Origin of the sequence: Flavobacterium qiangtangense, from assembly GCF_042658345.1 — a bacterium.
In the GTDB taxonomy this organism is placed as follows: domain Bacteria; phylum Bacteroidota; class Bacteroidia; order Flavobacteriales; family Flavobacteriaceae; genus Flavobacterium; species Flavobacterium qiangtangense.
Window position 1 is genome coordinate 173,014 of record NZ_JBHSQB010000009.1, and the last position, 57,671, is coordinate 230,684.

54 protein-coding genes (2 of these 54 only partly in view) are annotated in these 57,671 nt (G+C 36.2%); 25 read left to right on the plus strand and 29 right to left on the minus strand.

Annotated elements, in window-relative coordinates; translation table 11 throughout:
• The 3 genes from ACFPVY_RS12600 to ACFPVY_RS12610 all read left to right on the plus strand — a co-directional run.
• Positions 1 to 142, plus strand: partial view of a DUF4421 family protein gene (locus ACFPVY_RS12600; protein WP_379792445.1) — the final stretch only. Its footprint begins 800 nt before the window's first position; only the last 142 of its 942 coding nucleotides appear in the window; its start codon lies beyond the left edge, outside the window; its stop codon occupies positions 140 to 142.
• Positions 143 to 147: 5 nt separating this feature from the next.
• Positions 148 to 1,140 carry a porphobilinogen synthase gene (hemB, locus tag ACFPVY_RS12605; RefSeq protein ID WP_379792446.1) on the plus strand — a complete coding sequence of 331 codons (993 nt, stop codon included), beginning with the start codon at positions 148 to 150 and terminating at the stop codon, positions 1,138 to 1,140.
• A gap of 193 nt (positions 1,141 to 1,333) precedes the next feature.
• Positions 1,334 to 1,717 carry a c-type cytochrome gene (locus ACFPVY_RS12610; RefSeq protein ID WP_379792447.1) on the plus strand — a complete coding sequence of 128 codons (384 nt, stop codon included), beginning with the start codon at positions 1,334 to 1,336 and terminating at the stop codon, positions 1,715 to 1,717.
• A gap of 57 nt (positions 1,718 to 1,774) precedes the next feature.
• Here ACFPVY_RS12610 and ACFPVY_RS12615 read toward each other — a convergent pair whose 3' ends face one another.
• Positions 1,775 to 2,227 (minus strand): DUF1573 domain-containing protein, encoded by a 453-nt coding sequence (locus ACFPVY_RS12615; protein WP_379792448.1) that lies wholly within the window; start codon positions 2,225 to 2,227, stop codon positions 1,775 to 1,777.
• Between the two features lie 176 nt (positions 2,228 to 2,403).
• Between ACFPVY_RS12615 and ACFPVY_RS12620 the strand changes: the two genes are divergently transcribed.
• From ACFPVY_RS12620 to ACFPVY_RS12650, 7 genes are all read left to right on the plus strand, one after another.
• The gene (locus tag ACFPVY_RS12620) at positions 2,404 to 3,666 is read left to right on the plus strand and encodes a sensor histidine kinase (RefSeq protein WP_379792449.1); all 1,263 of its coding nucleotides are present in this window, start codon (positions 2,404 to 2,406) and stop codon (positions 3,664 to 3,666) included.
• Between the two features lie 6 nt (positions 3,667 to 3,672).
• On the plus strand, positions 3,673 to 4,356 hold the full coding sequence (locus ACFPVY_RS12625; RefSeq protein WP_379792450.1) for a response regulator transcription factor: 684 nt from the start codon (positions 3,673 to 3,675) through the stop codon (positions 4,354 to 4,356).
• 105 nt (positions 4,357 to 4,461) lie between these two features.
• On the plus strand, positions 4,462 to 4,935 hold the full coding sequence (locus ACFPVY_RS12630; protein ID WP_379792451.1) for a methylated-DNA--[protein]-cysteine S-methyltransferase: 474 nt from the start codon (positions 4,462 to 4,464) through the stop codon (positions 4,933 to 4,935).
• Positions 4,936 to 4,947: 12 nt separating this feature from the next.
• Complete coding sequence (locus ACFPVY_RS12635; RefSeq protein WP_379792452.1) at positions 4,948 to 6,108, plus strand: serine hydrolase domain-containing protein; 1,161 nt, start codon at positions 4,948 to 4,950, stop codon at positions 6,106 to 6,108.
• Complete coding sequence (locus tag ACFPVY_RS12640) at positions 6,092 to 6,805, plus strand: 3'-5' exonuclease (protein WP_379792453.1); 714 nt, start codon at positions 6,092 to 6,094, stop codon at positions 6,803 to 6,805. The genes ACFPVY_RS12635 and ACFPVY_RS12640 overlap by 17 nt, the downstream gene beginning before the upstream one ends.
• An 11-nt stretch (positions 6,806 to 6,816) precedes the next feature.
• Positions 6,817 to 7,410: a Crp/Fnr family transcriptional regulator gene (locus ACFPVY_RS12645; RefSeq protein ID WP_379792454.1), complete on the plus strand. Its 594-nt coding sequence runs from the start codon at positions 6,817 to 6,819 to the stop codon at positions 7,408 to 7,410.
• A gap of 70 nt (positions 7,411 to 7,480) precedes the next feature.
• Positions 7,481 to 7,849, plus strand: coding sequence for a hypothetical protein (locus tag ACFPVY_RS12650; RefSeq protein ID WP_379792455.1), 369 nt, complete (start codon positions 7,481 to 7,483; stop codon positions 7,847 to 7,849).
• A gap of 67 nt (positions 7,850 to 7,916) precedes the next feature.
• On the opposite strand, the gene ACFPVY_RS12655 is transcribed toward ACFPVY_RS12650, so the two are convergent.
• Both ACFPVY_RS12655 and ACFPVY_RS12660 read right to left on the minus strand, forming a co-directional pair.
• Positions 7,917 to 8,522 (minus strand): hypothetical protein, encoded by a 606-nt coding sequence (locus tag ACFPVY_RS12655; protein WP_379792456.1) that lies wholly within the window; start codon positions 8,520 to 8,522, stop codon positions 7,917 to 7,919.
• Positions 8,523 to 8,720: 198 nt separating this feature from the next.
• A complete protein-coding gene (locus ACFPVY_RS12660; protein ID WP_379792457.1) occupies positions 8,721 to 11,663 on the minus strand; it encodes a S8 family serine peptidase in 2,943 nt (980 codons plus the stop codon).
• Between the two features lie 224 nt (positions 11,664 to 11,887).
• Here ACFPVY_RS12660 and ACFPVY_RS12665 point away from each other — a divergent pair, with 224 nt between their 5' ends.
• On the plus strand, positions 11,888 to 13,573 hold the full coding sequence (locus tag ACFPVY_RS12665) for an ABC transporter ATP-binding protein (RefSeq protein ID WP_379792458.1): 1,686 nt from the start codon (positions 11,888 to 11,890) through the stop codon (positions 13,571 to 13,573).
• A gap of 11 nt (positions 13,574 to 13,584) precedes the next feature.
• On the plus strand, positions 13,585 to 13,977 hold the full coding sequence (locus ACFPVY_RS12670; RefSeq protein WP_379792459.1) for a hypothetical protein: 393 nt from the start codon (positions 13,585 to 13,587) through the stop codon (positions 13,975 to 13,977).
• Positions 13,978 to 14,035: 58 nt separating this feature from the next.
• Here ACFPVY_RS12670 and ACFPVY_RS12675 read toward each other — a convergent pair whose 3' ends face one another.
• From ACFPVY_RS12675 to ACFPVY_RS12720, 10 genes are all read right to left on the minus strand, one after another.
• A complete protein-coding gene (locus tag ACFPVY_RS12675; protein ID WP_379792460.1) occupies positions 14,036 to 14,695 on the minus strand; it encodes a 3-oxoacid CoA-transferase subunit B in 660 nt (219 codons plus the stop codon).
• A gap of 2 nt (positions 14,696 to 14,697) precedes the next feature.
• Positions 14,698 to 15,399: a CoA transferase subunit A gene (locus ACFPVY_RS12680; RefSeq protein ID WP_379792461.1), complete on the minus strand. Its 702-nt coding sequence runs from the start codon at positions 15,397 to 15,399 to the stop codon at positions 14,698 to 14,700.
• Between the two features lie 69 nt (positions 15,400 to 15,468).
• Complete coding sequence (locus ACFPVY_RS12685; protein ID WP_379792462.1) at positions 15,469 to 17,784, minus strand: penicillin-binding protein 1A; 2,316 nt, start codon at positions 17,782 to 17,784, stop codon at positions 15,469 to 15,471.
• Positions 17,785 to 17,789: 5 nt separating this feature from the next.
• Positions 17,790 to 18,275: a gliding motility lipoprotein GldH gene (locus ACFPVY_RS12690; protein WP_379792463.1), complete on the minus strand. Its 486-nt coding sequence runs from the start codon at positions 18,273 to 18,275 to the stop codon at positions 17,790 to 17,792.
• Entirely contained in the window at positions 18,259 to 19,791 is a 1,533-nt protein-coding gene (gene ricT, locus ACFPVY_RS12695; protein ID WP_379792464.1) for a regulatory iron-sulfur-containing complex subunit RicT, read from the minus strand. The genes ACFPVY_RS12690 and ricT overlap by 17 nt, the downstream gene beginning before the upstream one ends.
• A gap of 177 nt (positions 19,792 to 19,968) precedes the next feature.
• Positions 19,969 to 21,348, minus strand: a complete 1,380-nt coding sequence (gene trhO / locus ACFPVY_RS12700) for an oxygen-dependent tRNA uridine(34) hydroxylase TrhO (RefSeq protein ID WP_379792465.1) — start codon at positions 21,346 to 21,348, stop codon at positions 19,969 to 19,971.
• Positions 21,349 to 21,744: 396 nt separating this feature from the next.
• Positions 21,745 to 22,155 (minus strand): BrxA/BrxB family bacilliredoxin, encoded by a 411-nt coding sequence (locus ACFPVY_RS12705; RefSeq protein ID WP_379792466.1) that lies wholly within the window; start codon positions 22,153 to 22,155, stop codon positions 21,745 to 21,747.
• Positions 22,156 to 22,262: 107 nt separating this feature from the next.
• Positions 22,263 to 23,405: a lycopene cyclase family protein gene (locus ACFPVY_RS12710; protein WP_379792467.1), complete on the minus strand. Its 1,143-nt coding sequence runs from the start codon at positions 23,403 to 23,405 to the stop codon at positions 22,263 to 22,265.
• A gap of 44 nt (positions 23,406 to 23,449) precedes the next feature.
• Positions 23,450 to 23,899, minus strand: a complete 450-nt coding sequence (locus ACFPVY_RS12715) for a thioredoxin family protein (RefSeq protein ID WP_379792468.1) — start codon at positions 23,897 to 23,899, stop codon at positions 23,450 to 23,452.
• A gap of 156 nt (positions 23,900 to 24,055) precedes the next feature.
• Complete coding sequence (locus tag ACFPVY_RS12720; RefSeq protein WP_379792469.1) at positions 24,056 to 26,314, minus strand: TonB-dependent receptor; 2,259 nt, start codon at positions 26,312 to 26,314, stop codon at positions 24,056 to 24,058.
• 89 nt (positions 26,315 to 26,403) lie between these two features.
• Between ACFPVY_RS12720 and ACFPVY_RS12725 the strand changes: the two genes are divergently transcribed.
• The 3 genes from ACFPVY_RS12725 to ACFPVY_RS12735 are packed head-to-tail and all read left to right on the plus strand — an operon-like array spanning position 26,404 to position 29,783.
• A complete protein-coding gene (locus tag ACFPVY_RS12725) occupies positions 26,404 to 28,275 on the plus strand; it encodes an Nramp family divalent metal transporter (protein ID WP_379792470.1) in 1,872 nt (623 codons plus the stop codon).
• Positions 28,276 to 28,306: 31 nt separating this feature from the next.
• Positions 28,307 to 28,963: a metal-dependent transcriptional regulator gene (locus ACFPVY_RS12730; protein ID WP_379792471.1), complete on the plus strand. Its 657-nt coding sequence runs from the start codon at positions 28,307 to 28,309 to the stop codon at positions 28,961 to 28,963.
• Between the two features lies 1 nt (position 28,964).
• Positions 28,965 to 29,783: a ZIP family metal transporter gene (locus ACFPVY_RS12735; protein ID WP_379792472.1), complete on the plus strand. Its 819-nt coding sequence runs from the start codon at positions 28,965 to 28,967 to the stop codon at positions 29,781 to 29,783.
• Here the strand turns inward: ACFPVY_RS12735 and ACFPVY_RS12740 are convergent.
• The 4 genes from ACFPVY_RS12740 to ACFPVY_RS12755 form a co-directional block, all read right to left on the minus strand.
• Positions 29,780 to 29,908 (minus strand): FeoB-associated Cys-rich membrane protein, encoded by a 129-nt coding sequence (locus tag ACFPVY_RS12740; protein WP_379792473.1) that lies wholly within the window; start codon positions 29,906 to 29,908, stop codon positions 29,780 to 29,782. The genes ACFPVY_RS12735 and ACFPVY_RS12740 overlap by 4 nt on opposite strands.
• A gap of 50 nt (positions 29,909 to 29,958) precedes the next feature.
• On the minus strand, positions 29,959 to 32,064 hold the full coding sequence (gene feoB, locus ACFPVY_RS12745; RefSeq protein WP_379792474.1) for a ferrous iron transport protein B: 2,106 nt from the start codon (positions 32,062 to 32,064) through the stop codon (positions 29,959 to 29,961).
• 2 nt (positions 32,065 to 32,066) lie between these two features.
• Positions 32,067 to 32,297: a FeoA family protein gene (locus ACFPVY_RS12750; protein ID WP_379792475.1), complete on the minus strand. Its 231-nt coding sequence runs from the start codon at positions 32,295 to 32,297 to the stop codon at positions 32,067 to 32,069.
• Positions 32,298 to 32,375: 78 nt separating this feature from the next.
• The gene (locus tag ACFPVY_RS12755) at positions 32,376 to 33,110 is read right to left on the minus strand and encodes a carboxypeptidase-like regulatory domain-containing protein (protein WP_379792476.1); all 735 of its coding nucleotides are present in this window, start codon (positions 33,108 to 33,110) and stop codon (positions 32,376 to 32,378) included.
• Positions 33,111 to 33,311: 201 nt separating this feature from the next.
• On the opposite strand from ACFPVY_RS12755, the gene ACFPVY_RS12760 reads away from it, so the two are divergent.
• Positions 33,312 to 33,851 carry a Riean_0653 family protein gene (locus ACFPVY_RS12760; protein ID WP_379792477.1) on the plus strand — a complete coding sequence of 180 codons (540 nt, stop codon included), beginning with the start codon at positions 33,312 to 33,314 and terminating at the stop codon, positions 33,849 to 33,851.
• 22 nt (positions 33,852 to 33,873) lie between these two features.
• Here the strand turns inward: ACFPVY_RS12760 and ACFPVY_RS12765 are convergent, their stop codons facing one another.
• On the minus strand, positions 33,874 to 34,287 hold the full coding sequence (locus tag ACFPVY_RS12765) for an SPW repeat domain-containing protein (protein WP_379792478.1): 414 nt from the start codon (positions 34,285 to 34,287) through the stop codon (positions 33,874 to 33,876).
• Positions 34,288 to 34,513: 226 nt separating this feature from the next.
• Here ACFPVY_RS12765 and ACFPVY_RS12770 point away from each other — a divergent pair, with 226 nt between their 5' ends.
• The 6 genes from ACFPVY_RS12770 (at position 34,514) to ACFPVY_RS12795 (ending at position 39,394) form a co-directional block, all read left to right on the plus strand.
• Entirely contained in the window at positions 34,514 to 34,948 is a 435-nt protein-coding gene (locus tag ACFPVY_RS12770) for a YMGG-like glycine zipper-containing protein (RefSeq protein WP_379792479.1), read from the plus strand.
• A 123-nt stretch (positions 34,949 to 35,071) separates the two neighbouring features.
• A complete protein-coding gene (locus ACFPVY_RS12775; protein ID WP_379792480.1) occupies positions 35,072 to 35,761 on the plus strand; it encodes a DUF2461 domain-containing protein in 690 nt (229 codons plus the stop codon).
• 23 nt (positions 35,762 to 35,784) lie between these two features.
• Positions 35,785 to 36,381 (plus strand): sugar O-acetyltransferase, encoded by a 597-nt coding sequence (locus ACFPVY_RS12780; RefSeq protein WP_379792481.1) that lies wholly within the window; start codon positions 35,785 to 35,787, stop codon positions 36,379 to 36,381.
• 104 nt (positions 36,382 to 36,485) lie between these two features.
• Positions 36,486 to 37,403 carry a phosphatase PAP2 family protein gene (locus ACFPVY_RS12785; protein ID WP_379792482.1) on the plus strand — a complete coding sequence of 306 codons (918 nt, stop codon included), beginning with the start codon at positions 36,486 to 36,488 and terminating at the stop codon, positions 37,401 to 37,403.
• A gap of 50 nt (positions 37,404 to 37,453) precedes the next feature.
• Entirely contained in the window at positions 37,454 to 38,002 is a 549-nt protein-coding gene (locus tag ACFPVY_RS12790) for a hypothetical protein (protein WP_379792483.1), read from the plus strand.
• An 81-nt stretch (positions 38,003 to 38,083) separates the two neighbouring features.
• Complete coding sequence (locus ACFPVY_RS12795) at positions 38,084 to 39,394, plus strand: GAF domain-containing sensor histidine kinase (protein ID WP_379792484.1); 1,311 nt, start codon at positions 38,084 to 38,086, stop codon at positions 39,392 to 39,394.
• Here ACFPVY_RS12795 and ACFPVY_RS12800 read toward each other — a convergent pair whose 3' ends face one another.
• Positions 39,395 to 40,063: an SCO family protein gene (locus tag ACFPVY_RS12800; RefSeq protein WP_379792485.1), complete on the minus strand. Its 669-nt coding sequence runs from the start codon at positions 40,061 to 40,063 to the stop codon at positions 39,395 to 39,397.
• 119 nt (positions 40,064 to 40,182) lie between these two features.
• On the opposite strand from ACFPVY_RS12800, the gene ACFPVY_RS12805 reads away from it, so the two are divergent.
• Positions 40,183 to 42,237 carry a M13 family metallopeptidase gene (locus ACFPVY_RS12805; protein WP_379792486.1) on the plus strand — a complete coding sequence of 685 codons (2,055 nt, stop codon included), beginning with the start codon at positions 40,183 to 40,185 and terminating at the stop codon, positions 42,235 to 42,237.
• Positions 42,238 to 42,288: 51 nt separating this feature from the next.
• Here the strand turns inward: ACFPVY_RS12805 and ACFPVY_RS12810 are convergent, their stop codons facing one another.
• The 5 genes from ACFPVY_RS12810 to ACFPVY_RS12830 form a co-directional block, all read right to left on the minus strand.
• On the minus strand, positions 42,289 to 42,882 hold the full coding sequence (locus ACFPVY_RS12810; RefSeq protein WP_379792487.1) for a hypothetical protein: 594 nt from the start codon (positions 42,880 to 42,882) through the stop codon (positions 42,289 to 42,291).
• Positions 42,883 to 42,926: 44 nt separating this feature from the next.
• Positions 42,927 to 43,727: an NAD(P)H-binding protein gene (locus ACFPVY_RS12815; RefSeq protein WP_379792488.1), complete on the minus strand. Its 801-nt coding sequence runs from the start codon at positions 43,725 to 43,727 to the stop codon at positions 42,927 to 42,929.
• On the minus strand, positions 43,714 to 46,092 hold the full coding sequence (locus ACFPVY_RS12820) for a M28 family peptidase (protein ID WP_379792489.1): 2,379 nt from the start codon (positions 46,090 to 46,092) through the stop codon (positions 43,714 to 43,716). Before ACFPVY_RS12820 ends, ACFPVY_RS12815 begins: the two co-directional genes overlap by 14 nt.
• A 25-nt stretch (positions 46,093 to 46,117) precedes the next feature.
• Entirely contained in the window at positions 46,118 to 46,468 is a 351-nt protein-coding gene (locus ACFPVY_RS12825; protein WP_379792490.1) for a hypothetical protein, read from the minus strand.
• Between the two features lie 239 nt (positions 46,469 to 46,707).
• A complete protein-coding gene (locus ACFPVY_RS12830) occupies positions 46,708 to 48,234 on the minus strand; it encodes a GNAT family N-acetyltransferase (RefSeq protein ID WP_379792491.1) in 1,527 nt (508 codons plus the stop codon).
• Between the two features lie 195 nt (positions 48,235 to 48,429).
• Between ACFPVY_RS12830 and ACFPVY_RS12835 the strand changes: the two genes are divergently transcribed.
• Complete coding sequence (locus tag ACFPVY_RS12835; protein ID WP_379792492.1) at positions 48,430 to 48,765, plus strand: single-stranded DNA-binding protein; 336 nt, start codon at positions 48,430 to 48,432, stop codon at positions 48,763 to 48,765.
• A gap of 70 nt (positions 48,766 to 48,835) precedes the next feature.
• Here the strand turns inward: ACFPVY_RS12835 and ACFPVY_RS12840 are convergent, their stop codons facing one another.
• From ACFPVY_RS12840 to metG, 5 genes are all read right to left on the minus strand, one after another.
• Entirely contained in the window at positions 48,836 to 49,738 is a 903-nt protein-coding gene (locus ACFPVY_RS12840; protein WP_379792493.1) for a histone deacetylase family protein, read from the minus strand.
• A gap of 11 nt (positions 49,739 to 49,749) precedes the next feature.
• Positions 49,750 to 51,150 carry a hypothetical protein gene (locus tag ACFPVY_RS12845; protein WP_379792494.1) on the minus strand — a complete coding sequence of 467 codons (1,401 nt, stop codon included), beginning with the start codon at positions 51,148 to 51,150 and terminating at the stop codon, positions 49,750 to 49,752.
• A 42-nt stretch (positions 51,151 to 51,192) separates the two neighbouring features.
• Positions 51,193 to 51,822 carry a CatA-like O-acetyltransferase gene (locus tag ACFPVY_RS12850; RefSeq protein ID WP_379792495.1) on the minus strand — a complete coding sequence of 210 codons (630 nt, stop codon included), beginning with the start codon at positions 51,820 to 51,822 and terminating at the stop codon, positions 51,193 to 51,195.
• Between the two features lie 79 nt (positions 51,823 to 51,901).
• Entirely contained in the window at positions 51,902 to 52,588 is a 687-nt protein-coding gene (locus ACFPVY_RS12855; protein ID WP_379792496.1) for an HAD family hydrolase, read from the minus strand.
• Between the two features lie 62 nt (positions 52,589 to 52,650).
• Positions 52,651 to 54,774, minus strand: coding sequence for a methionine--tRNA ligase (gene metG / locus ACFPVY_RS12860; RefSeq protein WP_379792497.1), 2,124 nt, complete (start codon positions 54,772 to 54,774; stop codon positions 52,651 to 52,653).
• 192 nt (positions 54,775 to 54,966) lie between these two features.
• Between metG and ACFPVY_RS12865 the strand changes: the two genes are divergently transcribed.
• Positions 54,967 to 57,671: the 5' portion of an MG2 domain-containing protein gene (locus tag ACFPVY_RS12865; RefSeq protein ID WP_379792498.1), read on the plus strand. 1,828 nt of this gene lie beyond the right edge of the window; 2,705 of the gene's 4,533 nt are visible here — the first part of the coding sequence; its start codon is at positions 54,967 to 54,969; its stop codon lies beyond the right edge, outside the window.

The window sequence follows — 57,671 nt, forward strand, 5'->3', positions numbered from 1 at the left end:
TACGAGCAATACCGGTTCAGATGTGCAATGGGGCGATGCCGTTGCGAGAGGTGAAATTTACGTAGGATATCGCTTCAAGCCGCCAAAAAAACTAACAGAAATTTCTGAAAAAATAAACGAAAAATTACCTTTCAAAAAATAAAAAATATGTTTCCATTACAAAGAGACCGCCGTTTGAGAACCAATGAATCGATCAGAAGCTTGGTTCGTGAAACGCATTTGACACCAAACGATTTTATGTTTCCGATGTTTATTGCAGAGGGAAAAAACTTTCAGGTTGAAATTCCATCAATGCCGGGAATTTTCCGTCGTTCGTTAGATTTGACCGTGAAAGAAGTCAAAGAATTGTGGGATTTGGGAATCAAGGCCGTCAATATTTATGTAAAAGTTGACGACAAATTAAAAGATAACACGGGAAAAGAAGCTTGGAACAAAAACGGACTGATGCAAGATGCAATTCGCGCCATCAAAGACGCTGTTCCCGGAATGATTGTGATGCCAGACGTAGCTTTGGATCCATATTCCATTTATGGACACGACGGAATTATCGAAAAAGGGCAAATCATCAATGATGCCACAAACGATGCACTTGTGAAAATGGCAGTTTCCCACGCAGAAGCCGGTGCCGATTTCGTTGCGCCAAGCGATATGATGGACGGAAGAGTTCTGGCAATCAGAAAAGCCTTGGAACAAAACGGACATCACAATGTGGGAATTATGAGTTACAGCGCCAAATATGCGTCGTCATTTTATGGTCCGTTTCGTGAAGCTTTGGATAGTGCGCCGGTTGATTTAAACGACGTTCCGAAGGATAAAAAAACCTATCAAATGGATTATGCCAACAGAATCGAAGCCATTCGTGAAGCACTTCACGATGTAGAAGAAGGCGCAGATATTGTGATGGTGAAACCAGGAATTGCCTATTTAGATATCGTTCGCGAGATAAAAAATGCGGTAAATGTTCCTGTTTCTGTGTATCAAGTTTCGGGCGAATATGCGATGGTAAAAGCTGCTGCAGAACGTGGCTGGTTAGATCATGACAAAATTATGATTGAGCAATTGCACTGTATAAAAAGAGCCGGAGCTGATATTATTTCTACTTATTTTGCAAAAGAAGCGGCGGTAATTTTAAATAGATAATTTTTTTTGGAGCCATACACCTGGCATTTTTTTAAATGTAATTCCCGCTTTCTGCAGTAGTTTTTTTGGAAGAAAAATCCAAAAAAAGCTACTGCCGCCAATCGGGGCTAGAGGAAAACATTAGGCGTTTTTTAAAGTTCTGTTTTCCAAACTTTGACGACAACGCTTAAATTTGCAAAACAATACAAACCCAATGAAAAAACTACTATTTACATTTTCCATTTTAGCTTTAATTTCTTGTAAAAAGGAAGAGAAAAAAGAATCACTTTATCCGGAAAAACAACTTTCTGCCGAAGAAAAACAACTGCAATTAGGTGAAGAAATTTTTAACGGAAAAGGAATGTGCTATTCTTGCCACAAACCTGACCAGAAAGTAATTGGTCCGAGCATAAAACAGATTGCAGAAATTTACAAAGCAAAAAACGCCGACATCAAATTATTCTTAAAAGAGAAAAGCGAACCAATTGTCGATCCAAGTCAATATTCTGTAATGAAAACCAATTTTTCTATTACCAAGACTTTTTCTGATGAAGAATTAAAAGCTGTGGAAGCTTATTTTTTTAGTCATTTGAAATAAACGAAAATAAAAAAAGCCATCATAACGATGGCTTTTTAAATATATTGGAAAATCTAATTAAGATTGTGGCTCAATAACTTTTCCTTTGATAGTCAATACTTTTGGAGTTTCAGTATCATTAGTAGTTACTGTAATCGCTTTTGAAAACGGACCAACATTTGCAGCGTTGTAAGTTGCAGTTACACTAGCAGTTTCTCCTGGCTTGATTGGAGTTTTTGTGTAGTTTGTTGCAGTACAACCACAAGATGCTTTCACATTTGTAATCAAAATCGTTTCTTTAGTCGTGTTTTTGAATGTAAAATCATAAGAAGCAGGAACCGCTTTTTTCAAATCTCCAAAATCGTGAACGTCTTTTGTCCAAGTTACTAAAGATGGTTTCGCAGGTTTTGCAGGTGCCGTTTGAGCAACAGCAGCAGGCGCAGCGGTTTTAGCAGTTTGTGCAGATGCAGGTGCAGCAGCTAAAAGCAACGCTCCAGCAAGTGCAAAAAATGATAATTTTAAAGTTTTCATAATAGTAGTTTTAATTAATTGATTTTAATGTTGGGTTCGCAATTGAACAACACAAAGATATTTAGAAAATTTAATAAAGTTGTTAATCATTTCGCATCTCTTGTTAATGACCTGTTAACGGGTTGGTTTGTGCTTTAAATTGTAGTAATATCGTGGTCTAATTTGATACATATACCTTGAAATTCAATAAATTAAATATAATTATTTTCATCGGATTAATTGCCATCGTCGGGGTTTTGGTAATGCAATTGCTGACTTTAACGCAGGCGTATGCCTTTGAAAAAAAGGAATTTGCCGAAAAAATCCATTTTGCTTTGCAAGATGTGGTGGCCAAAATCCATAAGGATAACAACACCGAATTGCCGATTGACACACAAATCAAAAAAGTCACCGATGATTATTATGTGGTGAATGTTGATGACGTTTTTGACGCTTCGGTTTTAGAATATTATCTAAAGACTGAATTTCAAAAAGTGAAATTAAACACCGATTTTGAGTACGCAATTTACAACTGCGGTTCAGACGAAATGATGTATGGCGACTACATTTCTTCATCAGATAAAAAAGTTTCAAAATGTGAAAAATGCTTTACCAAAAAGCCCGATTTGGTTTATTATTTCGCCATTCGTTTTCCGCAATTGAAATACAATTATATCACTTCGTTGAACCAATATTGGATTTACACCGGAGTTTTGGTGCTGGTTTTGGTGATTTATGTCTATTCGGTTTTACTTCTTTTAAAACAAAAAAAATATACCGAATTGCAGACCGATTTCATCAATAATATGACGCACGAATTTAAAACGCCGATTTCCTCAATTTTAATTGCTTCAAATTATGCGAATAACCAACAAGAAATTCTGAATAACCCAAAGCTTTCGAAGTATGTAAAAATTATAATTGAGCAAAGTAATAAGTTGAATCAGCACATTGAAAAAATATTGAATATTGCCAAAAGCGATTCGAATTCAATGACTTTGGAGAAATCTAATTTTAATTTGGTTGAAACAATTTCGTTGGCAAAAGAAACGATTTTGCTTAAATACAATGAAGATATTTCCATCGAAATTGAAAGTAATAGCGACAATTTTCCAATTTATGCCGATGAATTTCACTTTTCAAATGTAGTTTACAACATCATCGATAATGCAGTAAAATACAATGACAGCGACCCAAAAATCAATATAAAAATCAATGATTCTGACAAAGAAATTAAGTTGGAATTTATTGATAACGGAATTGGCATTGAACCTTCAGAATTAAATACTATTTTTGATAAATTCTATCGTATTTCCACCGCAAAACGCAATGAAGTTGGTGGTTTTGGTCTAGGACTTTTTTATGTCAAACGAATTTGCTCGTTGCATAATTGGAAAATTACGATTAAAAACAACGAAAATTCAGGAATTACGGCAACGATTTTGATTCCGAAAACGTAAATCAGTATGGAAAAAAGCAAGATATTTTATGTGGAAGATGATGCGACTTTGGCATTTCTGACCATAGATTATTTAGAGCAATTTTATGACATCACCCATTTTTCGGATGGCGCTGAAGCCGTAAAAAATTTCCATAAAACCGATTATGATTTGTGCATTTTAGACGTAATGCTTCCCAAAAAAGATGGTTTTGAAATTGCCGAAGAAATCAGAAATTCTAACTCAGAAATTCCAATTTTCTTTCTATCAGCAAAATCGTTAAAAGAAGACAGAATCAGAGGTTTGAAGCTCGGCGCGGATGATTTTTTGGTAAAACCATTCAGCTTGGAAGAACTCAGTTTGAAGATTGAAGTTTTCTTGAAACGCAGTCAAAAAGCAACAATTCCTGTCCAAAAATCGTATGAAATCGGAAGCTTTCAATTTCATCCAAATGATTATTGCGTTACAAAAGACAAAGAAAAAATTAGCTTAACCGAAAGAGAATCAGCGTTGCTGAAATTATTTTTAGACAATAAAAATGAAGTGTTGAAGCGCGAAAAAATCTTGACCGCACTTTGGGGTGACGATGATTATTTTATGGGCAGAAGCCTCGATGTTTTTATTTCTAGACTCCGAAAAATCTTCAAAGACGAAGAAAATGTGCGCATAGAAAACATTCCAAGGATTGGATTTAAATTGGTAATTGAATAAAAAAAACGAGTACAGATTTGCAGATTTTCTCTTTTTTTTGCGAAATATTCTTATTTTTCTTCCAATAAAAAAGTTTTTCATAACTTTAAGTCCTAAACTCTTTCGATGTTACACGCCAATCTCAAAACGCCTCTTGGAACCGCTGTAATTTCTGGCGATGAAAACGGTATTTCAAGCATTTCTATTTTTGATGACGAAAGAGAAATTTCTTCGATAATTCCTGATGAATTGCAGGAAGTGTGTCAACAACTCCAAGATTATTTTAACGGAAAAAGAATTGATTTTACGTTCAAATTAAATCCGTCTGGAACAGAATTCCAAAAGAGAGTTTGGCAAGGTTTGCTCGAAATTCCCTTTGGAAAAACAATGTCATATCAAGAACTTTCGGTAAAATTAGGCGATGTAAAAGCGATTCGTGCTGTAGCTTCGGCCAACGGAAAAAATCCGCTTTGGGTTGTCGTTCCGTGCCATCGCGTCATTGGAACTGACGGTTCGCTCACCGGTTATGCCGGAGGTTTGTGGCGAAAAAAATGGTTGCTCGACCACGAAAATCCGGTGAAGCAACAAAGTCTATTTTAAAAATTTTCAAGTATGAGATTTCTGAAGAATTTTTTCCTTTGGGTTGTGGTCATTTTCACAGTTTTGCTTTGCGTGCTGTATATTTTGAATTATGGCTACTTGGTTCGTGCCGTTCGAACTATTTATTTCAACGGAGAAATGACAGCTTTTTTGAGCGATTACCACGAATTTCCGAATCGAGATATTAAAAAAGGAGAAGGGCAACCTTGGGCAATTAGCAAAAAATACAATAAAATTCCAGAAACTGAAGCACTTGCCGAAGCCAACAAAGAATTTGAAACCGTAGCTTTTTTGATTATAAAAAACGACAGCATCTGGCACGAAAGTTATTTTGACGGCTACGATAAAGACACCAAATCCAATTCATTTTCCATGGCAAAAAGTATTGTGACGGCTTGTCTTGGAAAGGCGATTAAGCAAGGAAAAATTAAAAGTTTAGACCAAAAAGTAACCGATTTTTTTCCTGAATATGCAGGAGAATTTGGCAACAAGATGACCGTTGGCGATTTGTCTTCAATGTCTTCCGGATTAGATTGGGACGAGTCGTATTACAGTCCGTTTTCAGTAACGACACAAGCTTATTTTGACGAACATTTGAGTGATGTTTTATTGGGATTAAAAGTCACGAGCGAACCCGGAAAAGAATTCAAATATTTGAGCGGAAACACACAGCTTTTGGCGATGGTCATTGAAAAAGCGACTGGAGAAAAACTTTCTGATTATGTTTCAAAGAATTTTTGGCAACCAATGGGAGCTGAAAATGATGCGCTTTGGCAAGTGGACAGAGAAGAAGGAATTGAAAAAGCATATTGCTGTATCGCCAGCAACGCCCGAGATTTTGCGCGTTTTGGGAAATTATACAAGCAAAACGGAAAGTGGAAAGGCGAACAGATTTTAGATTCCACGTTTGTTGAAAAATGCGTGACGCCAAAATTTAAGGACAGCCCGCAATATGGATATGGCTGGTGGTTGAGCGACCATTTGGGCAAACAATTGTATTATATGCAAGGCCATTTGGGTCAATATGTGATCGTAATTCCCGAAGATGATTTGATAATTGTCCGACTTGGACATAAGCGTGGCGACCGCGAAGAAGGGAAATTCCACCGAAATGATTTTTACTTATATATTGAAGAAGCCTATAAAATGTTAGAAAATGATAGAAAAAATTAGCCTTGAAAATATCCTTTTTTTAGATATTGAAACAGTTCCCGAAGAAGAGAATTTCGAACTTTTAGACGAAGAAAAGAAAGAACTTTTTGGACTGAAAACGCAATATCAAAGAAAAGAAGATTATACGCCAGAAGAATTTTATGACAGAGCTGGAATTTGGGCAGAATTTGGAAAAATTGTCTGTATTTCTGTCGGATATTTTACTTTTAAAGGAGATATTCGGCATTTTCGTGTGACTTCTTTTTATGGAGAAGAAAAGAAAATTCTGCAAGATTTTAGCAATCTTTTGAACACGCATTTTAATCAGCCACAGCATATTATGTGCGGGCATAATGCGAAGGAATTCGACTTTCCGTTTATTGCCAGAAGGATGATTATCAACCAAGTTCAGATTCCAAACAAGTTGAATTTATTTGGAAAAAAACCTTGGGAAGTGCCACATCTAGACACTTTAGAGATGTGGAAATTTGGCGATTTTAAACATTATACTTCATTAAAATTATTGACAAAAGTCTTGAATATTCCTTCACCAAAAGACGATATTTCCGGAAGTGAAGTCGGGCACGTGTATTATGTAGAAAAAGACATCGACCGAATTATCGTGTATTGCGAAAAGGATGTGATTGCTGTGGCGCAAATTATGCTTCGATTGAGAAGAGAAGATTTATTGATTGAGGAAGAAATTATACATATTTAACGGTGCTAATTATGGAGGAACAAATCGTAAAATATCGAGATCACATTAAAGAGATTTGTCCAGAAATAACAGAAAGCGAACTACAAAGCTTTACTGATGGATTGACAGTCACCCACATTAATAAAAATGGTTTCTATATAAACGCTGGCGAAATCCAAAAGCGAGGGGGCTTTTTGACAAAAGGGCTTATCAGGGCTTTTTACACCGACAAATTTGGAAACGAAAAGAACATTTATTTTGTACCTGAAAATGAGTATGCATTTCACTATGCGTCATTTATAGACGGAAAGGCGAGTCCTTTATCCTTTCAATGCTTGGAGAAATCGACTATTATTAACTTTTCTGGAGATCATTTGCGCAAAGCATTTGAACAGATTCCGAGATTCGAAAGATATGGAAGGCTACTTGTAGAGTCAAAATTAAAAATTCAACAAGAGCGACTCGAGAGTTTGCTATATAAAGATGCTGAACAACTTTATGTTGATTTCATCACCAATTATTCACAGCTTTTTAATCGTATAAGCTTATCGCAACTTTGTAGCTATTTGGGGGTCGAAAGACAAACTCTCACAAGAATTCGTAAAAAAATTTCCCAAACAAAATAAATTTGGCACAAATGTGTCAGCAATTAACATCATGAATTTTGAAAATTTGCGGTAACAAAATTACAAAACAATGGAAAATTTAAAAGGGTTCGTAAAAGAATATATTGAAGCTTGGAGTACGACAGACTTAAACACAAGAAGAAATCTTGTTAAAAAAATTTACGAAGAAAAGGCGATTTTTTATGCCAGTGAGCCTGGTGATAATGCGGTCATACGGACAGGGTGGGATTCAATTTTTGAAAATATTACTGAAGTTAATAGTCGATTGGTTGTCGATAATGGATTTAGCACAAGGGATATTGGCTATTTGTCGAACCACAACGTTTTAAGGGTAATGTGGGAAATGCGAACTCAGAACGGGGAAGTGGCGATGACGGGGATGAATTTTCTGATACTTCATAATTATAAAATAAAATACGATTATATTTTTATCAGTTAAAATTATTGCCGACCTATTATAAAAAAAAGCCTTGAATATCAAGGCTTTTTGCATTTAGGCCGATACATTACTTTTTGGTTTTTACTTCTTTTTCATTTGCGTTTCTATAATAAATATTGTCGTTTTGGTTATTGCTGTAACCTTGGCTGTTTCCGTAATAAGTAGAATTGCTTCCATTTTGTGCGATGTTGCTTCTTCCGTTTACGTTTCCAATCATGTCGATAATTTGACCTCTTCGGTTATAAATAATTTGAAGATTCCCAATTCTTGTCAAGGCATAATTGTTATACGTCATATAAACTGAACCAATTCTTTTGATACGGTCTTGCGCGTCATAATTGATAAAAACATTCCCAATTCTTCTCACGCGACCTTGATTATCGTGTTCAATTTTCACGCCACCGTTTACTGTTGCTGGAGCGCCATAAGTTGCATTTGGATTTCTTCGTCCGCCTTTGTAATAAATTCCTCCAGTTGAAGAAGCTTCGGTGTTGAAATCAAATTGTCCGTCAGGAAAAACATAAAATTCGATGCCTCTTTCGGTGAATGAAATTGGCTCAGCATCGCTGAAAGTTCTAAAAGTCGCTACATCAGAAAATTTGATTATCTCTGAAGCATTTGCAACGCCTCCAAAAAATAAGAAACCTGCCACTAAAAAAGTAAAATTTTTCATAATCAAAAAGTTTTGTGTTTTGCTTACTCTTGCGATTTTCAGCGTCTTCGAATCTTGAGTTTTTCAAGGTTACTTTGGAATATCCAATTTGCGTGCCAAAACTTTTTTAAAGCAATCCTTATAAATAAAAAATCCTGACTGCAAACCGCAATCAGGATTCAATATCAATGAATTAGCTTCTGAAAATAATTTTAAAAATTATCTATTTAAGACTAATTTTTTAGAAATTTTTGAAGAACCACTTTGAATATTTAAGATATAAACGCCATCAGAAAAGTTTTCGATGTTTAAAGTTTCTGACGTATTTGAAGTTTCTTTTTTCAAGATTTGTCTTCCTTGAATATCCACCAAAGTTAAGGTCGTCAACTCTAAATTCTGTGGCAAAGAAACAGTTACAATTCCTTTTGTTGGATTTGGATATACTTTTACCGTTGAAAAAATATTTTCGCTTACGCCTAAAGCGGAAGGCGCAACATTACAGAAATTTAAGCTGAAAGCATTGACAATACCGCCATCGCCATTGTATGGATCAAAAACATTCAATGTCCAAACTCCGTCTGCAGGAAGATTATTTAAAGAGTAAAAAGGATCGTAAGGTTTGATAGTTCCTGAAATTGCTGGTGCAGTTGTTGAGCAAGTTAATGTTGTTCCGGCATCGCTTAATGTGGCAGAGATGTCGTCATATTCTGTACAAGCGTGATTGAACAATCTAATTTCTGGCGAACCAATTGACGCTGGACCAACTAAAGTTACCACGATATCTTCTGTATAAGTGTGCGAAATATTTACGGTTGCAGTGATAGTTCCAATAGTAATTCCGCCAGAAACAGTCACCGGAATATTGGCTTCAGAATCTTCTGTATTTTCAATAACCGCATCTGAAAAATCAGTCGCTGTAAAGCTTAAATCGCAAGAAAGTATTCCGGTAGTGAATTTGTTTACGGTTCCAGAAGTTGCTTGACCACATCTATTTTCTGATAAAACTCTCCAAAAATAAGAAGTTTCTTGGTTTAAATTACTTACAGAATAGTTAGTTCCCGTAACAACTTCATTCGAAATTATGTTGTTAAATGTATTGTCTGTTGCAACTTGAACTCTATAAGATTCAGCATTTACAGAGGGTTGCCATGAAAGATTGACTGTAGTACTAAGTCCAGATTGATCATTCGCAGGATTTGTTAGAGTTAAATTTTCAAATGTTGTTGAATACACTTTAAAAGTTACATACTTGATTTTAGTCTCACTTCCCCTAATTCCTTTTACGCCAATTGTGTAATCACCAGCGGCTAAACCATTTAAGTTAGAAAGAGTCAATGTCAAAGGAGCGGGAGTTATCAAGCTCGAATTACTTAAAGTTGCAGTTATACCTGCAGGAACATCAACTAAAGAAAGAGCCGTTGAAGTAAATCCGGTAGCGTTATAGTTGAAGTTAAATGTAGCCGTTCCGGTATTGCAAACAATTTGGTCTAAAGAAACATCTGTCAGTGCAAATGAAGAAGTTACTCCTGTAACAACCAAACCAAAATTTTGCGGACCATTTTGCAAAGTTCCTTTGTGAGTTACTGTAATTGTATAAGATCCGGTAGCATTGGCGACATCAACTTTTTCAATATTATCTACGTCGTTTGTGCCTGTCGCCACTGCATTTGCACCCGCATTGTTTGTCAAGCGATAGGGATAAAAAGTAGTGTTATTTTTTGTGATTTTTATATCTAAGTCGTTTACCAAAGCTGGCGTAGTGCTATTTAGCGTTCCGTTATTTACTATCCCTGGAAGGTCAGTCCAAGCTATTGAAGCTTGTAAAGGTAAATTTCCGCTGGCGTTCACAGTCATTGTAAAAGTTTGTCCTTGTGCTAGCTTTTCTTCAGAAATAACTGTGCTTAAACCATTATTAGTTATAGTTTCGGCCGCTTTTTTTGCATTTAATAATCCCCAACCAAAAACAACGTCTGGCCCTGGACGACCTGCGTCATCTGCTGTGTGGCAAGCAAGTGCTTTTAATGTCGCAGCTTTCATAAAACGATTGTTTACGTTTTTATAATGCTGTTGCAAAAGTAACAACGTTCCAGCAACGTTTGGTGACGCCATTGAAGTTCCAGAAATAGTTCCGTATGCGGTATTTGAAGTTTCATAAGTGGAATAGACGTTAGTTCCATTTCCTGTAATATCTGGTTTTATTCTAGAATCATCTGCAGGACCTTGACTACTAGACGAATTGATCGCTACACTTGTTAAAACGCCATTCGCTCCAATAACTGCATCTTGCGCATTTGCTACAACTAAATTATTTTTTGAAACTTTATTTCCGGTTAATTTATCATAACCAATTGTAGAAGGATTGCCGTTCACAACTTGACCATCATTACCAGCAGAAGCCACTTGCAAATAATAAGGTGAATTATAGGCAACTTCGTCCCATTCATATGATTCATCTGAATATGCGCCAATATACCAAGTCGCCAACGGCTGTCCGTTTGAAACCAATGGAACTCCATAAGAATGATTTGAAATCAACATTCCTTGTTGCACTTCTGACAACGCTTCGGTGCTGTCATTCGTCCAGTTAAAAGTCCTTGCTTGAGCAACTGGCGCCATGCCTTTTGCATTCAAATCAACGCCGGCCGCAATAATAGTTCCCGTCACGTGCGTAGCATGAAAATTATTTCCATTTGGTCCGGCAACATCGTCAACAACGGTAACGCGACCACCAAATTCTTGATGTGAAGCTCTTACTTTTCCTCCGTCCCAAACACGTGCAATCATATTTTGACCATTCAAATTTAGACCTAAACCGCCTCCAGTGTTTAAGAAATTAGTTCGAGTTGATTTTGCAGCATTCACATTGCTCGTAGAATAATAAAGCGGAGAACCATCAGCGGCCAACTTCACTAATTCGTCAACACTTCCGTCCTCATTTTTAATGAATTCAGGCCAATTATTCTTCTTTGCCGCAAGGATGGCTTTGTTTTTTTCTGCTTGAAATTTCTTAAAATACTTGTTTTCAAGTTCTTTAAGTTTATTAAAATCATACTCTTTCGTAATCTGTGAAACATCTTCTTTAGTTTGAGAAATTGCAGAAAACGAAATAGTAAAAGCGAAGAATAAGATAATTTTAAAAGCGAAATTTGGTAGATTTTTCACTGTAAGGGATTTAGGGATTTTGAAAATTTTGTCAAATATAAGTAATTGTATGAAATTCAGATAACTTTTCAATTTTTGAATTGAATTATTAAAAAATAACTAGCAATAAGAATTTAAAATTGAGAATCTCTGAATTAAAAAGGCTAAAATTAAGCATTATTTACGTCTGAAAACTTATTTTGGATTTCTTTTTGATTCGAAATGGTTTTGTTACTTTTAGACCTATGAAAAATGAGTTGCTCAAAATAACGAATCTTGAAATTTCTTTTAAGCGAGAGAAAGAATTTTTTCCAGTAATAAAGACGATAAGTTATGCGTTAAATTCAAACGAAATTCTCGGAATTGTTGGTGAATCAGGTTCTGGTAAATCGGTTTCGTCGTTGGCAATTATGGGTTTGCTTCCGCCAAATATTTCAAAAATATCAAATGGAGAAATTTTATTCGAAGGAAAAAATGTAGCAGATTTTTCTAAAAAAGAACTTCAGAATTTACGAGGAAAAGAAATTTCAATGATTTTTCAAGAACCGATGAGTTCGCTGAATCCTTCCTTAAAATGTGGTTTTCAAGTTGCAGAAATTTTGCAACAGCATTCAAATCTTTCAAAGAAAGAAATTAAGGAAGAAGTTTTGCAGTTATTTTCAAGAGTAAAACTGCCAAATCCAGAGAAGATTTATGAAAGTTATCCGCACCAAATTTCGGGCGGGCAGAAGCAGAGAGTGATGATTGCGATGGCGATTGCCTGCAAACCAAAAATCTTGATTGCCGATGAACCCACGACCGCTTTAGACGTAACTGTTCAAAACGAAATCATTCAATTGTTGAAAGATATTCAGAAAGAAACGGGAATGAGCATCATTTTTATTTCGCACGATTTGGCTTTGGTCTCAGAAATAGCGAACCGAGTTTTGGTAATGTACAAAGGTGAAATCGTGGAACAAGGCGATGCGATCGATGTTTTTCATAATCCGAAACATATTTATACGAAAGCTTTAATTAGTTCAAGGCCTTCGTTAGATGTTCGGTTGAAAAGGCTTCCGACGATCAAGGATTACTTGGAAAATTCGGTAAAATCTGAAATTATTTCTTCGGAAGAAAGGCAAAAATCACACGAAAAATTATACAAACAAGATCCGATTTTAGAAGTTAAAAATGTTGAAAAGGAATATTTTTCAACGGCAGGTTTATTCGGAAGAAAAACTGGATTTAAAGCGGTAAACGATGTCAGCTTTAAAATCTATGAAGGAGAAACTTTAGGTTTGGTCGGAGAATCGGGTTGTGGAAAATCGACTTTGGGAAACACAATTTTGCAATTGGACAAAGCAACAGCCGGACAAATTTTTTACAGAGGCGTTGATATTACAAAGCTTCCGTTGAAAGACATCAGAAGTTTGCGTAAAGAAATTCAGATTATTTTTCAAGATCCTTATTCGTCTTTGAACCCAAGAATTCCTGTGGGAAGAGCAATTATGGAACCTATGAAAGTGCATAAATTGTATAAAAATGATGCCGAGCGAAAAGCAAAAACCATTGAAATTTTAGAAAGAGTAGGTTTAGGCGAGGAATATTTTAACCGATATCCGCATGAGTTTTCTGGTGGACAACGGCAAAGAATTGGGATCGCAAGAACGATTGCTTTGCAACCAAAATTGATTGTTTGCGATGAATCGGTTTCAGCTTTGGACATTTCCGTTCAAGCCCAAGTCTTAAATTTGTTGAACGAACTGAAGGAGAATTTTGGGTTCACTTACATTTTTATCTCACACGATTTGGCTGTCGTAAAATATATGTCTGACCAAGTTTTGGTAATGAATAAAGGAAAAATTGAAGAATTGGCCGACGCCGATGTCTTGTATGAAAATCCGCAAAAAGAATATACGAAGAAATTAATTGCTGCAATTCCGAAAGGATAAAAAAAATAAATATGTTGTTTACCGAAACTTTTTCTGAATTTTATGAAAAATTCAAAACCAGTCTTTCTGACGGAACTTTTGCCAAACTTACTTTTGCCAAAACAATCGGGCAAGCCGAATTAAAAAATATTTTTATTCGTCCCGTTTTAGATGAAAATGAATTGAAACTAGAATTGAAATTTAGATTTCAGCAAGAAGAATTATTTGAAATCCATTCTGTCGATAGTGCTTTTGACCGTTTGCTTCCGTTTATAAATAATCCGTTTTTGTCGGTTATTTTATTTACGACCGAATTTGATTTGACTTATAAATTGAATAAAAAAAGAGCGGTCAGTGTTACAGAACAAGCACCAACTTTTGGAAATGCAAGCGAAGTTTTGTTGGAATATTTGAACAAGAAATAAATTGTTCCAAAATAAAAATAGAGGAAAGACAAATTGCTTTCCTCTATTTTTTTATAATTTAATCAATAATCATTTCCGGAATTTCTCCTTCAATAATCAGATTTCCTTCTGTTGCTTTCTGAATTTCTTCGACCGAAACGCCTGGAGCTCTTTCTAAAAGTTTAAACCCTTCGGGAACAATCTCCAAAACGGCCAATTCAGTAACCACTTTTTTCACGCATCCAACGCCAGTTAAAGGCAAAGAACATCTTTTCAAAAGCTTTGATTCACCGGCTTTGTTGACGTGCATCATCGCCACGATAATATTTTCTGCGGAAGCGACCAAGTCCATCGCGCCACCCATTCCTTTAACCATTTTTCCTGGAATTTTCCAGTTGGCGATGTCACCGTTTTCGGCAACTTCCATCGCGCCAAGAATTGTTAGATCCACTTTTTGGCTACGAATCATTCCGAAACTAAAAGCAGAATCAAAAAAACTTGCACCCGGAAGTGTTGTGATAGTTTGCTTTCCGGCGTTGATCACATCAGCATCTTCTTCTCCTTCAAAAGGAAACGGACCCATTCCAAGAACGCCGTTTTCACTCTGAAATTCTACCGAAATATCTTCACGAACATAATTCGCGACCAATGTAGGAATACCAATTCCAAGATTAACGAAATATTTGTCTTTAACTTCTTTTGCTATTCTTTTTGCAATCTGATTTTTATCTAAAGCCATCGTTAATCTCTTTTTCTGGTTGTTCTTTGTTCAATTCTTTTCTCAAATTTCTCGCCTTGAAAAATTCTTTGCACCATAATTCCTGGAATGTGAATTTGGTTTGGATCTAAGCTTCCTGCCGGAACCAATTCTTCGACTTCAGCGACGGTAATATTTGCAGCGCCAGCCATACAAGAATTAAAATTTCTGGCGGTTCCTTTGAAAATTAAGTTTCCAGCTTCGTCACCTTTCCACGCTTTTACAATGGCAAAATCTGCTTTATACGCTTCTTCCATGATGTGCATTTTTCCGTTGAATTCTCTGGCTTCTTTACCTTCGGCTACTTCGGTTCCGTAACCGGCAGGGGTGAAAAATGCAGGAATTCCGGCTTGCGCGGCGCGGCATTTCTCGGCTAAAGTTCCTTGTGGCGTTAATTCTACATCTAATTCTCCAGAAAGCATTTGACGTTCAAATTCAGCATTTTCGCCTACATACGAAGAAATCATTTTTTTGATCTGACGCTTTTGAAGCAATAATCCCAGTCCGAAATCATCAACTCCGGCATTGTTTGAAATACAAGTCAAATCAGTCACTTCTAATTTTACCAATTCAGCAATACTATTTTCAGGAATACCACAAAGTCCGAAACCTCCCAGCATGATGGTTTGCCCGTCTTTAATATCTTTTAGTGCATCACTCACCGACGCGACTTTTTTATTAATCATATAATGAATGTTTGTTTTGGAGGATAAATATATAAAAAAACGCCTTAAAAAAGGCGTTTTTGATATAATTTAGAAATCAAATTCATCGGTGCTTTGTTCTTCAACATCCACTGCGGTTGAATCTTTTTTAACCGGTGGCGACCAACAATCTACTTTAATAGAAAGATTTTTTGGACGTTCAAACGCTTCTTTTGAAACTGTCAATTCTTTATCAGCGTAGCATTTTTTCATATACAATCCCCAAACCGGCAGGGCCATCACGGCTCCTTGACCATAAGTAATGCTTTTGAAATGCGCAGAACGATCTTCGTTTCCAACCCAAACTCCGGTTGCCAAATTCGGAACCATTCCCACGAACCAACCATCAGACTGATTTTGCGTCGTTCCGGTTTTACCAGCAATTGGGTTTCTTAAAACATAAGGATATCCGGTCATCATTTCATAACCAAAACCGCCACCGTCAGTTCTCAAACGACCTCCAGAACCAAATTCAGTAACTCCTTCAAGAAGTTTAATCACCGCGTAAGCAATGTCTTGGTTCAAAACATCGTGAGAAACTGGAGTAGATTCATATAAAACGGCTCCATTTTTATCCTCAATTCTCGTGATAACTTGCGGTTTTACATAAACGCCTTTGTTTGCAAAAGTGCTGTAAGCCGCAACCATATCTTGTACCGTAATTTCAACAGCTCCCAACGCGATTGACGGTTGCGAGGGAATTTTCGAATTTACACCTAATTTTTTCACCAATTCAATTACCGCATCCGGACCAACTTTATCGATCAATTTTGCAGAAACCGTGTTGATGGAATTTGCAAGCGCAGATTTTAAAGTAACCATTCCTTTATAGGTTCCGTTTGAATTTCTTGGCGTCCAAGTTTCAGTCACGTTGTGTCTTCCTTTTGGAATCGTGTATGGCGCGTCAATGATCGAGTCGCAAGGCGAATATCCTTGTTGTTCAATTGCTGCAGCATAAACAAACGGCTTGAAAGTGGAACCAACTTGGCGCGCACCTTGGCCCACGTGATCGTATTGAAAATGCTTGTAATCGATACCTCCAACCCAAGCTTTCACGTGACCTGTTTGCGGTTCCATTGACATTACACCTGTTTGAAGAAAATGTTTGTAATATCTAATTGAGTCGTTTGGAGTCATCGTTGTATCGCGTTCACCTTTCCAAGTGAAAACGGTCATATCAGTTTTTACGCTGAAAGATTTTCTAATTTCGTCATCGCTTTTGCCTTGAGCGCTCATTTGTCTCCATCTTTCCGAAGCTTTTCTGGCGCGATCCATCAGCGAATTCGTTTCGGCATCAGACAATTTAATAAACGGAGCATTTTTGTTGGTTTTTGCTTGCTTAAAAAATTCTTTTTGAAGATTTGTCATGTGCGCAGTAACCGCTTCCTCAGCATATTTCTGCATTCTAGAATCGATTGTCGTGTAAATTTTTAAGCCGTCGCGGTATATATCATATTCGCTTCCGTCTTTTTTAGGGTTTTCTTTTACCCAAGTTTTCATAAAATCACGAAGATATTCTCTAAAATAAGTAGCAATTCCTTCGTTATGACTTTCTGGATGGTAATCTAAAACCAATGGTTTTTTTGACAACGATTCTTTTGCAGCAGGCTCTAAATGGCCATTTTTAACCATTTGTCCCAAAACCGTATTTCTTCGGTCAAAAACTAATTGCTTTCTTTTTTCACGCATCGGGTTGAAATACGAAGGATTCTTCAACATCCCAACCAAAACTGCTGCTTCTTCGATTTTCAAATCGCGCGGTTCTTTGCCAAAATATACTTTTGAAGCCGTTCGAATTCCCACAGCATTATTGACAAAATCGGCTTTATTGAAATACATTGCAATGATTTCTTGCTTTGTATATTGTCTTTCCAAACGAGTTGCAATAATCCATTCTTTTGCTTTCTGAGTTACCGCAACCAGTGGATTTCTAGACCTTTCTTTGTGGAATAATAATTTTGCTAATTGTTGCGTGATCGTACTCGCTCCACCACTGCTTCCCAAGCCGGCGATTGCTCTTAAAGTTCCTCTGGTATCAATTCCTGAATGGTCGTAAAAACGCTCGTCTTCCGTTGAAACCAATGCATCAACTAAGTGTTTTGGTAAGTCAGCATATTTTATTGCAGTTCTATTTTCGTTGTAAAATTTTCCAAGCGTTTCTCCATCCGAAGAAATAATTTCTGTAGCAAGATTTGATTCTGGATTTTCTAATTCTTCAAACGAAGGCATCGAACCAAAAAGTCCCCAAGAAGCAAAAAGGAAAAACAAGAAGCCACAACCCAAACCAATCAAGAAAATTTTCCAGAATTGTCTGTTGTAATACCCTAAATCTTTGACTTTTGTATTGTTATTTTTTTTAGTCGCCATAAACTTTAATCTAATTTTTCTATTCTAAATCCAACTTCAGTAATTCCTGCCAAATCTTGAACACCGTCTATTTTTCCGGTTTGGCGAACGGCTTGCTGAATCCCGATTTTATAATCTCCAATTTTTTCAAACTTGAATTTCTCCTTAAAATATAATTTGCTTTCTTTTACGTCAGAAAAGCCGTCGCCAAGCAAACTTCCGTCTGGATTCGCCATTTGATATTCCACGGTATCGACTTTTGTCAATCCGCCAGGAGCTTCTGTCATCACGATTAAAAAGATATTGTTAAACGGATAATCGTTGTTAGAACGCAGGTTTAGATACAAATCGTATGCCTTTGTGGTATCTTGATTATTGTAAACAAATGAAGCAACGCTGTCTTTTGGCCAAGTGGTTCCAAAGGATTTATATTGGTCAAAAACCCTTTTCTTGTCGCAGGAAACCAAAAGAAGTACTGCAAAAATAAATAGGAGGCTATTTTTCAGGCTCATTTTTTTTGACTGGAATTATTTTATTATCAGGTTTATTTTCGTTTGCGGGTTTGTTCTCGTTTGTCGGTTTATTTTCATTTCCCGGTTTTGGAGCTCTGTTTTTATTTCGATTTGGATTCGGCTTCTGATTCGGATTTGCCTTTTGATTTGGATTCGGAACCGCATTTGGGTTAGCATTTGCAGGTTTTTGATTCGGATTCGCCGGTTTTTGGTTTGGATTTTGAGCCGGTTTTTGATTCGGATTCAAATTTTGCTTTTGATTCGGATTCGGTTTTTGATTAGGATTCGCATTTGGCACAATTTTTTGAACCGGTTTTGGACCTAGATTTCTATTTTCAGGCGTATTTTTTTGAATCGCCGGACCTTTTGAAATTACCGCTTCACCTTCTGGTTTGCGTTTTTTGGTTGGTCTTTTTTTCTTTTTTGGTTGGTCAAAACGTGTCAAACTTTCTTGACCCATCGCATTATTGAAATCTTTTTCAGGTTCTGAAACAATCTCAAGAGCATAATCTTCCAACGAAGAAACTTTTATTTTCTGCTTATTTTCAGCAATGATTTCGTTTACTTGGTCAATTTTCAAAACGTGCCAATTTGCAAAATTATTGGTGTAAGCAAACCACATCAATCCTTTAAAAATGTCTTGTTTTTGACAAATTGCGTCCCCTTTTTCAGTAACTAATTTGGTGTCAAAATCAGGAAAACTTTTCAAAGCATCCATATAAGTATCCAATTCATAATTCAAGCAGCATTTCAACTTACCGCATTGTCCCGCCAATTTCTGCGGATTCAATGAAAGTTGCTGATATCTTGCTGCAGAAGTGTTTACGCTTCTAAAATCAGTAAGCCAAGTCGAGCAACAAAGCTCTCTTCCGCAAGATCCGATACCGCCTAAACGTGCCGCTTCTTGACGGAAACCCACTTGTTTCATCTCAATTCTGGTACTGAATTCTTTGGCAAAATCCTTGATTAACATACGAAAATCGACACGATCGTTTGCTGTGTAATAAAAAGTAGCTTTTGATCCGTCGCCTTGAAATTCAATATCCGAAATTTTCATTTCTAGTTTTTGAGCAATCGCCAATTCACGAGCGCGAACTTTCATCGGCTCTTCTTTTGCACGGGCGTCTGACCAAATATCGATGTCTTTTTGAGATGCTTTTCTATAAATTTTAGCGATTTCACTGCTTTTGTGATTCACGCCTTTTTTCTTCATCTGGATTTTCACCAATTCGCCCGTAAGCGTGATAATACCCACGTCATGCCCAGGAGAAGCTTCTGTTGCCACAATATCTCCAATGCTTAACGTTAATTTCTCAGTATTTCGGTAAAATTCTTTTCTTCCGTTCTTAAATCGTATTTCGACACAATCAAAAGGAGCTTCGCCATTTGGCATACTCATATTTGAAAGCCAGTCGAAAACAGTGAGTTTATTGCAACTATCTGTGCCACAATTTCCCTTATTTCCACAACCTTTTGGTGCGCCACCATCAGATGTTGAACAACTTGTACAGGCCATAATTTTATATAGATGTTGCGCGAACACAACTTAAAATTCTTAAAATGTTTTGAGCGTAAAGATAGCAATTTTTCAGCGGAACTCACAAAGGTTATAACTTGCTGTATTTTAGTACAAAACAAAAAACCTATCTCACAACTGAGAAATAGGTTTAACGTAAATTATGCGAAAATATTTTTAATCTAAAATCTTGTATAATTTATCTGAAAGACGGATTCTGAACGGAAGACTCAGCGTCATTTTGTCGCCAGGTTTTGCAACGGATTCTTCCTGACCATTGATGAACATCTCGGAAATTTGTAATTCTTGGTTTCCGGTTGTTGGTCCAGAAATTAAGATTTTATCGCCAATATTCAATTCATTGTTTTCAATCAAAAACTGCCCGACTTGTGATTTTGGAAAATAATGTTCTGCATTTCCGACTAACGTTTTCTTGATTTTAATTTTCTGACGGATGTCTTTTGGTTTTGCAATTTCAGTTTCTGCCGAAGTGGCTTTCGCCAAAGCGACGTCTGAAAGTTCACCTGAATGTTTGAATAACAATTTATCAGACTTTCCTTTTCTGAAAATCATATTGCCATTTTTCACGCCACGGCGCAATTTTACTTGGTCTGCCAATGACATGTGGATGATTTCTTGGCATTCTTTTGAACAGCAGTTTTCCATTTCGGCTTTACATTCATCGCATTGAATGAACAATAAATGACAGCCTTCATTTTCACAGTTTGTGTGATTGTCGCACGGTTTTCCGCATTGGTGGCATTGCGAAACGATATCATCTGTAATTCTTTCGCCTAATCTGTGGTCAAAAACAAAGTTCTTTCCGATGAATTTGCTTTCGATATTTTCTTCCTTGATTTGCTTGGCATAATTGATAATTCCACCTTCTAATTGGAACACATTTTTGAAACCTTGATGCTTGAAATACGCCGAAGCTTTTTCACAACGAATCCCGCCCGTGCAATACATTACCAAGTTTTTATCTTCTTTAAAATCTTTTAATTGCTCATTAATTATCGGCAAAGATTCACGGAAAGTTTCTACGTCCGGCGTAATTGCTCCTTTAAAATGACCAATTTCACTTTCATAATGGTTTCTGAAATCCACTACAATTGTATTTGGGTCGTCCAAAATTTGGTTGAATTCTTTCGCCTTCAAGTGAACTCCGATGTTTGTTACGTCAAAAGTTTCGTCGTTCAAACCATCGGCGACAATTTTGTCGCGAACTTTTACTGTCAATTTCAAGAAAGAATGGTCGTCATGTTCCACGGCAACATTCAATCGGATGTTTTTCATGAAATCATAAGCTTCTAAAGTTTCACGAAAAGCTTCAAAATTTTCTGCAGGAACAGACATCTGTGCGTTGATTCCTTCTTTGGCAACATAGGTTCGGCCAAGGGCGTCGAGTTTGTTCCATTCGATAAATAAATCGTCGCGAAATTTTTTTGGGTCTTCAATTTTGGCATACGCATAGAAAGACAAAGTAAGTCTTTGTTTTCCGGCTTGGTCAATAAGCTCGGCTCTTTCTTCTGCGCTTAAGGTGTTGTACAGTTGCATGCTATAAACGTTTTAAGTGAGAATGAGATTGTTTCCAATGTCGCAATGACAGAAGAATTCGGGTGCAAATATACGGTTAATTTGGAGATTTGAAAAATGACAATTGTCATGGGTTTGAGAAAAACCGCAGATTCGCAGATTTTTTTTTGGTTGCAGTTTTTTGGACAAAGATTGGGAAACTGGCTTTTAAAAAACAACTAAAAGTTTGAAAAATAGCCCAGATGCTGCCATTGTTTGAGCTCTTTCACGGCTGATCAAGCCGGGAAAAGCGAGTGGTTGCAGCGGGAATTTCATTTAAAAAATGCTTTTTGTTTGGCTCTTGATAAAACTATTTAATTTAAAAACCCTGCCAGAGTTTTAAACTCTGGCAGGGTTGGTATTAATTTTTGTTACTTTTTAGCAGAATTCTGCGTAAGCGTCTTTTAAATTTTCAGCGATTAATTCAGCTGGGCGACCTTCAATGTGATGACGCTCAAGCATGTGGACCAATTCTCCGTCTTTGAAAAGTGCAACGCTTGGCGATGATGGAGGAAAAGGGAACATAAATCCACGAGCTGAATCTACTGCTTCTTTGTCCACACCAGCGAAAACCGTTACCAAATGGTCTGGTTTTTTTTGTCCGTCAAGGCTCATTTTTGCTCCTGGACGTGCGTTTCTTGCTGCACATCCGCAAACTGAATTTACGACAACCAAGGTTGTTCCTGATTTTGCGATAGCATTTTCAACCGCGCCTGCGCTATATAATTCTTCAAAACCTGCATCTGATAATTCAGCACGCATTGGTTTTACCATTTCTTCTGGATACATAATTTTTTGTTTAAAGTTTAAGGCTCTATTTTGTGCAAAGTTACAAAGTTTTCAGTTTGGGAAAACATCTGTTGTGATAAAGATTTGTTATAGTTGGATAGCTATTTTTAACGGATGATCCTGTCAAATAGTGCTTTCAAAAATAAACCTGTCGGACACTTTAAAATCACCTGAGTATCTTCATAAAAGGTAGTTTCTTCATCTAAGAATTTAAAAATCAGACTTGGATTTCCTTTTTTGAACATTGCAGAAAATATGGAACTTCCGACGTGATTTTTTTTGTCTAAAATATCCAAAAGCAATAAATCATAAAACCAAAATTTGTCTCTTTTATAGAATTTTCTAAAATCATTTTCTTGCAATAAAAAAGAAACTAAAGCTTTTGATTTTTTGGAAGCATTTTTAAAAGTGTAACCGGTGCTGGCTTTTGTCCAACCTCCGGCCGAGCCTATGTTTATTATGTTTTTAGAGTTTTTATTCCAAAAAGGATAACTTGTCATTGGAATATTTCCTTTTTCTTTTTCAATAATTTCGTAATTTTTTATGCCTAATTTTTCGATGTAATTTTTGATTTCGTCTTCGTATTCTTTTTCTGAAAGCAAATCTTTTGAGAACAAAGTATATTCTAACAAAGCTTCGGTTTCTGAAAAAGGCAAGACGTACATGAATCGCGTATTTCCTTTTTGGGCAACCGAAAAATCCATAAAAGTCGCTTTTTCTGCAGTGAAAACTGATTCTGCACTTTTGATTTTCCAACCAATAAAATGCTGTTGCAAAAGCGGATATTTGTCTTGTGATAAAACTTCTTTTGGATTAAAAATGCTGTTGAAAAGCTTCTGGCACGTGAAATGTTCTGTTTCTGTTTTGACCGAAACTTGGTTGTTTTCTTCTTGGAATGAAATTACTTTTTGATTTGAAAATTCGATGTTTTCTTGTTTAGAAATAACTTCGAAAATAAAATTATAAAAATCCAATCCTTGAATCATCTTGTATTGATATGGATTCAAATCTAAATCTCTCGAATAAATTTCATTGGAAAAAATGGCAGTATTCCACTTTTTGCTGACTAAATTCTCGTAAGTTCCATTTGGCTTTTCCCAGAAACACCACGTTCGATCGTTAGTTTTTTTGGCATCTGAATCGAGAAGCAAGATTTTTTTGGAAGTAAATTTCTTCGAAAGTATCATTTCGTAAACCGTCATCAACGCTGCCAATCCGGTTCCGGCAAAAATGTAATCGTACTTTCTCATAGCTCAAAAATAAGGATATTTATTTTGCCACGAATTCACGAATTTTAATTCTTTGCTTTTTCAAGAATTTGAAGCAATGTTTTTGAGTTGGCGAATGATTCTATTTGGGTTACAATTGAATAATCTGGTTGTAAAATTGTGATTGTGGGATACGTTTGATTTGAGAGTAATTCTGCCAATTCATGGATTCCGGAATTGGTTCCTTTTGGCTTGAATTTAAAAATGGTTTTATTGAATTTTATTTCTTTTTTGTCTTCGGCGTTGAAAGAAATAAAATAGAAATTATCATTCAAATTCTGAATAACTTCTTTGTTTTTGAAAGTTGTGTTTTCTATCATTTTGCAGATTTTGCACCAATTTGTGTGGATGAAAATCACGAAAGGTTTTGGGTTTTCTATGGAAAGTTTTTCTGCGTTTTCAAAAGTGTGCGTGTTTAATTGGGCAAAATTTTTATTTGCAATTAAGAAGAAAGATAGAAGCATAATTTTTTTCATTTGCCACAGATTAAAAAGATTTTCAAGGATTATTTTATAACTTATATGAACTTATATTCCTTATATGGTCGGGATTGGAATTACCATATAAGGCATATAAGGTCATATAAGGAAATGTGAAAATTGTTTTCCGTTTAAATTCTTGTTCTAAATTATTTATTTCAAAGTATATCTTACTCCAAAAAAACTTCGAATTCCCTGATTTGGGCCATAAACATAACTCGGGTCAAAAGTCAAACCATATGGGTTTTCTGGTGTTACCAACACATTTCCACTTGGGCCATATTGCACATTTTCATCAAATGGGTCGTTCGCACGCGCGATGATAAACGGATTTCCTTTGTTAGGCGTCCAATTTAAAAGATTTTTTATTCCCATATAAATCTCAATATTTTTCAATTTGTTGTATGTAAATTGAATGTTTTGAATGCTCCAAGTTGGCGAATATTCTCGTCTTGGATCATTTTCTCCAAGCAATGGCAAACGCATCGGGCCATAAATATTTCCGGTGTAATCAATGTCTATGAAAAACTTTGGAATTTGATAGGAAATTGCCCAAGTTCCTGAGAATTTTTCTGTCAAGATTTGTTTTGTTTTGATATCGTTTTCCGTTTTTGAAACATCCATATAAGTTGCTCCTAAAATCAGTTTCAATCCGTTTTGGAAAACAACATCAACGTTTGTGCTGATTCCTGTTGTTACTGCAAAACCATCTAAATTTTTATAAATAATCTGATTCGGATTTGTATCATAATCGGGAATAATCGAGTTTGTAAAATAGGTGTACCAAGCCGAAGTTTCAATTCCGATAAATATTCCGTTTTCAGTATAAATTTTCGTCAAATAATTCAAATTCACGTTATATGATTGTTCTGGTTTCAATTTTTCTTGTACAATAACTTCGCGAGAGCCCGTCAATGCAGCGTGTTCTTCGGTAAAAAGATTTACAACTCTAAAGCCAGTTCCGGCATTCAAACGAATGATGTCATTATCGGTCGCTTTAAATTTATAAGCAAAACGTGGTGTGAAAATCGAACCGTGATCTGAATTGTAATCATATCTCGCGCCAAGCAAAACGCTATGTTTTTCATTGAATTTAATTTCATCTTGCGCAAAAACACTCGGAATCCAGGTTTTATCTGAAGTTTCTGTTGCTGGCGTGTTGTCGTTATAATATTGGTAGCGAATTGCGGTTCCAAAAAGCAAATCATGATTACCTAATTTTTTGTCCCAAGTCAATTGCCCAAAACCAATTTTCTGCTGCGCCAAATAAGGAACATCGCCATAAACCGAGTTTTGATCGTGATCAGTAATCGAAAAAGAAAATAGCATTTTTTCTTCAATCGGAAGTTCATAAGCTCCTAATAATTCATAGCGTTTTGTGTAAATGCTTTCTCCATAAACCTCGCTTCCGCCACGGTATTTTTTCTCCCATTGCATTTCTCCACCCCAACGATCTTCATAAAAATAACGCCCGGCGAGCGAAAATAATTTGCCACTTTTTCTTCCGAAATTCCACTTTTGGAAAACCGAAATTCGATGTTGCAAAGTCACATCCGTGAAATTATCGTTGTTGTTATCCGTAGGATCATTGTAATTGAAGTAATTTACGCCTAATAAAACCGAAGATTTTTCGCCCAAATTCGCTTTGAAACCCAAATCCAAATTGGCTTCTCCCCAAGAATTGCTGAATCCATCAACCGAAAACCGTGGCGCACTCGAAGGATTTTTAGTGATAATATTGATCAAACCGCCAACCGCCTCACTTCCATACAAAGACGAAGCCGGCCCTTTCACGATTTCGATTCTTTCTAACAATGAATTTGGGATTCCAGACAAGCCATAAACCGTTGACAATCCACTGACAATAGGCATTCCGTCGATTAAAACCAAAGTGTACGGACCTTCCAAACCATTGATGTGAATGTCGCCTGTGTTGCAAATATTACAGTTCAATTGCGGCCGAACGCCGTTCACATTTTGCAAAGCTTCAAAGATATTTGCCGTTGGATTTTTCTTGAAAAAAGTGGGTTTGTAAACTTCCACCGGAACCGGACTTTCCAATCGGCTGACAGGTTTTAAAGTTCCAGAAACCACAACTTCGTCTAAAGAATTAGTGTCATTTTCAAGTTCAAAATCTACGACAAGATCTTCTGATTTAATCGAAATGTTTTTGCGAAGCGTTTTATTTCCGACAAAAGAAATCTGGATTTTATAATTTCCAGCCGGAATATTTTCAATTTTATAAAATCCAGATTCATCAGAAGAAGCAGAAAAATTTGTTCCAATAATTTTAATATCGGCATCCGCCAAAACCATTCCGCCGGAAGTTATGATTCCGGAAATTGATTTTTTTTCTTGCGCTTCGGCTATTTGGAAAATAATTATCGATAAAAATAAAATTATATTTTTCATTTGGGTAATTATAAATTTAGACAAATCTAAAAATTATATTTTAGTAATCAAATAATTTTATTAAATTTGTATAATAACTTATGTTTCATATGGGTAAATCTTTAGAGGAAGTTCACGAATCGGTTTCCACTCAAAATAAAAAATCGGGTTTTCGAAAGATTTTGGCCTTTTTAGGTCCGGCTTATCTCATCAGCGTCGGTTATATGGATCCCGGAAATTGGGCGACTGACCTTGCCGGCGGAAGCCAATTTGGTTACACTTTGCTTTGGGTTTTGCTGATGAGCAACATTATGGCTTTGCTTCTTCAAAGTTTATCGGCTCGTCTGGGAATCGTCACACAGCGCGATTTAGCACAAGCTTCCAGAGAAACTTATTCGCCTTTTGTCAATTATATTTTATATTTCTTGGCGGAAATTGCCATCGCCGCTTGTGATTTAGCCGAAGTTTTGGGAATGGCAATTGGTTTAAATCTATTATTCGGATTGCCCTTGATCGAAGGTGTTTTGATTACCGTTTTAGATACTTTTCTACTGCTATTTTTGATCAATAAAGGAATGCGAAAAATGGAAGCTTTTATCATCGCATTAGTTGCCATCATCGGGTTTTCGTTTGTTTTTGAGATGATTTTTGCACAGCCAGAAGTCGATAAAGTTTTTGCAGGATTGATTCCGTCGTTGCCAAATGAAGCTGCACTTTATATCGCAATTTCCATAATCGGAGCAACGGTCATGCCTCATAATTTGTATCTGCATTCGTCATTAGTACAAACTCGAAAATTTGACCGAAGCAAAGCTGGAATCAAGCAGGCGCTTAAATATAATTTGATCGATTCTACGATTGCACTTAATTTGGCTTTCTTCGTAAACGCCGCGATTTTAATTTTAGCTGCCGCAACTTTTCACAAAAACGGCTATTTTGAAGTCGCTGAAATTCAAGATGCACATCAGTTTTTAGAACCGCTTTTGGGAAATAAATGGGCGCCTATTTTATTTGCCGTAGCTTTGATTGCTGCAGGACAAAGCTCAACAGTCACGGGAACTTTGGCCGGACAAATTATTATGGAAGGTTATTTAAATCTAAGAATTCAACCTTGGGTCAGAAGAATTATCACGCGGTTGATTGCAATTGTTCCGGCGGTTTTAGTCATTTGGATTTATGGCGAAAGTGTTACCGGAAAACTGCTGATTTTTAGCCAGGTTATTTTGAGTCTGCAACTCGGTTTTGCTATAATTCCTTTGATTCATTTTGTGAGCGACAAGACAAAAATGAACGGTTTTCATATCGGAAAATGGACTAAAATTGCTTCCTGGATTATCGCCGCAACAATTGTTTCGCTAAATGCAAAATTGGTTTACGACGAAATAACTGGCTGGATGGAAGCTTCTGAAAACCCAACTTGGATTTGGCTGACAGTCGTTCCGACGGCTTTTGGTTTCTTGTTTTTGCTTCTTTTTATCGTTTTTAAACCGTTTTTTACCAAATCAAAAACTGAATTCCAGAATCATTCGCCACATAATTTAGCCCTGAAATTTTCTAAAACCGGAACGTATTCCAAGAAAAATATTGCAATTTCAGTAGATTTTTCAAGTTCCGATGAAGCTGCGATTAACAATGCGTTTGAACTTGGTGGCAACGAAGCAAAATATACTTTGATTCATATTGTGGAAACCGTCGGAGCGATGGTTTATGGAGAAAATATCAAAGATCACGAAACGACAATCGACGAAAAATTATTGGAAGAATATAAAATTATGCTGACGCAAGAAGGCTATAAAGTGGAAACCCAACTCGGATTCGGTGCTCCAGATAAAGTGATTCCAGCGATTGTTAATGCAGGAAATTTTGACATTTTAGTAATGGGAACGCACGGCCACACTGGTTTTAAAGATTTGATTTTTGGAACCACAGTTGATAAATTGCGCCATAAAATATCGATTCCGTTATTTATCGTAAACAAATAAAAAACGCCATAAACCTTATACCAAATAAAAAATGACTTTTTCAGAAGAAAATTACTTAAAAACAATATATCACTTGACAAATGCTGTTGATTCAGATGTTTGCACGACCAACGCAATTGCCGAAAAAACGGAAACGAAAGCGTCTTCTGTAACCGACATGTTGAAAAAATTAGCCGAAAAAGATTTGATTCACTATATAAAATACCAAGGCGTTTCATTAACCGAAAAAGGAAAATTAGGCGCTAAAATGATTGTGAGAAAACACCGTTTGTGGGAAGTTTTTTTAGTGGACAAATTAGACTTTTCTTGGGACGAAGTGCACGATGTCGCCGAACAATTGGAACATATTAAATCAGAAAAATTAATAAATAAGTTAGATGATTTTCTTGGAAATCCTACGGAAGATCCGCACGGTGACCCGATTCCGGATAGTGAAGGAAGAATTATTAAAGTCGAAAAACAGTTGCTTTCTGAATTATCAGGAAAAAATATTGGCGTTTGTGTCGGCGTAAAAGATACTTCTTCGGAATTTTTGCAATACCTTGACAAACAGGAAATTTCGCTTGGATCAAAAATCGAATTTATTTCAAAAGAAAGCTTTGATCAATCCTTAAAAATAAAGGTAAACGGACGAGAATTAAATATTTCGAACAAAATTGCGAGCAACCTTTATGTAAAAACAATTTAATATGTTTCAATCTTTAGTTGACTATTTTGAAAGCATCGACCCGATTTTAGCTGCGCTTTACGCCACGCTTTTTACTTGGTTCATTACTGCTTTTGGTGCTTCTTTCGTGTTTTTCTTCAAAACAATGAACCGTGCAGTTCTTGACGGAATGCTTGGTTTTACTGGCGGCGTGATGGTTGCGGCAAGTTACTGGAGTCTTTTGGCGCCAGCAATTGAAATGAGTGAAGGCGAGGGTTTTCAAAAAGTAATTCCGGCTGCGATTGGATTTATGCTTGGCGCGCTTTTTCTTTTTGGTTTGGATAAAATTTTACCACATTTACATATTAATTTCCAAGAAACGGAAGGCGTGAAATCGCCGTGGCAACGAACAACTTTACTGGTTTTAGCAATTACTTTGCACAATATTCCTGAAGGTTTGGCTGTCGGAGTTCTATTTGGAGGTGTTGCAGCCGGAATTCCCGAAGCTTCGATTGCTGGAGCTTTGACATTAGCCATTGGAATCGGAATTCAGAATTTTCCGGAAGGAATTGCGGTTTCAATGCCGTTGCGACGAATGGGAATGAGCCGAAGAAAAAGTTTTATGTATGGCCAATCTTCTGCTTTGGTCGAACCAATTGCCGGAGTTATTGGCGCTGTTGCCGTGACTTTTTTCACGCCGATTTTGCCTTACGCTTTGGCTTTTGCCGCAGGCGCAATGATTTTTGTGGTTGTTGAAGAAGTGATTCCAGAAACGCAACAAGATAAAAATACAGATATTGCAACGCTTGGTTTTATCGGAGGATTTGTCGTGATGATGACGCTCGACGTGGCTTTGGGTTAATGACAACCGCAATCATCACCGCCACAATCGCCCGCTTTTTTTCTTTTTTTCCAGAAGAATTTCTTGATTAAAAAAGCTACGGCGGCAACGACCAAAAGATAAGCTATGACTGATTGTAGATCCATTTTGCAAAGTTAAAAAATACGACGATTTTTAGTCCCAAAGAAAGCCTAAACTATTTCAGGACTTGATACGCAATCAACGAAACCACATAAGCAAAAACGCTCATAAAGCCCAATTGCAACATTGGCCATTTCCATGAATTTGTCTCTTTTTTGGTAATCGCGAGCGTGCTGATACACTGCATTGCGAACGAATAAAATAGCAAAAGTGAAATTCCCGTGGCAAAGTTGAAAATCTTTTTGCCCGTTACCGGATCGACTTCGGCCTCCATTCTATTTTTTATCGTGACTTCTTCTTCACTGTGGCTTCCGACGTTATAAATTGTGGCTAAAGTTCCTACGAAAACTTCTCTTGCTGCAAACGAAGTTACAACTGCAATTCCTATTTTCCAATCATAACCAAGCGGACGAATTACTGGCTCAATACCTTTTCCGATGATTCCGATGTATGAATTTTCTAATTGATATGAAGCGATTTCGTCTTGCAAAACTTCGTCAGGAATTCCCATATTTTGAGGCATTTCTGTCACGATTTGTTCAGCGTTTTTAAAATCATTTCCGGGTCCGTGTGAACCTAGAAACCACAGAATAATTGACAAAGCGAGGATGATTTTTCCGGCTCCAAAAACGAAAGCTTTAGTTTTTTCAATTACATTAATTGCCACATTTTTAAACAATGGCATTCTGTAATTTGGCATTTCCACGACAAAATAAGACTTGTTTTTGACTTTCAATATTTTGTTCAAAATGTAAGCTGAAAAAACTGCCATCCCAAAACCTAAAAGGTATAAAATCATCAAAGTCAGTCCTTGTAAATTGATGAATCCTAAAACTTTTTCTTCCGGAATTACCAAAGCAATTAAAATGGCAAAAACCGGAAGCCTGGCCGAACAAGTTGTAAATGGCGTGACTAAAATGGTGATCAATCTTTCCTTCCAATTTTCAATATTTCTGGCTGCCATAATTGCCGGAATCGCGCACGCAGTTCCCGAAATTAAAGGCACGACGCTTTTTCCGCTGAGGCCAAATCTTCGCATGATTTTGTCCATCAAAAAGACAACGCGACTCATATAACCGCTTTCTTCCAAGACGGAAATAAACAAGAAAAGGAAGGCAATCTGCGGAATAAAAATTACGACGCCACCAATTCCTGGGATGATTCCTTCGGAAATTAAATCGGTTAAAGTTCCTTCGGGCATTGCTGTTTTTGCCCAAGAACTTAGCTTTGCAAATGATTCGTCAATGAAATCCATCGGAATACTTGACCACGAAAAAACCGATTGGAAAATCAGCATTAAAATTCCGAAGAAAATCAAATATCCAAAGACTTTGTGCATCAATATTTTGTCTAATTTGGCACGAATTCCTTTGGCTTTTGAAACATCAACAGTGTAGCCAATTTTCAGCACATCATTGATAAACTGGTATCTTTTTATGGTTTCCTTCTGCTGCATTTTTTTCAGCTCAGGACTTGACTTTGCAAACGATTTTTCTTCAATTTCATTACGCTGCAAGTTTCCAAAGTTGACGTCTTGCGTGATTACGAGCCATAATTTATAAAGCAATTCTTTTGGAAAAGCTTTGCGAAGTCGGTCAAAATATTCTGGGTCGATGCTTGACGCGTTTAAGCAAGGTTCTGTGGACAATTCTTGGTGGTTGGCAATTAATTCTTTTAAATTGTCAATTCCAAGGTTTTTGCGAGAACTGATCAGCGCAATTTTTGTTTTCAGTTCTTTTTCCAAGTAAGCAATATCAAGGGAAATTCCTTTGTAAGCCATTCGATCTGACATATTTATGGCCAAAATCGTTGGAATTTCAAGATCTTTTATCTGCGTAAAAAGAAGCAGGTTTCGTTTTAAATTTTCAACTTCGGTAACCACAACGGCCACATCCGGAAAATTTGGATCGTTTCTATTTAAAAGCAATTCGATTACCACATTTTCGTCGATCGAACTGGCATTTAAGCTGTAAGTTCCGGGTAAATCAAGGATGGTTGCTTTTGTATTTCCGTTCAGCTTGCAAAAGCCGATTTTCTTTTCAACGGTAATTCCGGGATAATTTCCCACTTGCTGTTTTAAGCCCGTCAATTGGTTAAAAACCGAAGTTTTTCCTACGTTTGGATTACCAATTAAGGCTACTTTTAAATTATTGTGGCTCATAATTAAGGATTCAAGACTTCGACACTAATTTCTTGCGCAACTTCTTTTCTGATGGCCACAAAACTGTCATTAACATTGATATAAATGGGGTCGCCAAGAGGTGCGACTTGCAATAACTCCACGAAATTTCCTGGGAGACATCCCATTTCCAGAAGTTTTAGCGGTATGTTGTCAATATTAAAATCGAGGATGAGTGCTTTTTGGCCTATTTTGAGTGTTGCTAACGTTTTCAAGTCTTATTTAGATTGAATTTAGATTGCAAAAGTAAGGATTTTTTTTTGGCTACACGATTTTGGTCAGCGCTTTTAAAATCAAGGCTTTTTTGCATCTCTAATTTTCTTAAATTCTTCGTTTTTTGCAAACAAAAAATCTAAGGTAGCTAAATTGTTGTTTTGAGTTGGAATGGCAGCCGACTTCGGATCAGCCTCGCAGAATTCTAAAAACAGAAACATTTCATCTTCAGGAATTTTTAGCGTTTCGGCAAAAAACTTTTGGTTGAAATTATTAGTCGAAAATTCAGTAAAAGTCGAATTTTTTTCAACGGTTTTCTTATCTTTTTTCTTGAATAATTTGCTGACTAATTGGCCTACTTTTACAAAATCGACGCCCATCGTTTGTCCGTCATAAACCAAAGTGTTCTTTGGCGAAGTTTGTAAATCATCGACATATTGTTTGTCCATAATTTTGCTCATATAATCGCTTGACCAGGGATTTTCTTGTTTTTCAACGATGACTTCATCAATTTCTATTGGCTTTTTTGAAAGTAAAACGACAAATTTTTCAGCAAACGATTGAGAGTTAACAGAAATCGTTTTTTGGTAATAGTCAATTCCGTAGAAAAGAATTTTGTCTTTTTCTGTAGCCAAAATAGAAAATCTTCCATAATCATCGCTTACAGCAACGTTCTGCGTAGTTTGGTTGATAATTTCAATTCCTTTTAATGGGAAATCATCGGTCTTTACAACGCCGCTTAAAAGTTTTTGAGTTTGTGAAATGCAAAGTTGAGTACTAAATAAAAAAAGAGCAAATAGTATTTTTTCCTTCATATTTAATGGTTTTAAATTTACAGATTTGACCGAAAAATCTAACAGTAAGCAAATATGCAAATTAAAATACAGCACGATTATTTTTTAAGTTTTATTTAGGCTAAAGTCAGATACTAAGTTAAAATTCTTACTTTTAAGAATCATTTCGCGCAACTTTTTAAATGAAATTACATCTATCTAAATAATTGAAAATGACCAATTATGAATAAAATAATAGCTTCCTTTTTATTTCTTTTATGTCTGTCTTGCAATAATGACGACGCAAATGACGGCAAACTGACAAACTTAAATTATGACGGAACCGGAGGAATTTCCTGCAAGGTAAATGGCGCGGTGTTGAAACCAAGAGGTGGCGGAATGTATGGCAACGTTCATTTTGATTTAGAGCAGGATTTCGAAAATAGCAACTCCTATATTAGAATTGGTTTTTCTCACAAGGGAGATGCCTACGATGATTTTAAAAGTGTGGATGTAATCGGTGGTGGTATCGATATTCACAATGTAGTGCCACAGACTTTTGACCTTGCCGCAGTGGAAAGTGCTTCGGGTTATGGAAGATATTTCAATAATAATTTAGAAAGTAACGAATTTTATACAACGGATATCGAACGTGGAGAATTGAAATTACTGCATTACGACAGCCAAAAGCACATCGTTACCGGGACGTTTTGGTTTGACGCGATCAACTCAAATGGCGAAATCGTAAGTGTAACTGACGGAAGATTTGATATTCGGTTTTAATATCTTGTATCCTAAGATATCGCTATCTATTGGCGTAAACCGGGTTTTCTTCTTTACTTAAAATCACACTATATTTATTCTTTTTTGGAGAAAGCGGCAGTAAAAAACCATTCAAAATTAAAACGCTTCCGAGTAAAAAATGAGGCAAAACAATACTTCCGAAAAATCCAAACAAAAAGGGTGAAACCGCCAATAACCATCCTAAAAATATATCAATCTTCAAGTGCGTGCGTTTCGTTATGATTTTGGCAAGGCCAAGACGATGCTTCGTGATTGTGTTTAATAAAACTACTGCCAACCCGGTAGTGAAAATGATTTTGGCTTCTGTCGATTCTGATTTCAACGAAAATAAAATTGGAGAAAATAATAACAATGCCCCGATAGTGTAGTCCACATAATTGTGTAATTCGATTTTTTTTGTGCGTTTCAATTTCATATTCATTCCAATAATTTTAATTTTTCTTAGCTTAACAAAATTGCAGATTATCAGATGGTTATGTCTTATATCATTCTCCAAAAAGTTTACAACATGCTATTATTTTAAAAACTTGGCATCGTTTGTGAGTGTCTCATTGCTATAATATTAAAACGAAATCGTGTAAGGATATCCTTGGCGAACCAAACTATCTTTATCCACACATTAATCCTAAAAAAGAAACGTCATGAAAAAGGTACTTTATATAGCAGTTATTGCGTTCGTTTTTACATCTTGTAGAGACACGGCAGCAGAAAAAGTAGCATTAGACCAGCAAAGAGAGTTAGACTCAATTAAAGCGGTGATGAAAGTTGAAAAAGAAGCATTGGCGAAACAAAAAACAGTGGATTCAATGAACGCAATTATCGCTGAAAAGGAAGCTGTGGCAGCCCAACGTGTCGCAAACGCATCAGCAAGAAACTCAGCGCCAGTTACAGCTGAACAAAAGAAAAAAGGCTGGAGCGGAACTGCAAAAGGAGCCGTAATCGGAGCCGGAGCCGGAGCAATTACAGGAGCAGCGGTTTCTAAGAAAAAAGGTGAAGGAGCCATCATTGGCGGTTTGGCCGGAGCAGCCGTTGGTGCTGGAACCGGAGCAATCATCGACGGAAAGAAGAAAAATTAATTAAAATTATAGTTTGTTGATTAGGGCATCGTTTTAAAACGGTGCCCTTTTTTTATAAATTTTTTGGCAGACGAACTCACCCATTATTATTTATCTTCGCTTTTATTCTCAAAAAGCAATCGTATGGCAAATCATCCAATTATTCAAAAATCGAGTTTTGATTTCTTAAATGACTTAAAAGAAAACAATAACAGAGATTGGTTTGAAGCCAACAAACAGACATACTTAAAACAACACGAGTTGATCATTGATTTTGCGGAAGATTTAATGGCAAAAATGAATTCTCACGATGTGATCGAAACGGCGTCGGGGAAAAAGAGTTTGCATCGAATTTACCGCGACACGCGATTTTCAAAAGATAAAATTCCGTATAAAAATAATTGGAGTGGCAGTTTTTCTAGGGCTACAAAAGAAAGACGTGGCGGTTATTATTTTCATATTGAACCCGGAAACACTTTTGTCGCAGGCGGTTTCTTTGGTCCAAATGCTGAAGATTTAAAACGTGTTCGCGACGATATCAGCAGAGACAGCAGTGAATTGCGAGCTATTTTAAACAGTAAAAATTTTAAAGAAACCTTCAAGGAATTAAAAGGAGAACAATTAAAAACCACTCCAAAAGGTTTCAAAGCTGATGACGAATCAATTGATTTATTGCGTTTCAAGCAGTTTTTATTGGTCAAAAATTTTACAGATAAAGAAGTTTTGGCTTCAGATTTTTCAGAAAAAATGAATGATGCTTTTAAAAATATGCGTCCGTTTTTTGATTATATGAGTGAAGTTTTAACAACTGACGGAAACGGAAATCCGCTTTAAATTGATTTGAAAAGTAAAAAATAATGAAGACAGAAAAGCAAAAGATGATTTCGGGAGAACCTTATTTGGCCAATGGCAAAGAACTTTTCACCGAAAGACAAAATGCAAAAGAGTTGGTTTTTGAATTTAATAATTCACATCCGAAGGAATTGAAATTCAGAACAGAAATCATCAAAAAACTCTTCGGGAAAGCTGAAAAAGGAACGTATATCGAACCGCCTTTTAGATGCGATTATGGTTACAATATCTTTGTCGGAAAGAACTTTTACAGTAATTACAATTGTACAATTTTAGATTGTGCCGAAGTAAAAATTGGCGACAATGTGATGTTTGCACCAAATGTAAGCTTGCTAACCGCCGGGCATCCCATTCATCACGAACAAAGAAATACTGGTTCAGAATACGCTTTCCCGATAACAATTGGAAACAACGTTTGGATTGGAGGAAATGTAGTTGTAAATCCCGGAATCACAGTTGGAGATAACACAATAATCGGGTCTGGAAGCGTTGTTACAAAAAACATTCCTGATAATGTAATTGCCGTGGGAAACCCCTGCAATGTTTTGAGAGAAATCACAGACGAAGATAAATTGTATTATTTTAAGGACAAAAAATTCTAAGAATCAACAGAAATTGCCAATTTTTAGCGAAGTATTGAAATCTATTAAAATAGAAGAAGTGTGCGCTTGTTTGTCGTAATTTTGCATACCACAATTTTATCAAAATGCAAGTTTCAAATACAAAAGGCGCAACCCTTTTACTGCTGTTTCTATTATTAAATTTTTCTGTTGTAAAAGCTCAAATTCTTCCCGATACATTGCAAGTTGCCGAAGCAAAAGTGGATACGCTCGTTTTGCCAATCTCGCAAGTTGACACAATTAAAAAGAAAAACACCATCTGGCAAAACTTAAGATATGATGGAGTTACCGCTTTTGGAGCCATAAAATACACTTATTCACGACCATTTCATTGGCAAAAAGATGATTTGCTGACTGCTGGCGGCGTTTTGGCCGGTACCGTTCTGCTTTCTTTTGCAGATGAATCGGCTGGTGATTTTTTTGCTGACCAAGGTAAAAAAATGCCTCAGAGTTTAAGAGATTTTGGATGGTATTTTGGAAGTCCTCAAAACAATTATGGCATCACCGGAAGCGTCTATCTCTTTGGACTTTTTACCAACAATGAAAAAATAAGAAGAACCGGAGTTTTGATGATTGCATCAGCTTCGGCATCGGGAATTATTCAAACCTTGGCCAAAACAGTTGGCGGTCGCGCAAGGCCAGAAATGGACAAAGGAAATTTACATTTCAAACCTTTTGCCAATGATCCGGGATATAATTCTTTTCCTTCCGGGCACACGATTTTAAGTTTTACAACCGCCTATGCAATCGGAAAACAGTTTGAAAATCCATTTGTTCGCTACGGAATTTATGGTGTTGGATTGATTTCTCCGGTATCCAGACTTTGGGAACGCCAGCATTGGGTAACAGACGTTGGGTTGAGCTTGGTCATGAGCGTTGCCGTGGTTGAATGCATCGACAAATATTTGAAAAACGAGAAAAAGTACAAGTATAAAGATCCAGATAAAATAAGTTGGAATTTTAGAGTAGGAGCGCGAACCCTTGGTGTCGTTGGAGTATTTTAGATTAAAGCAACCTTTTTGGTAAAACTACATCTTTTATAGAATTGCAAACGATGAAACATTTTTTAAACGCGAAAGCTGTCACTATTCTCGTCATAATATCGGTCGTAATTATCGACTATATTGTTCCTTTGGGAATTTCCGCAGGAGTACTTTATATTATTTCATTGCCAATTTTGATCAATGAAAAAAGAGCGACAATACTTTCTTTTGCAGTCTTAATTTCCACTTTTGTTTTAATCAATCTTTTCCATTTTGCCCAAAAAGATACTTTCAGTTTTATTTATATAAATCGAATTTTGTCAATATGTTCCATTTGGATTGTCGCCTATATTTTGATTAGATACAAAGCCTTAAAAGCTAGAAAAGAAGTGATAAAGCAGAAACAGCAGGAAGCTTTAAAAGAAATGCTTTTTATTACAAATCACAAGGTGAGGCATCCGATTTCAACATTATTAGGAATTTTAGAAATCTTGAATAATCCGCAATTTAATGCGGAACAGAAAATTGAAGTCATTAAATTAGTGCAGCAACCAATTGACGACTTGAATGATTTTACAAAAGAATTGTCAGATTTTATGGCATTCCAAAAATCTAATTAGATAAAATCTCAATTTTAAAAAAGTAATTTATTTTTATAGAAATTTATACCTAAATTTAGCTTTTGAATTTAGAGTAAAAAGATGGCAGAGAACGACTACGCAAAAGATATTAGAGACATTGGGAAAATTCCCATTATCGCTAACTTGCTCGATGTTGTTTGCCAAACTACAAAAATGGGATTCTCGGCTGTGGCCAGAGTTACAGACGAGCGCTGGATCACTTGTGGCGTTCGTGATGATATTTCTTTTGGATTAAAACCAGGCGACGAATTAGAATTAAAAACCACAATTTGCAACGAAATCAGACAGCACAAACACGCGGTTATTATTAATCATGTTGCTGAAGATCCTGATTTTAAAAACCATCACACGCCTTTGCAATATGGTTTTCAAAGTTATATCTCAATGCCAATCGTCAGAAAAGACGGACGTTTTTTTGGAACACTTTGCGCTATTGATCCACATCCGCACAAGGTAAATACTCCTGAAATCATCGGAATGTTCACGTTGTTTACAGATTTGATTGCGTTTCACCTCGAAACAATTGAAAAGATGGATGATTTTGAACTGAAGCTCGATGAGGAACGAGAATTGCATAAAATCAGCGACGAAAATCAAAAGAAATTTACTGATTTACTCGAACGAAAAGTTGAAGAAAGAACACAAGAACTGAAGGAAAACAATGACTCCTTAGACAAAATGAACAAGGAACTTCAAGCGTTTGCTTACATTTCAAGTCATGATTTGCAAGAGCCTTTACGAAAAATACAAATCTTCTCAAGCGCAATTGCTGAAAAAGAAGCAACAAATCTTACCGATTCTGGAAAAGATTATTTTGAAAGAATTCAAAAAGCGGCCGGCAGGATGCAGACTTTAATCAATGATTTATTGGCATATTCTAGAGCCAGCGTGGACGCCAAAAAGTTTGAGTTTTTAGATTTAAGTCATGTAATGATTGATGTTGTTTCAGATTTAAAGGAAGAAATTGAAAATAAAAACGCAATAATTGAAGCCGTTGATTTGTGCCATTGCAATATTATTAATTTTCAAATGCGCCAATTACTTTATAATTTGGTTAGCAATTCTTTAAAATTTTCTGCTCCCGATAAAACGCCTCATATCAAAATTACAAGCGAGATTATTGACGGAAACGAGCTTTCAGAAAAAATTTGCCACATAAAAGTGGAAGACAACGGAATTGGTTTTGACCAAAAATATTCAGAAAAAATATTTGAATTGTTCCAAAGTCTGCACCCAAGAGAAAAATACGACGGCACAGGAATCGGGCTTTCAATCGTCAAGAAAATCGTTGAAAACCACAAAGGAAGAATCACGGCGACCAGCAAAAATGGTCAAGGAGCCCGATTTGATATTTATATTCCAGAAAACTAATTATTTTTCAGCGCTCAAAAAATTAATATCTTCCAATAATCTTTTCACTTCTTCCAATTTGGTTCCGTCATAAAAACCGCGGATTCTTCTTTTGGAATCAACTAAAACAAAATTTTCGGTGTGAACCATATCATACAATTCGCTTGAATTTGTAGTTTTTACGGCCAAATATGATTTTCTGGCGATATAATAAATGTCTTCTTTTTTTCCGGTGACCAAGTTCCATTTGCTGTCAATTACGCCTTTTTTCTGGGCATACGCTTTTAAAACTTCAGGTGTATCCACATCGGGCATAACGGTGTGAGAAAGCAACTTTACCTTTGGATTTTCCTTGATTTGATCTTGCAACCAAGCCATATTTTCGCCCATCGGAACACAAATTGAAGGACAAGTCGTGAAGAAAAAATCGGCCACATAAATCTTTCCTTCATAATCTTTTTGAGTAATCGTTTTTCCGTTTTGATTGGTAAAAGAAAAATCGTCAATCGTGTGGTATTTTTTTACATATTGAACCGTGGTGTCTACCATTTCTGGATTCACGTCTGCCGGATTATAAACTTTTAATGTTTTTGAAGGCTTTAAAGCAAAATAAAAAAGCGTGAGAATAATGGCAGAAAGTATGAAAAAGACAACAAAGAAAATTCGATATTTTTTAAAGAAGGTAAGCATCCGGAAGAAATTTTTGCGAAATTACGAACTAAACAATCATCGAACTCTATTTTTAACAGTAAATTGATTCCATACCATTATTAACTTTTTAAATTTGTGACACTAAACAAATTTTCAACATGAGAATAATCTTAAATAGAAGCATGCTTTCCATTACTGCGCTAGTTTTAGCATCAATGGGAGCGAATGCTCAGGAGAAAAAAACCCACGGTATTGAATTGCAATACATGGACAAAAGCGTGAAACCGAAAGACGATTTTTTCAGTTTCGTAAACGGAACTTGGGTGAAACAAACTGAAATTCCAAGCGATAGAACGCGTTGGGGAAGTTTTGACGAATTACGCCAGAACACAGATAACGATGCTTTGGCCATTTTAAAAGAAGCGCAAGCTGATAAAAAATTAGATCCAAAATCAGATCAGGCAAAAGCGGTTAATTTATACAAAACGATCTTAGACACGGTTTCAAGAAACAAACAAGGTATTGCTCCGTTAAAACCAATTTTGGCTAAAATCAACGCGGTTAAAAACGTAAAAGATATTCAGGCGTTGCTAATTGAAATGGAACCTTATGGCGGCTTAGGTTTCTTTGGATCATACATTGGCGCTGATGACAAAAACAGTAACAGAAACGTTCTTTCTGTTGGTCCGGGTAGAGTGGGACTTCCTGATCGTGATTATTATGTTTCTGAAGATGCCGATTCAAAGGAGAAAAAGCAGAAATATGAATTGCACGTTGCCAGAATGTTGCAATATCTTGGAGAAAAACCAGCTGACGCTACAAAAGATGCAGCGAGAGTTTTGTCAATTGAAACAGCCATGTCAAAACCAAGATTTGACAGAGTGGAAAGACGCGACAGCAGAAAATCATACAATCCGATGACGGTGGCTGATTTGCAGAAATTAACGCCTTCGATCAACTGGAATGCTTATTTCACGGCAGTAAAACTTCCGAAAATTGATACTTTAATTGTTTCTCAACCAAAATACATGACGGCTTTGGAACAAATTTTTAAAGATTATAAAGTTGAAGATTTTAAAGCTTACATGAAATGGACGTTGTTGAACCGTTCAACTGCAATGCTTTCTACCGAAATTGAAAACGCAAATTTTGATTTCTACGGAAAAACTTTGACAGGCGCAATCAAACAAAGACCGCGTGACGAAAGAGCGTTGCAAACAGTAAACGGAACTGTGGGCGAAGCCTTGGGTAAATTATACGTAGCTAAAAAATTCCCGCCAGAAGCAAAAGCAAAAGCGGAAAGCATGATCAAAAACGTATTTTTAGCTTTTGAAAATAGAATCAATAATCTTCCTTGGATGAGCAAAGCGACGAAAGTTAGCGCTATCGAAAAATTGCACAAATCAAGAATTAAAGTTGGTTATCCAGATAAATGGAAAGATTATTCTGGCTTGACAATCAACGCTCCAGAAAACGGCGGAAGCTATTTTGAAAACATGAAAAACCTTTCAAAATGGAGTTATGAAGATGATTTGACAAAATTAAACAAGCCAGTTGACAAAGACGAATGGTTCATGTCGCCACAAACGGTGAATGCTTATTTCAATTCTTCTTATAACGAAATTGTTTTTCCAGCAGCAATCTTGCAACCGCCATTTTATGATTACAAAGCTGATGAAGCTGTAAATTATGGCGGAATTGGAGCTGTAATCGGGCACGAAATCTCGCACGGTTTTGATGATTCTGGTTCAAGATACAACGCCGATGGAAACTTGGTTGATTGGTGGTCAGCAGAAGATTTAGAGCAATTTACAGGTTTAGGTGGTGCTTTGGCTGATCAATACAGCGCATTGCAACCGTTGCCTGGAACTTTTGTAGATGGTAAATTTACATTGGGTGAAAACATAGGAGATTTAGGTGGTGTAAACGCAGCTTATGACGGTCTGCAGATTTACTTGAAACAACACGGAAACCCAGGATTGATCGACGGATACACGCCAGAGCAACGTTTCTTTATTTCTTGGGCAACGATCTGGAGAACGAAAGCCAGAGACGAAGCGATCAAAAACCAAGTGAAAACAGACCCGCACTCGCCAGGAATGTACAGAGCGTATGTGCCACTTCAAAACGTGGACGCGTTCTATCAAGCTTTTGACATTAAAAAAGGCGACGGAATGTATGTCGAGCCAGAAAAGAGAGTTAAAATCTGGTAATAGTTTACCGGATATTATAAAAAAATCCCAAGTGAAAGCTTGGGATTTTTTTTATTTTTTAAATTTCTGCTGACTTACTTTTAGTATTGAGTCAATATCTTCCTTTCTGCTAAAATACACTTCTGCAGTATCCCAATTAATTTCTTGAGGATCATAATTGAGATGATTTATTTTATGAAAAAGCACTTGATTTTCTTCAAAAGTAGTACGTCTGATGATGTATTTCTTTTGTTTAACGGAAGCAAATCCTTGCATTATTTTTTCAAACGCTTTCGATTTTATAGAATCATAGGGAGAAACGATGTTATAAATGTCAGAAAAGGCGGAATGGTGTTTTTTATTCAATTTTATAAATTCATCAATATTTTCGTACGGTAATTCAATGATATCTGAAGGCTCAAGATTTATGAAATAAGGTGGATTGTCTGTTGGAATACAATTCCAAAAACGAGGACCCTGAAAAAAATAAACTTTATTACGATCACCCAGAATTAGATTAAAACCAGCATAATAATCTTCTCTATTGATAAAGTTGAAGGAAGTGTCCTTTGAAATTACATAAACTTTGTCTTGTTTTTTCGCAGGCAATTTACCTTCGCACGAAAGCAAAATTGAAACACAAAATAACAATAAATATTTTTTCATAAGATTTTCATTTCAATCAAACTGCCAGTGTTTCCAAAGAAAAATCACAACTCCCCAAATTGATAATCCAAAACTTTTTCAACTTTTGAACTATCAATAATTTTCCCAACAGAAATTTTACTTTCGTAAAAACCAACTAACGGCAATCCCAACTTTTCAGCTTGTCCGTTATAATATTCTTTTCGAGTTGGATGTTTTGGATTTACGCCATTAAAAACTTCGTTCCAAGCATTTTTCTCGATGATTTTTTCAATAATTCCGATGCAATCATATAGTCCGATTAAGTTTATCGGCGCATCAGGATTTGCAATGCCACTTCTTCCTGACAGATATTTTATCGGATGGCGCTCTTCTCCATACAAACCTCCAAAACGAAGACTCGTGGTTTGAAAATTTTTATTTTGAAACAAAATTTCTTCTGCTTTCATCATTTGTTTGGCACTTTCAGTAACGGGATTTTCAGGAGTTTCTTCCGTAATATTTCTGAAAATTTCGTCGTCGTCATAAACCGAAGTCGCGCTTACAAACAACACTTTTTGAACCATAGATTTTTCAATTTCTGGAATCAGATTTTTAATTTTAGCCGTGAAATCTTCGTTTTCACTATTGGTGATATTTGGCGGAATATCGATTATCAAAATTTCGGAATCATTTAAAAATCCAGAAACATCGCCTTCAATTACATCAGAGATTGAAATCAAAAACGGATTTAATCCAAGATTTTTCAGATTTTCAATTTTCTCTTGAGAAGTTGTTGAGGTTTTTAATTCGTGCTTTTTGGCTAACAAAGACTTCGCTAATGGCAAGCCTAACCAGCCACAGCCGAGAATACTAATTTTGGACATTGAGTTCTGTATTTAAAATTGGTTGCGGAATAGTATCCAAAACTGGCAGTACAATTTCTTCTCTATAATTCGCTTTTATTTTCTGTTTTATAACCACTGCATCGTTCAAAACAAAAGGCGTTGGCATCATCCAATTTTCTCTTTTTGGGATGCTGAACATTTTATTCGAAAGCAAATCAAACGACGCTTCCATCAATTCCATATCTAAAACTGCTTTAGAATCCACGCTAAATTGCATTTCTAGAGGTTCATTATCAGTCACATAATAACTCAATAATTTTCGTCCGTTTCGCTTGAAAGCAGAACCTTTTTGGTTGATATGTTTCACGCCATTCGTTCTCAAATTATGGAAAGTCAAGTTCTCGTGGGCAAAAATATCATAACGATTTACCTTTCGGTTCGGAGTTATTTTTATGGTTAAATAACGTTGATTTCCAATCACAGAATCTTTAGTAAAACGAATCGTCGGGCCTTCTAAATCCTTGGCTTCCGCCGGAGCAGAATATGCAAATTTTGAATTGTATTTGCTGAATAAATTATAGTTTTCGAGCTGTTTCGCATCACCCGGATTTTGTCCCAAATAATTCTTAGTCCAATCGTCTAAATTTTGGTCATACGTTACCCAAAGCGCTTTTTGCGTATCATTATCAAAGACATAAATCAAGCTGTTTTGTTTTGCTTTTCCTTCTTCGTAACCAGAACCCAAATGTGCTTTGATGAAAAATCCAATTGCAATCAAAACCATTGCCAGCGCCCAATTTCCTTTCTTTGGATAATATCCAAAAACAGGCATCAGCAGACTGAAAACCAAAGCGACTAAAACCGCGCTTCCGGCCAGCATTTTCAATCCCAAACCAATCGGAAACATCACAATAAACGGAACTAAAATCACAAATGCGGGAATTGCCAAAATCAAATTTAATACCCAATTTGTCTTCTGCGTAATCACATAATACGCCAGCATAATCAAACTGCAAAACACAGGAATGATAAAAAAACCAGCTCCCGGAAGATACATTGCCAATCCGATATTGATTAAAATCCAAAGAAAAATCGGAGCCACGACATAGTTCATCGCTTGGTGCTCAAAATAAAATTTCTTATAAAATGCGAAACACAATGCCAGCGAAATGAACACAAAAAAAGCGATGTACGAATGTCCGTTGTATGTAAATCCGTGCAAAATATCTTTATACTGCGGATAAAAAACGTTCAAGACTTTCCAACCTAAAAAAGCTACACCGCCAGAAATTACAATTGATAAAAACATTGGAACAAATCCTCTTCCGATTTCTTGAAGCGATAAAGTTCGTTTGCCAATTCCGATAAAAACAAAGAAAATAAATAAAATTCCAGCGACTAAAATCAGCAAGAAATTCCAAGAAAACGGATAATTGATAAACCCAAACGGAACATTGAAATACACATTATCATCAACAGAATCAAGCGATTTTAAGTCGGCATTGGCAAAATAATTCAACAACGGAACCAAATACGTTCCTTGATGTTTTAAAGTTTTTTGGCTCAAATGTCCATAATCATCTTGCTGTGTATGGTAATTAAAATGGTCGTCGATAAAAGCAAAATTAAATCCGGGAATTTTTCCTTCTTCCCTAAAAACCGTCAAATCTGTATCATTCGGCAACATTTTGTAAATGCTGTACATCAACGAATTTGACACTGGAAAACCAGGATTTGCCTTCGAAAATTCTTGAATCATTTTTGAATTTCCCTTGTTGGTTTCCATTAACATATACGATGGCCCGGCGGTTCCGCGGGCTTCCAGATTTAAAACCAAACCCACTTCTTTTGCCCAAGCATGTTCGGTTACAAACAAGGCAGCGCCGTTCAAACCTAATTCCTCTCCGTCAGAAAATAAAATTATGATGTCATTTTTATTAGCCGATTTCTTGGCTAGAAAAGTTCGAACAGTTTCCAAAATTGTTGCAATTCCGCTTGCATCATCACTCGCGCCAAGCGAAGAAGAATGCGGCGCGCTGTCATAATGAGAAAGCAACATCAATGCTTTTGATGAATTTGAACCTTTAATTCGCGCTAAAATATTCTTTGATTTTGATAAATTTCCCCATTCGGTCAAAGTAAAACCTTCTTGAGTAGAAGTTTCCAGACCCATTTTCTGCAGTTCCTTTTCAAGATTAGAAGCCACCGATTTATGATTATCAGAACCCACAAAATGCGGTTCTTTTGTCATCGCCGAAACCTTTTGAAGTGCACGTTTGGTAGAAAATTCAGTCAACGGCGCATTTTCTTCAGCAACATTTTGGGGCATCATTGCAAAGAAGATTCCATAAATAATCCCAGCGACAAGCAATGCTGAAATCAGGTAATTATAACTTTTTTTCATTAGTAGTCTTGATTATTTCGCGCTATTAAATATCTTTTCTAACTAAAACATAATATTCATTTTCCAAAGCCATATAACCTTGGTCGTACAAAAAATAGTAGGTATTTCCTGTTTTGGTGTGTAGAATGCTCGTAAAAAATTCAAAATCAAAACCTTTGCTCAAAAGTTTCGACCGAGAAGTCTTCGTTTTGCCTTCCACATTTATTTCCGATAAAATTCTATAATTTTTGCGTAATTTATTGTTAATATTCCGCATTAAATTATTCGAATCCTTATTAATTTTGTTATTATATGCGTTTCGACAACCGTCACTGCAGAACTTTTTGTCCTCGCGACCCATTATTTTTTCACCACATTCCAGACACGATTTTGGCATAATTTTTCTTTTTTTGGAAGCAAATCGTCGTTTTGTATTAGTAAACCATTTTCCTGCTGGTTGTCACTATCTTTTATTCTGAACCCCAGAATAAAAGGATAGTCGCCACCATCAGGGCTATTTGAGAAAGGTCTTTTTTAAATTGTCATCTTTTGAACCGTTGCGTTAAAACTTCGATGAATCAAAAAATAAAATCAAAATTAAACTTCCTTTTCTTACACAAACATATATAAATTTTTCTATTTCAGCTTTTTAATCTTATATAAATCGTGTCTTCTGTCTTTTAAAATCCTCACACTTCCTTGTTCGTGCAGTTTTTTCAGCATGTCTAAATCCACATCGGCAATCAAGGTCATTTCGGTATTTGGCGTTGCTTCCGCCTTAATTCCATTACTCGGAAATGCAAAATCGGATGGTGTGAAAACCGCCGCTTGGGCATATTGAATGTCCATGTTGTTAACTCGGGGTAGATTTCCCACGCAACCCGCAATCGCCACATAACACTCGTTTTCAATCGCACGCGCTTGTGCACAAAGCTTCACGCGCGTGTAAGCATTTTGCGTATCGGTCAAAAACGGAACAAAAAGAATTTCCATTCCTTCATCAGCCATCAATCTTGACAATTCTGGAAACTCAACATCGTAACAAATCATAATACCAATTTTTCCGCAATCAGTGTCAAAAGTTTTGATTTCAGAACCGCCTTTCATTCCCCAATATTGCACTTCGTTTGGCGTAATATGAATTTTGGTATACATTTCTGAAGTTCCGTCGCGCTTGCATAAAAAACCTACGTTGTATAAATTTCCGTCTTCGGTGAAAGGCATGCTTCCGGTGATAATATTGATGTTGTATGCAATGGCAAATTCCTGAAATTTCTTCCGAATCGGTTCGGTAAAATGTGAAATTTCGCGAATCGCATCGGCTTCATTCAAATGATTGTAATCTGCCATCAACGGCGCAATAAACAATTCTGGAAACAGAACAAAGTCACTATTATAGCCCGAAACCACGTCGATAAAAAATTCGGACTGCTCAAAAAGCGCCTCTAAGTTTGCCAACGGACGCATTTGCCATTGCACCAATCCAAGACGAATTACACTTTTTCTGGTATTAATTAACTTCGGACTTTTGTCATAATAAATATTGTTCCATTCCAGCAAAACCGCATATTCCTGAGAACTTTTGTCACCTTCAAGATAATTTTTCATCACCTTAATTACGTGAAATTCATTGCTCAATTGAAAAGATAAAACCGGGTCATACACTTCTTTCAAACGTACTTTTTCAATGTATTCTTTTGGAGTAATATCATCGGCAAATTCGTTGTAATTCGGGATTCTTCCGGCAAAAATGATGGATTTTAAATTCAATTGCTCGCACAACTCTTTTCGGGCATCATACAAACGTCTTCCCAAACGAAGTCCGCGAAATTCTGGGTCGATAAAGACATCGATTCCGTATAAAATCTCGCCATTTGGGTCGTGCGTGGAAAAGGTATAATTTCCGGTAATTTTCTCGTAAGTGTGATTGGAGTTCGCTTTTTTGTAATCTACAATCAATGAAAGCGCCGAACCAACGACTTTGTCATCAACTAAAATCACAAGCTGTCCTTCGGGAAAAATATTTAATAAATTTTCAATTTCGTCTTCTCTCCAATACGGCTCATCCATTTCGCAATAAGCCTTGACCATTGAGTTTTTGAGCTGTTTGTAATCTTCAATCTGTAAATTTCGTAGTTCTACTTTATTAATTTCCGTCTGCATAAAATTGTCGTTTCCCGAAAGTTACGCATTATATTTTCCGTTTGCAAACGGTTACAAGCAATTACAACCGAAAGTAAACGAATAGCAACCGACTAATTTTCGTGAACCTTCACATCTTTGCCATGTCGATTTGAAACAACGATTTCATTTTTAGCAATAACAATAAATTTAATAATAAACTAAAATTTAAACGCCATGAGTACATTAAGAAACAGAGTTCAGTTAATCGGAAACGTGGGCAACGACCCAGAAGTAAAAACATTTGAGGGAGGAAAAAAAGTAGCCAATTTGACCATTGCCACAAACGAAAGTTACCGAAACGATAAAGGCGAAAAAGTAGAACAAACCGAATGGCACCGAGTTGTGGCTTGGGGAAAAACTGCAGAAATCATCGAAAAATATGTGATGAAAGGAAAAGAAATTGCCATCGACGGAAAATTAACACACCGAAGTTATGACGACAAAAACGGTGAAAAAAGATATATCAGCGAAGTTGTGATTAACGAAATTACGCTGTTAGGAAATAAATAAAATACGTTGCCTTATTCGCCATTTAAAATGTTAGACAATTGAAACCATCCTCATTCCTGGGATGGTTTTTTTATGTAAAAATGTTTTTTGCCACGCGATACGTATTCGTGTGCGCGTCAATGATGGTTTTGATTTCTGGGGAATAACCACCGCCCATACTGCATTGAACCGGAATTTCAAATTTTTTACAATTCTCAAAAACAATTTCGTCACGAGTTTTGCAAGCTTCAATCGAACATCCCAATTTTCCTAATTTGTCAGATTCTAAAATGTCAACACCGCTCAAATAAAAGATGAAATCAGGTTTTTCTTGAAGGATTAATTTTGGAATAAATTCATTCACGATTTTTATATAGTCGTTATCAGAAGTGTTGTCCGGAAGTGCGATATCCAAATCTGAAATTTCCTTTTTAAACGGATAATTGGATTTTCCATGAACCGAAAACGTAAAAACATTTGGATTATTTTTAAAAATTTCTGCAGTTCCGTTTCCTTGATGAACGTCTAAATCGATAATTAAAACTTTGGAAGCCAGATTTTTATCCAATAAATATTTTGCGCCAATTGCTTGGTCATTTAAAAGGCAAAAAGCTTCGCCGTGGTTAGAATAAGCATGGTGCGTTCCGCCGGCAATGTTGAATGCGATTCCGGTTTTTAAGGATTTTTCACAACCCAAAATCGTTCCGTTTGTAATTCTTAATTCACGTTCAACTAATTCAGCAGAAAGCGGAAAACCAATTTTTCTAGCTTTTCTTGGGTCTAAAGTCAAATTCAATAATTCATCAACGTATTCCTTTTCGTGAACGGCCAAAATGTATTTTAAATCCGGAATTTCCGGCGAGAAAAAATCGCTTTCAGAAACAATTCCTTCGAGCAATAATTGTTGTGGCAACAATTCATATTTCAGCATTGGAAATCGATGTCCGTCAGGCAAAGAATGTTTGTAAATGGTATGAAAAGCGACTGGAAACATTGGTTTTTCGATTAAAAATCAGACGCATCTTCAAATCTTCGCATCACCAATTCTTTCTTTTTTGCATCATAATAATTTACGATATAATAATTTTCAAAAGGAAAAACAGACTGCAAACTAAAGTTGTTTTCTGCCAAAAATTGCGAAATTCCGTCAACCGCCAGAGGCAATTGTTCCAAATTTTGATGCTCAAATTTATCATCAAACAAAGCCTCAAAATAAGTGGATTGAAGGTCTTGCGCGTCAAACATATCCGAAACATCGGCGCCCGTTCCAGTGGCAACCATTGCAGCGCCAGCGGTAATTCCTAGCAAAATGCTTCCGGTAGAATTCACGTTTCTGATCCCACCAACGGTCAGCATTAATTCGTGAGGCGTTTGATAAACTGAAATCCCAATTTCAGAAGAACTTAGTCTTTGCAGGAACTTTTTGGTGGTTTTCATTTCGCGTCCAGCTTGTCGCCCGGTTTGGGTCAGAAGTGGCGAATTTCTGAATGAAATTTCATCTTTTGAATTGGCATAATATTTTTTGAGTACATTTCCAGAAGCTAAATCTACCGATGAAACGGCCAATTCTCCGTCGTTTACTTTTATTTGGTACAATTTATTTTGGTGAAAATAAGAATTAGATTTTCCTGAATTCACTAACATTTGTTGCGGAATTATCTGTTCTGAAACGGAAAAAGAATTTAGATCAACTTGGAAAATTTGCGTCTGCATCGTAGAATCAAAAGTCAAAACCATCTTGTTTCCTTCGATAAACATTTTTGATTTTCCAACGGTTTGAAACAGCGGATTTACTGCTTTTGTATCAATCATTTCCAAACCGTTTTCTCTAATCAATTGATTAAATGCCAGAGATTTTCCTTTGCTGTCGATAAATTTATAATTCGAAAAGTCAATCGATTTTTCATAAACTTGTCCTCTTCGAAAGGCGTAAATTTTTAGTCTATCGTCGTTTTTTGGAAGCGTTAAAATATAAAAGAAGTTGTTTTCGCTGAAGGTATTCAGAATCGATTCGTCGGTAAAAGCGAGTTGGAAATTATCAACTTTGGTGTTTCTATTCTCGAAGTCAAATGTTATCGATTGTAATTTTCTAAAATCTTCGGAAGCCCAATAAGTACAAGGATTTCCGTTGTTTTCAAAACTGTATCCGGCCATAAATTCATACTCTTTATCGGGGCGATTCACGGAAATACTATCCTGAAAAAATAAAAATTTGCTGTATTTTAAAACGTTCAGTTTTTCTTTATCAGAAGCAAAGGTAAATACGTCTTTTTTAAGATTTACGGCATTTAAAAGTTGTTGGTTATTTCTTGATTTTCTTAGTTCCAAAGGATGTGACGCCAAAATTGTCTGACCAAAAGAAGTGAAAGTCGTGAGAACAAAAAGCGCAAATAATAATTTTTTCATAGTCCCATTTTTAATTTCTTGCTCAAAAACGATACCGCAAGTTTAAGAATCCATAAACTCTTGAAATTTAGTGAAAAATTCGCCAACGTGATACCCGTCCATTAAGCCGTGATGCACATGAACCGAAACGGCCATTGAGCGTTTTCCGTTTTCAGCAATCGTCATTTTTCCTATGGAAATCTTCGGACAACTGTCTGGAAAAGTAAAACTTCTGGCGTGCGAAAGCGACGTGAAATCAACCCAAGGAATCGCCGAAAAATGAATCAGATTATCAACTTCAAAGCTTCTGGTAAAAAGTCCTGGCGTATTTCTGACTCTTTCAATTTCTTCCAAAGCTTTCTCCTGAAATGTTTCAAAATCTGCATAAAACGGAATTAGGGAAAACCCAAAAGTGTTGTCATCACGCGTCAACGTTGCCGAAGCGTCGATTCTGTCAAAAATATAAATTTCGCCATTATCAATTCTATAACGGAAATTTTCAACTGCATTTACCGCCGAAAGTGTTTTATGAAGATAATATAAAAAAAATGAAACTCCGTTTTTCTTTGAAGTTTCATAGGCTTTGGTGCAATCGATATTAGCTACAATTCCAAAGAAAGGCTCTTCGAATTTACTGAAAAATTCAAAATGCTGTTTTCTTGGCCAGTTGTTTAAGTCTAATTTCGTTTTCATCTTATTATTTGCCACAGATTAAATGATTTCAAAAGATTTTAAAATCCATTTAATCCTGTAATCTGTGGCTTTCGAATTTTTAAAGTAAAAAAGGCAAAACCTCTGTAATTTTTTCCAAAGCTTTAAAGTTTTTATGTTTCACTTCGTGGTCGATTTTTTCGTGTGCCCAAGTTGTGTGAAACGGAATATGAACGGCGTGACCTCCAATCCCTAAAACCGGTAGAACATCTGATTTCAGTGAATTTCCAATCATAAAAAACTCCTCAGGTTGAACTTCCAAGCGGCCTAATAAATCATGATAATCTTTTTCCTGTTTGTCTGACATCACTTCAATATGGTGGAAATAATGACCCAGACCTGAATTGTGCAATTTTCTTCTTTGGTCTAATAAATCGCCTTTTGTGGCCACGACCAATTTATATTTTCCGTGTAAAGCCTGCAACGTTTCCTCAACTCCGTCTAATAATTCGATTGGTCTTTGCAGTAATTCTTTTCCGTATTCCAAAATCTTATCGACAACCTGAATGCTGATGGTCTTGTTCGAAATTTTCATCGCTGCTTCAATCATCGAAAGGATATAGCCTTTGATTCCGTAACCATAAAGAGGCAAATTATCAATCTCCACTTTAAAAAGTTCCTGAGAAATGCCTTGTTTGGAAAGATAATCATTCATCAATCCACAGAATTTTTCTTCTGTTTCTTGAAAATAAGGCTCGTTCACGAATAAGGTATCGTCGGCGTCGAAAGCGATTACTTTTATGTTCATTTTCAGTATTTTAAAAACCCTGTCAGAGTTAAAAACTCTGGCAGGGTTGGTATAGTAATAATTTAATTTATTGTCTCTCCATTCCCAACTTCAGCATCAGGATTTACAAAAACCAATTTACCATCTGCATTTGTAGTCATCAAAATCATACCCTGACTTTCAACGCCACGTAGAGCTCTTGGAGCAAGATTCACCAAAACCGTAACTTTTCTTCCCACAATTTCTTCTGGAGTGAAACTTTCGGCAATTCCAGAAACGATGGTCCTCACATCAATTCCAGTATCCACTTTCAAGACTAAAAGCTTGTTTGCTTTTGGCATTTTTTCAGCTTCCAAGATAGTTCCAACACGCAAATCCATTTTTGCGAAATCTTCATATTGAATAGCCTCTTTCTGCGGTTCTAATTTTTTAGTCTCGGCTTTGTTGGCTGTTTTTGTAGCTTCCAATTTGTCTATCTGTTTTTGAATTTCCTCGTCTTCAATTTTTGCGAAAAGCAATTCTGCCTCGCCAATTTTATGTCCGGCCAGAATCAAATCGGAGTTTTCAGAAATGTCGTTCCAGCTTAAACTTTTATTATTTCTAGCTTCCGCCAAAACTGCAGTTTCATCCGTAATTCCAAAAGTTGAAATAGAAGATGGAGTTGCATTCAAGATTCTTTTTAATTTTTCAGAAGTGAAAGGTAAAAAAGGTTCTGCCAAAACGCTCAATGCACCTGCAATCTGCAACGCAACATACATCTGCGTTTTCACCCTTTCTGGATTGTCTTTTATCACTTTCCAAGGCTCTTCATCGGCCAGATATTTATTTCCTAAACGTGCCACATTCATCAATTCGCCCAACGCTTCTCTGAACCTGTAACGTTCCACGGAACTTGCGATTACCGCAGGATACGCTTTCAATTCTGTCAAAGTCGCTTCGTCCACTTCAGAAAATTCATTCGGTTCCGGAACGATTCCGTCATAATATTTATTGGTCAAAACCACAACTCTATTAATGAAATTACCAAAAATAGCCACCAATTCATTATTGTTTCTCGCCTGAAAATCCTTCCAAGTAAAATCATTATCCTTGGTTTCCGGAGCATTTGAAGTCAAAGCATAACGCAAAACATCTTGCTTATCCGGAAAATCTTCCAAATATTCGTGCAACCAAACTGCCCAGTTTTTAGAAGTTGAAAGTTTGTTTCCTTCCAAATTCAAGAACTCGTTTGCAGGAACATTGTCAGGCAAAATATAACTTCCTTCGGCTTTCAACATTGCTGGAAAAATAATACAATGGAAAACAATATTGTCTTTCCCAATGAAATGAACCAATTTCGTATCTTCTGATTTCCAGTATGGTTCCCAATCTTTTCCTTCTCTCAAAGCCCATTCTTTCGTCGAAGAAATGTAGCCAATCGGTGCGTCAAACCACACATATAATTTCTTTCCTTCGGCACCTTCAACAGGAACATCAATTCCCCAATCCAAATCTCTGGTCACGGCACGAGGCTCCAAACCGCCGTCAATCCAAGATTTCACCTGACCATAAACATTTGGTTTCCAGTCGTTTTTATGTCCAACTAAAATCCATTCTCTCAAGAAATCTTCGTATCTATCCAAAGGCAAAAACCAGTGTTTTGTAGACTTCAAAATCGGAGTTTCACCCGTAATGGTAGATTTTGGATTGATCAAATCTGTCGCATTCAAGGTCGAACCGCATCTTTCGCACTGGTCACCATACGCTTCTTCGTTGCCACATTTTGGGCAAGTTCCAATCACAAAACGATCTGCTAAAAATTGATCTGCTTTTGCATCATACAATTGTTCTGTCGTTTCTTCGATAAAATCACCGTTATCATACAATTTTCTGAAAAATTCAGAAGCCGTGTCGTGGTGGATTTTCGCAGAAGTTCTCGAATAATTATCAAAAGAAATTCCGAAATCCTGAAACGATTTTCTGATAATTCCGTCGTATTTATCAATCACTTCTTGAGGTGTAATTCCTTCTTTTTTCGCCTTCATTGAAATTGCAACTCCGTGTTCGTCGCTGCCGCAAATGAACGCCACATCGCGATTTTGCAAGCGCAAAAATCGTGCATAAATATCAGAAGGAACATAAACTCCCGCCAAATGCCCAATGTGAATCGGGCCGTTAGTATAAGGCAAAGCCGCCGTAATCGTATATCTTTTCGGATTCTGTATCATCTTTTTCTTTAAATAAGTATGCAAAAATAAGCATTAGCATTTACATTTTGGTTTTTTATCGTTGCGTTTCATTGTTTCAACAACTTTAGAATATTTCTATTTTTAAATATTTTTCACGATTCTTAAATTAATTTAACATTTCGGGAACTTTGCTTTAAAATCTATATTATATTTAGCAACAAATATAATTTTATGAAAAAAATTCTCGCCTTTTTAATACTATTTGTTTCAGCGTCAGTGTTTGGTCAATTCGATAAAAATTGGAGCAAAGTTGAAAATTATGAGAATTTGGGAAGAACAAAATCTGCTTTTTCTGAAGTAAAATCCATTTACAGAAAGGCAAAACGAGATAAAAACGAACCTGAAATTATCAAGTGTTTTTTCTATAAATCAAAGTATTTGATGATTTTAGACGAAGAAGCGCAACGAAAAATCATGGAGAATTTAAAGACTGAAATCACTCAAAATTCTTTGCCTTCGCAAGCTATTTTGAATTTGGTTTATGCCAGATGTCTGCAAGATTATAAAAGTCAGAATTATGATAAATTATGGCGAAGAACGAAGCTCGATAGCGTAAATGCAAATGATTTCATGACTTGGACCAATCAAAATTTTGACCAAGAAATAAAACTTGCCTACCAAAAATCACTTGAAAACAGGGCTGATTTAAAAAATATTTTGTTGAAAAAGTATGATGTTTTGTTTTCGTATGGAGATGGCGAAAATTCTAAATTTGAAACTTTATATGATTATGTTTTAGACGAAAATATTGCCCATCATTCGGCTCATATCAGTATGTATCAAGATGCCGACAATATCAGAAATTATGGTTACAGCCTTTTTGGAAGTCAGTTTAAGTCGCTGAATTTTGACAAAATAAAAGATGAAAATTTAAAAACAGCTCTAAAATTACGCCAAGAAAAAGAACAGGATTTTTCCAACGAAAAGCGGATGAACCGCTTAATTTTTATTAAAAATTACCTTTCAAGTTATTTTGAAAACCGCAATGAGCATTATCTGAAAGCGCTAAATGAAATTCAGAAAAATTCTACAAATAAAATTCTTATTCAGGAAATTCAGTTAGAAAAAGCAAAAACATTGGTGGGCGTTGCCCATAAAAAGGATTTTCCAGATAATAATATTTTGGCGATTAAAACTTTAGATAGTGTTTTGTTATTAAATAATCGTTCGATTCCTTATAAAAATGCACTCAACCAGCGTGAGCAAATTTTGGAAAAAATGATTGGGGTGAAGATTCAAAAATATTGTTGTCCTAATGAAAATGTTCGGGCATTTGTGGAATTTAGAAATGTGGATAGTTTACAAGTTTCGTTTTATAAAGTTCCTAGTTCTTGGAACATACAAAAAGGACGATATTATGACTACCAAATGCGAAAATATGTCAACAATGACAGCATTTTTGAGGCATTGGTTAAACGTCAAAAGCCTGTAAAAACGCATTTGGCACTGCTTCCGAATCAGCACGATTATTTTCAATATTCCACTGAAATTTTACTACCTCAGATGGAAAAGGGAACGTATGTGATTCAGTTTGAAACTTTAAAACGAGGAAAAAAGGCAGAGAATGACTTCACTTTTTCAACGGTAACCTACACCGATTTTATGCTTTCAAGTTATTCCAAAGATAACAGAAATTATTACCAAGTTACACATCGAAAAACAGGAAAACCGATATCAAATGTAGAAATTAAGTCTGATAAATTTTTCTTGGAAACAGATGGAAACGGCTTGAGTTCCGCACAAAAATATGGTGACGAAAATTACTATAATTTAGAACTAAAGTTGTCAAAAGCGGGTGATACATTACATTCTATAACCAATTATTCTCCTGAATTTAATCGTTATAAAAAGGAAAATTACACTGATGCAAAGATGATATTTTATTTTGACCGAGCCATTTATCGCCCGGGCCAAACGGTTTATTATAAAGGTATTGCGGTTCAAAATATAAATAATACACAAAGCATTGTTCCCAATGTTTCCTTTGAAATTATCATTGAAGATGACAACAGGAAAGAATTGAAAAAATATGTGGCAAAGACGAATGAATTTGGTTCTATTTCTGGCGAATTTGTGATTCCAAAAGATGTTTTGACCGGAGAATTTTCGGTATGGGCGCAAGAACCAGAAGAAGATGATTTTAAGAATGATGTTTCTTATGACAAGGAGACCGAAAAACATCTTTTTTGGGATGAAATTGATTATGATGATGACGAGTTTACGTTTAAGGTGGAAGAATATAAAAGACCAAAATTTGAGGTTGTTTTTAATCCGATAAAAGAAAATATTGCAGTTAATAAAAACGTCTTTGTGACCGGAAAAGCCAAGGCATTTGCAGGAAGCAACGTCACAGATTCTAAAGTTGTCTACAAAATTGTTCGAAAAACGTATACCAATTTTTACAGAAGTTATTACGCGCGTTCCACTGATTTGGCGCATGGAGAAGTGACCACAGACGCGCAGGGAAATTTTAAAATTGAATTTCTCGCCACGCCAGACAGCACTTACACGCAAAAGGATTTGCCTGTTTTTAATTATGAAATCACTGCCGATGTTACTGACATGAATGGCGAAACCCAAAGCAGTATGACCACGGTCCGCGTGGGTTATCACACGCTGGAATTGAAAGCGGAAATGCCTAATAGTATCGAAACAAAAGACAAGAATTTTATTACGTTCAATTCCACTAATTTGAACGGTGAATTTGCGCCTGTAAACGCCGAATTAGAAATCTTTCAATTATCAGAATCTAAGAATAAATTTAAGCCTAGAGTATTCCCAATTCCCGAAATCGCAACTTTATCAAGCAAGGAATTTGAAACACTATTTCCAGATGAAAACAATGAAAAACCTGATGAAAAAGGCAGTTTAGTTTT

Coding starts and splice junctions, on each gene's coding strand:
- hemB (WP_379792446.1), top strand. CDS start 148: ATGTTTCCATTACAAAGAGACCGCCGTTTGAGAACCAATGAATCGATC.
- ACFPVY_RS12610 (WP_379792447.1), top strand. CDS start 1,334: ATGAAAAAACTACTATTTACATTTTCCATTTTAGCTTTAATTTCTTGT.
- ACFPVY_RS12615 (WP_379792448.1), bottom strand. CDS start 2,227: ATGAAAACTTTAAAATTATCATTTTTTGCACTTGCTGGAGCGTTGCTT.
- ACFPVY_RS12625 (WP_379792450.1), top strand. CDS start 3,673: ATGGAAAAAAGCAAGATATTTTATGTGGAAGATGATGCGACTTTGGCA.
- ACFPVY_RS12630 (WP_379792451.1), top strand. CDS start 4,462: ATGTTACACGCCAATCTCAAAACGCCTCTTGGAACCGCTGTAATTTCT.
- ACFPVY_RS12635 (WP_379792452.1), top strand. CDS start 4,948: ATGAGATTTCTGAAGAATTTTTTCCTTTGGGTTGTGGTCATTTTCACA.
- ACFPVY_RS12640 (WP_379792453.1), top strand. CDS start 6,092: ATGATAGAAAAAATTAGCCTTGAAAATATCCTTTTTTTAGATATTGAA.
- ACFPVY_RS12645 (WP_379792454.1), top strand. CDS start 6,817: ATGGAGGAACAAATCGTAAAATATCGAGATCACATTAAAGAGATTTGT.
- ACFPVY_RS12650 (WP_379792455.1), top strand. CDS start 7,481: ATGGAAAATTTAAAAGGGTTCGTAAAAGAATATATTGAAGCTTGGAGT.
- ACFPVY_RS12655 (WP_379792456.1), bottom strand. CDS start 8,522: ATGAAAAATTTTACTTTTTTAGTGGCAGGTTTCTTATTTTTTGGAGGC.
- ACFPVY_RS12665 (WP_379792458.1), top strand. CDS start 11,888: ATGAAAAATGAGTTGCTCAAAATAACGAATCTTGAAATTTCTTTTAAG.
- ACFPVY_RS12670 (WP_379792459.1), top strand. CDS start 13,585: ATGTTGTTTACCGAAACTTTTTCTGAATTTTATGAAAAATTCAAAACC.
- ACFPVY_RS12675 (WP_379792460.1), bottom strand. CDS start 14,695: ATGGCTTTAGATAAAAATCAGATTGCAAAAAGAATAGCAAAAGAAGTT.
- ACFPVY_RS12680 (WP_379792461.1), bottom strand. CDS start 15,399: ATGATTAATAAAAAAGTCGCGTCGGTGAGTGATGCACTAAAAGATATT.
- ACFPVY_RS12685 (WP_379792462.1), bottom strand. CDS start 17,784: ATGGCGACTAAAAAAAATAACAATACAAAAGTCAAAGATTTAGGGTAT.
- ACFPVY_RS12690 (WP_379792463.1), bottom strand. CDS start 18,275: ATGAGCCTGAAAAATAGCCTCCTATTTATTTTTGCAGTACTTCTTTTG.
- ricT (WP_379792464.1), bottom strand. CDS start 19,791: ATGGCCTGTACAAGTTGTTCAACATCTGATGGTGGCGCACCAAAAGGT.
- trhO (WP_379792465.1), bottom strand. CDS start 21,348: ATGCAACTGTACAACACCTTAAGCGCAGAAGAAAGAGCCGAGCTTATT.
- ACFPVY_RS12705 (WP_379792466.1), bottom strand. CDS start 22,155: ATGTATCCAGAAGAAATGGTAAAACCAATGCGTGCTGAATTATCAGAT.
- ACFPVY_RS12710 (WP_379792467.1), bottom strand. CDS start 23,405: ATGAGAAAGTACGATTACATTTTTGCCGGAACCGGATTGGCAGCGTTG.
- ACFPVY_RS12715 (WP_379792468.1), bottom strand. CDS start 23,899: ATGAAAAAAATTATGCTTCTATCTTTCTTCTTAATTGCAAATAAAAAT.
- ACFPVY_RS12720 (WP_379792469.1), bottom strand. CDS start 26,314: ATGAAAAATATAATTTTATTTTTATCGATAATTATTTTCCAAATAGCC.
- ACFPVY_RS12725 (WP_379792470.1), top strand. CDS start 26,404: ATGGGTAAATCTTTAGAGGAAGTTCACGAATCGGTTTCCACTCAAAAT.
- ACFPVY_RS12730 (WP_379792471.1), top strand. CDS start 28,307: ATGACTTTTTCAGAAGAAAATTACTTAAAAACAATATATCACTTGACA.
- ACFPVY_RS12735 (WP_379792472.1), top strand. CDS start 28,965: ATGTTTCAATCTTTAGTTGACTATTTTGAAAGCATCGACCCGATTTTA.
- ACFPVY_RS12740 (WP_379792473.1), bottom strand. CDS start 29,908: ATGGATCTACAATCAGTCATAGCTTATCTTTTGGTCGTTGCCGCCGTA.
- feoB (WP_379792474.1), bottom strand. CDS start 32,064: ATGAGCCACAATAATTTAAAAGTAGCCTTAATTGGTAATCCAAACGTA.
- ACFPVY_RS12755 (WP_379792476.1), bottom strand. CDS start 33,110: ATGAAGGAAAAAATACTATTTGCTCTTTTTTTATTTAGTACTCAACTT.
- ACFPVY_RS12760 (WP_379792477.1), top strand. CDS start 33,312: ATGAATAAAATAATAGCTTCCTTTTTATTTCTTTTATGTCTGTCTTGC.
- ACFPVY_RS12765 (WP_379792478.1), bottom strand. CDS start 34,287: ATGAAATTGAAACGCACAAAAAAAATCGAATTACACAATTATGTGGAC.
- ACFPVY_RS12770 (WP_379792479.1), top strand. CDS start 34,514: ATGAAAAAGGTACTTTATATAGCAGTTATTGCGTTCGTTTTTACATCT.
- ACFPVY_RS12775 (WP_379792480.1), top strand. CDS start 35,072: ATGGCAAATCATCCAATTATTCAAAAATCGAGTTTTGATTTCTTAAAT.
- ACFPVY_RS12780 (WP_379792481.1), top strand. CDS start 35,785: ATGAAGACAGAAAAGCAAAAGATGATTTCGGGAGAACCTTATTTGGCC.
- ACFPVY_RS12785 (WP_379792482.1), top strand. CDS start 36,486: ATGCAAGTTTCAAATACAAAAGGCGCAACCCTTTTACTGCTGTTTCTA.
- ACFPVY_RS12790 (WP_379792483.1), top strand. CDS start 37,454: ATGAAACATTTTTTAAACGCGAAAGCTGTCACTATTCTCGTCATAATA.
- ACFPVY_RS12795 (WP_379792484.1), top strand. CDS start 38,084: ATGGCAGAGAACGACTACGCAAAAGATATTAGAGACATTGGGAAAATT.
- ACFPVY_RS12800 (WP_379792485.1), bottom strand. CDS start 40,063: ATGCTTACCTTCTTTAAAAAATATCGAATTTTCTTTGTTGTCTTTTTC.
- ACFPVY_RS12805 (WP_379792486.1), top strand. CDS start 40,183: ATGAGAATAATCTTAAATAGAAGCATGCTTTCCATTACTGCGCTAGTT.
- ACFPVY_RS12810 (WP_379792487.1), bottom strand. CDS start 42,882: ATGAAAAAATATTTATTGTTATTTTGTGTTTCAATTTTGCTTTCGTGC.
- ACFPVY_RS12815 (WP_379792488.1), bottom strand. CDS start 43,727: ATGTCCAAAATTAGTATTCTCGGCTGTGGCTGGTTAGGCTTGCCATTA.
- ACFPVY_RS12820 (WP_379792489.1), bottom strand. CDS start 46,092: ATGAAAAAAAGTTATAATTACCTGATTTCAGCATTGCTTGTCGCTGGG.
- ACFPVY_RS12825 (WP_379792490.1), bottom strand. CDS start 46,468: ATGCCAAAATCGTGTCTGGAATGTGGTGAAAAAATAATGGGTCGCGAG.
- ACFPVY_RS12830 (WP_379792491.1), bottom strand. CDS start 48,234: ATGCAGACGGAAATTAATAAAGTAGAACTACGAAATTTACAGATTGAA.
- ACFPVY_RS12835 (WP_379792492.1), top strand. CDS start 48,430: ATGAGTACATTAAGAAACAGAGTTCAGTTAATCGGAAACGTGGGCAAC.
- ACFPVY_RS12840 (WP_379792493.1), bottom strand. CDS start 49,738: ATGTTTCCAGTCGCTTTTCATACCATTTACAAACATTCTTTGCCTGAC.
- ACFPVY_RS12845 (WP_379792494.1), bottom strand. CDS start 51,150: ATGAAAAAATTATTATTTGCGCTTTTTGTTCTCACGACTTTCACTTCT.
- ACFPVY_RS12850 (WP_379792495.1), bottom strand. CDS start 51,822: ATGAAAACGAAATTAGACTTAAACAACTGGCCAAGAAAACAGCATTTT.
- ACFPVY_RS12855 (WP_379792496.1), bottom strand. CDS start 52,588: ATGAACATAAAAGTAATCGCTTTCGACGCCGACGATACCTTATTCGTG.
- metG (WP_379792497.1), bottom strand. CDS start 54,774: ATGATACAGAATCCGAAAAGATATACGATTACGGCGGCTTTGCCTTAT.